The 57,671-nt window shown below is 53.1% G+C and carries 50 protein-coding genes and 1 tRNA gene; 44 read left to right on the forward strand and 7 right to left on the reverse strand.

The window, feature by feature from the left end; all coding sequences use genetic code 11:
• Positions 1-194 precede the first annotated feature (194 nt).
• A complete protein-coding gene (locus tag B2U90_RS10145; protein WP_059075705.1) occupies positions 195-683 on the reverse strand; it encodes a CBS domain-containing protein in 489 nt (162 codons plus the stop codon).
• Positions 684-895: 212 nt separating this feature from the next.
• Between B2U90_RS10145 and B2U90_RS10150 the strand changes: the two genes are divergently transcribed.
• The 14 genes from B2U90_RS10150 (at position 896) to B2U90_RS10215 (ending at position 16,936) form a co-directional block, all read left to right on the forward strand.
• Positions 896-1,744, forward strand: coding sequence for a pyridoxamine 5'-phosphate oxidase family protein (locus B2U90_RS10150; protein ID WP_292017704.1), 849 nt, complete (start codon positions 896-898; stop codon positions 1,742-1,744).
• A 2-nt stretch (positions 1,745-1,746) separates the two neighbouring features.
• Positions 1,747-2,688, forward strand: a complete 942-nt coding sequence (locus tag B2U90_RS10155) for a helix-turn-helix domain-containing protein (protein WP_292017705.1) — start codon at positions 1,747-1,749, stop codon at positions 2,686-2,688.
• A 188-nt stretch (positions 2,689-2,876) separates the two neighbouring features.
• A complete protein-coding gene (locus B2U90_RS10160; protein WP_292017706.1) occupies positions 2,877-4,835 on the forward strand; it encodes a TonB-dependent receptor plug domain-containing protein in 1,959 nt (652 codons plus the stop codon).
• 325 nt (positions 4,836-5,160) lie between these two features.
• Positions 5,161-5,784 carry a MotA/TolQ/ExbB proton channel family protein gene (locus tag B2U90_RS10165; protein WP_075582030.1) on the forward strand — a complete coding sequence of 208 codons (624 nt, stop codon included), beginning with the start codon at positions 5,161-5,163 and terminating at the stop codon, positions 5,782-5,784.
• Positions 5,784-6,188, forward strand: coding sequence for an ExbD/TolR family protein (locus tag B2U90_RS10170; RefSeq protein ID WP_075582031.1), 405 nt, complete (start codon positions 5,784-5,786; stop codon positions 6,186-6,188). Before B2U90_RS10165 ends, B2U90_RS10170 begins: the two co-directional genes overlap by 1 nt.
• A gap of 3 nt (positions 6,189-6,191) precedes the next feature.
• Complete coding sequence (locus tag B2U90_RS10175; RefSeq protein WP_292017707.1) at positions 6,192-7,067, forward strand: energy transducer TonB; 876 nt, start codon at positions 6,192-6,194, stop codon at positions 7,065-7,067.
• Positions 7,068-7,131: 64 nt separating this feature from the next.
• Positions 7,132-7,650, forward strand: a complete 519-nt coding sequence (locus B2U90_RS10180; RefSeq protein WP_113855478.1) for a flavodoxin family protein — start codon at positions 7,132-7,134, stop codon at positions 7,648-7,650.
• A 1-nt stretch (position 7,651) separates the two neighbouring features.
• Positions 7,652-9,205 (forward strand): heme anaerobic degradation radical SAM methyltransferase ChuW/HutW, encoded by a 1,554-nt coding sequence (hutW, locus tag B2U90_RS10185; protein ID WP_170087632.1) that lies wholly within the window; start codon positions 7,652-7,654, stop codon positions 9,203-9,205.
• A 239-nt stretch (positions 9,206-9,444) separates the two neighbouring features.
• Complete coding sequence (locus B2U90_RS10190; protein WP_292017708.1) at positions 9,445-10,410, forward strand: ABC transporter substrate-binding protein; 966 nt, start codon at positions 9,445-9,447, stop codon at positions 10,408-10,410.
• The gene (locus tag B2U90_RS10195) at positions 10,407-11,423 is read left to right on the forward strand and encodes a FecCD family ABC transporter permease (protein ID WP_395754003.1); all 1,017 of its coding nucleotides are present in this window, start codon (positions 10,407-10,409) and stop codon (positions 11,421-11,423) included. The genes B2U90_RS10190 and B2U90_RS10195 overlap by 4 nt, the downstream gene beginning before the upstream one ends.
• Complete coding sequence (locus tag B2U90_RS10200) at positions 11,420-12,208, forward strand: ABC transporter ATP-binding protein (RefSeq protein WP_292017709.1); 789 nt, start codon at positions 11,420-11,422, stop codon at positions 12,206-12,208. The genes B2U90_RS10195 and B2U90_RS10200 overlap by 4 nt, the downstream gene beginning before the upstream one ends.
• A 14-nt stretch (positions 12,209-12,222) precedes the next feature.
• Entirely contained in the window at positions 12,223-14,253 is a 2,031-nt protein-coding gene (locus B2U90_RS10205; RefSeq protein WP_292017710.1) for a TonB-dependent receptor plug domain-containing protein, read from the forward strand.
• Entirely contained in the window at positions 14,247-15,218 is a 972-nt protein-coding gene (locus B2U90_RS10210) for a ChaN family lipoprotein (RefSeq protein ID WP_292017711.1), read from the forward strand. Before B2U90_RS10205 ends, B2U90_RS10210 begins: the two co-directional genes overlap by 7 nt.
• Positions 15,215-16,936 carry an ABC transporter ATP-binding protein gene (locus B2U90_RS10215; RefSeq protein WP_292017712.1) on the forward strand — a complete coding sequence of 574 codons (1,722 nt, stop codon included), beginning with the start codon at positions 15,215-15,217 and terminating at the stop codon, positions 16,934-16,936. Before B2U90_RS10210 ends, B2U90_RS10215 begins: the two co-directional genes overlap by 4 nt.
• Before the next feature lie 46 nt (positions 16,937-16,982).
• On the opposite strand, the gene B2U90_RS10220 is transcribed toward B2U90_RS10215, so the two are convergent.
• From B2U90_RS10220 to pckA, 3 genes are read right to left on the reverse strand one after another with little or no spacing between them, the layout of a single operon-like run.
• Entirely contained in the window at positions 16,983-17,339 is a 357-nt protein-coding gene (locus tag B2U90_RS10220; RefSeq protein ID WP_292017713.1) for a hypothetical protein, read from the reverse strand.
• A 36-nt stretch (positions 17,340-17,375) separates the two neighbouring features.
• A complete protein-coding gene (locus B2U90_RS10225) occupies positions 17,376-17,804 on the reverse strand; it encodes a hypothetical protein (RefSeq protein WP_059075711.1) in 429 nt (142 codons plus the stop codon).
• Positions 17,805-17,822: 18 nt separating this feature from the next.
• Positions 17,823-19,406, reverse strand: coding sequence for a phosphoenolpyruvate carboxykinase (ATP) (gene pckA, locus B2U90_RS10230; RefSeq protein WP_292017714.1), 1,584 nt, complete (start codon positions 19,404-19,406; stop codon positions 17,823-17,825).
• A gap of 234 nt (positions 19,407-19,640) precedes the next feature.
• Between pckA and htpG the strand changes: the two genes are divergently transcribed.
• The 5 genes from htpG (at position 19,641) to B2U90_RS10255 (ending at position 25,774) form a co-directional block, all read left to right on the forward strand.
• A complete protein-coding gene (htpG, locus tag B2U90_RS10235) occupies positions 19,641-21,590 on the forward strand; it encodes a molecular chaperone HtpG (protein WP_292017715.1) in 1,950 nt (649 codons plus the stop codon).
• A 273-nt stretch (positions 21,591-21,863) separates the two neighbouring features.
• The gene (locus B2U90_RS10240; RefSeq protein WP_292017716.1) at positions 21,864-22,844 is read left to right on the forward strand and encodes an asparaginase; all 981 of its coding nucleotides are present in this window, start codon (positions 21,864-21,866) and stop codon (positions 22,842-22,844) included.
• A gap of 94 nt (positions 22,845-22,938) precedes the next feature.
• Positions 22,939-23,970, forward strand: a complete 1,032-nt coding sequence (locus tag B2U90_RS10245) for an S-layer homology domain-containing protein (protein ID WP_075582044.1) — start codon at positions 22,939-22,941, stop codon at positions 23,968-23,970.
• An 11-nt stretch (positions 23,971-23,981) separates the two neighbouring features.
• A complete protein-coding gene (locus tag B2U90_RS10250) occupies positions 23,982-25,157 on the forward strand; it encodes an S-layer homology domain-containing protein (RefSeq protein WP_292017718.1) in 1,176 nt (391 codons plus the stop codon).
• A gap of 23 nt (positions 25,158-25,180) precedes the next feature.
• Complete coding sequence (locus tag B2U90_RS10255) at positions 25,181-25,774, forward strand: hypothetical protein (protein WP_292017719.1); 594 nt, start codon at positions 25,181-25,183, stop codon at positions 25,772-25,774.
• 113 nt (positions 25,775-25,887) lie between these two features.
• Here B2U90_RS10255 and B2U90_RS10260 read toward each other — a convergent pair whose 3' ends face one another.
• The gene (locus B2U90_RS10260) at positions 25,888-26,541 is read right to left on the reverse strand and encodes an HAD family hydrolase (RefSeq protein WP_075582046.1); all 654 of its coding nucleotides are present in this window, start codon (positions 26,539-26,541) and stop codon (positions 25,888-25,890) included.
• Between the two features lie 163 nt (positions 26,542-26,704).
• Here B2U90_RS10260 and B2U90_RS10265 point away from each other — a divergent pair, with 163 nt between their 5' ends.
• The 3 genes from B2U90_RS10265 to B2U90_RS10275 all read left to right on the forward strand — a co-directional run bounded on the left by B2U90_RS10265 (position 26,705) and on the right by B2U90_RS10275 (position 30,315).
• Positions 26,705-28,864: an LPO_1073/Vpar_1526 family protein gene (locus B2U90_RS10265; protein WP_292017720.1), complete on the forward strand. Its 2,160-nt coding sequence runs from the start codon at positions 26,705-26,707 to the stop codon at positions 28,862-28,864.
• 15 nt (positions 28,865-28,879) lie between these two features.
• A complete protein-coding gene (gene galU / locus B2U90_RS10270; protein ID WP_059075720.1) occupies positions 28,880-29,749 on the forward strand; it encodes a UTP--glucose-1-phosphate uridylyltransferase GalU in 870 nt (289 codons plus the stop codon).
• 143 nt (positions 29,750-29,892) lie between these two features.
• Positions 29,893-30,315, forward strand: coding sequence for a SoxR reducing system RseC family protein (locus B2U90_RS10275; RefSeq protein ID WP_059075721.1), 423 nt, complete (start codon positions 29,893-29,895; stop codon positions 30,313-30,315).
• Between the two features lie 112 nt (positions 30,316-30,427).
• On the opposite strand, the gene B2U90_RS10280 is transcribed toward B2U90_RS10275, so the two are convergent.
• The gene (locus tag B2U90_RS10280; protein WP_292017721.1) at positions 30,428-31,462 is read right to left on the reverse strand and encodes a hypothetical protein; all 1,035 of its coding nucleotides are present in this window, start codon (positions 31,460-31,462) and stop codon (positions 30,428-30,430) included.
• 152 nt (positions 31,463-31,614) lie between these two features.
• Between B2U90_RS10280 and B2U90_RS10285 the strand changes: the two genes are divergently transcribed.
• The 17 genes from B2U90_RS10285 (at position 31,615) to secF (ending at position 52,703) form a co-directional block, all read left to right on the forward strand.
• The gene (locus B2U90_RS10285; protein WP_292017722.1) at positions 31,615-33,255 is read left to right on the forward strand and encodes a nucleoside kinase; all 1,641 of its coding nucleotides are present in this window, start codon (positions 31,615-31,617) and stop codon (positions 33,253-33,255) included.
• Positions 33,256-33,345: 90 nt separating this feature from the next.
• Positions 33,346-33,852: a YceD family protein gene (locus B2U90_RS10290; RefSeq protein WP_059075724.1), complete on the forward strand. Its 507-nt coding sequence runs from the start codon at positions 33,346-33,348 to the stop codon at positions 33,850-33,852.
• 35 nt (positions 33,853-33,887) lie between these two features.
• The gene (rpmF, locus tag B2U90_RS10295; protein ID WP_014016180.1) at positions 33,888-34,073 is read left to right on the forward strand and encodes a 50S ribosomal protein L32; all 186 of its coding nucleotides are present in this window, start codon (positions 33,888-33,890) and stop codon (positions 34,071-34,073) included.
• 719 nt (positions 34,074-34,792) lie between these two features.
• Positions 34,793-39,847, forward strand: a complete 5,055-nt coding sequence (locus B2U90_RS10300) for an ESPR-type extended signal peptide-containing protein (protein WP_292017724.1) — start codon at positions 34,793-34,795, stop codon at positions 39,845-39,847.
• Positions 39,848-40,530: 683 nt separating this feature from the next.
• Positions 40,531-41,742, forward strand: coding sequence for an ATP-binding protein (locus B2U90_RS10305; protein ID WP_292017725.1), 1,212 nt, complete (start codon positions 40,531-40,533; stop codon positions 41,740-41,742).
• A 292-nt stretch (positions 41,743-42,034) separates the two neighbouring features.
• Positions 42,035-42,379 (forward strand): hypothetical protein, encoded by a 345-nt coding sequence (locus B2U90_RS10310; RefSeq protein ID WP_059075727.1) that lies wholly within the window; start codon positions 42,035-42,037, stop codon positions 42,377-42,379.
• A 165-nt stretch (positions 42,380-42,544) separates the two neighbouring features.
• Complete coding sequence (locus B2U90_RS10315; protein WP_292017726.1) at positions 42,545-43,921, forward strand: MATE family efflux transporter; 1,377 nt, start codon at positions 42,545-42,547, stop codon at positions 43,919-43,921.
• A gap of 432 nt (positions 43,922-44,353) precedes the next feature.
• Positions 44,354-44,854: a crossover junction endodeoxyribonuclease RuvC gene (gene ruvC, locus B2U90_RS10320; protein WP_075582054.1), complete on the forward strand. Its 501-nt coding sequence runs from the start codon at positions 44,354-44,356 to the stop codon at positions 44,852-44,854.
• The gene (gene ruvA, locus B2U90_RS10325; protein ID WP_150824951.1) at positions 44,851-45,453 is read left to right on the forward strand and encodes a Holliday junction branch migration protein RuvA; all 603 of its coding nucleotides are present in this window, start codon (positions 44,851-44,853) and stop codon (positions 45,451-45,453) included. Before ruvC ends, ruvA begins: the two co-directional genes overlap by 4 nt.
• A gap of 3 nt (positions 45,454-45,456) precedes the next feature.
• A complete protein-coding gene (gene ruvB, locus B2U90_RS10330) occupies positions 45,457-46,488 on the forward strand; it encodes a Holliday junction branch migration DNA helicase RuvB (RefSeq protein ID WP_292017727.1) in 1,032 nt (343 codons plus the stop codon).
• 8 nt (positions 46,489-46,496) lie between these two features.
• The gene (locus B2U90_RS10335; protein ID WP_059075732.1) at positions 46,497-46,712 is read left to right on the forward strand and encodes a DUF2905 domain-containing protein; all 216 of its coding nucleotides are present in this window, start codon (positions 46,497-46,499) and stop codon (positions 46,710-46,712) included.
• 17 nt (positions 46,713-46,729) lie between these two features.
• Entirely contained in the window at positions 46,730-47,968 is a 1,239-nt protein-coding gene (locus B2U90_RS10340) for a SpoIID/LytB domain-containing protein (protein WP_292017728.1), read from the forward strand.
• Between the two features lie 23 nt (positions 47,969-47,991).
• Positions 47,992-49,011 (forward strand): tRNA preQ1(34) S-adenosylmethionine ribosyltransferase-isomerase QueA, encoded by a 1,020-nt coding sequence (gene queA, locus B2U90_RS10345; RefSeq protein WP_059075734.1) that lies wholly within the window; start codon positions 47,992-47,994, stop codon positions 49,009-49,011.
• Between the two features lie 12 nt (positions 49,012-49,023).
• The gene (gene tgt, locus B2U90_RS10350; protein ID WP_059075735.1) at positions 49,024-50,130 is read left to right on the forward strand and encodes a tRNA guanosine(34) transglycosylase Tgt; all 1,107 of its coding nucleotides are present in this window, start codon (positions 49,024-49,026) and stop codon (positions 50,128-50,130) included.
• A 51-nt stretch (positions 50,131-50,181) separates the two neighbouring features.
• Positions 50,182-50,508 carry a preprotein translocase subunit YajC gene (gene yajC / locus B2U90_RS10355; RefSeq protein WP_234995450.1) on the forward strand — a complete coding sequence of 109 codons (327 nt, stop codon included), beginning with the start codon at positions 50,182-50,184 and terminating at the stop codon, positions 50,506-50,508.
• Between the two features lie 30 nt (positions 50,509-50,538).
• Complete coding sequence (gene secD, locus B2U90_RS10360) at positions 50,539-51,774, forward strand: protein translocase subunit SecD (protein WP_083237175.1); 1,236 nt, start codon at positions 50,539-50,541, stop codon at positions 51,772-51,774.
• Positions 51,771-52,703 carry a protein translocase subunit SecF gene (gene secF / locus B2U90_RS10365; RefSeq protein ID WP_059075737.1) on the forward strand — a complete coding sequence of 311 codons (933 nt, stop codon included), beginning with the start codon at positions 51,771-51,773 and terminating at the stop codon, positions 52,701-52,703. Before secD ends, secF begins: the two co-directional genes overlap by 4 nt.
• Before the next feature lie 115 nt (positions 52,704-52,818).
• On the opposite strand, the gene B2U90_RS10370 is transcribed toward secF, so the two are convergent.
• Entirely contained in the window at positions 52,819-53,997 is a 1,179-nt protein-coding gene (locus B2U90_RS10370; RefSeq protein ID WP_292017729.1) for an MFS transporter, read from the reverse strand.
• 134 nt (positions 53,998-54,131) lie between these two features.
• Between B2U90_RS10370 and B2U90_RS10375 the strand changes: the two genes are divergently transcribed.
• The 5 genes from B2U90_RS10375 (at position 54,132) to rlmH (ending at position 57,579) form a co-directional block, all read left to right on the forward strand.
• A tRNA-Ile gene (locus B2U90_RS10375) sits at positions 54,132-54,208 on the forward strand.
• 147 nt (positions 54,209-54,355) lie between these two features.
• Complete coding sequence (gene deoC, locus B2U90_RS10380) at positions 54,356-55,015, forward strand: deoxyribose-phosphate aldolase (protein WP_059075739.1); 660 nt, start codon at positions 54,356-54,358, stop codon at positions 55,013-55,015.
• Positions 55,002-55,991 carry an MBL fold metallo-hydrolase gene (locus B2U90_RS10385; RefSeq protein ID WP_059075740.1) on the forward strand — a complete coding sequence of 330 codons (990 nt, stop codon included), beginning with the start codon at positions 55,002-55,004 and terminating at the stop codon, positions 55,989-55,991. Before deoC ends, B2U90_RS10385 begins: the two co-directional genes overlap by 14 nt.
• Positions 55,991-57,103, forward strand: a complete 1,113-nt coding sequence (locus B2U90_RS10390; RefSeq protein ID WP_206084998.1) for a S1C family serine protease — start codon at positions 55,991-55,993, stop codon at positions 57,101-57,103. Before B2U90_RS10385 ends, B2U90_RS10390 begins: the two co-directional genes overlap by 1 nt.
• The gene (gene rlmH / locus B2U90_RS10395) at positions 57,100-57,579 is read left to right on the forward strand and encodes a 23S rRNA (pseudouridine(1915)-N(3))-methyltransferase RlmH (RefSeq protein WP_059075742.1); all 480 of its coding nucleotides are present in this window, start codon (positions 57,100-57,102) and stop codon (positions 57,577-57,579) included. The genes B2U90_RS10390 and rlmH overlap by 4 nt, the downstream gene beginning before the upstream one ends.
• Positions 57,580-57,671: the final 92 nt, after the last annotated feature.

Raw genomic sequence — 57,671 nt, forward strand, 5'->3', positions numbered from 1 at the left:
ATTCGCCATACCCGCCTTCATCCCCCACCTAAGAGGTGGAGGACTTCTGGCGGATTAGGTTAAAAACGTTGTGACAGAAATCAGAAAAAAGGGAGAGGGAAAATATGAGTTATACCGTTCTCGTGGAAGAGGTAGTCCGTCAGGAATTTGCTGTGGAAGCGGCAGCCTCTGTCTTATGCAGTGGACGTATCCTGTCAGGTGGTCTGTGGTTCCGGATCGTCTTCCCCGTATTCGGTATAGAGTTGTTTCAAGATACATTTCCGTTCGACCAGGCCGAGCAGCTTTTTATCCTTGACGATAGGGATGGATTTCAGGTGTTCGGCGACCATGACGCTGGCCAGGTCCTCCATGGTGGCATCCGGGCCGGCCATGACGACTTTTTTGGTCATGAGCTGTCCCGCTGTGCAGGCGAACAGCTTCTTGAATCCCTGTTCGTATTCTTTGAGGTTGCCATAGTAGATATTGGCCCCCAGGAGATTGACATACTGTGGAACATGGGGCTTGACTTCCTTGTACAGGAGGTCCGCGTCGGTGACAATACCGATGACTGTGTTGTCGTCGTCTACGACGGGGATGGCCGAAATGTTATGTTCGACAAACATATCGACGAGATCGAAAATCGTCGTATCTTTTTTAGCTGTGATGACATTTTTTTCCATAATATCTGCTGCTGTTTTTGTCATAGCAATCAGCTCCTTTGGTGTAAACGCATCAGCTCCCTTTGTCTATCCTTATTATAGCACGTTTGCACTGGTATGGCAGAAAAACTGGCTCGTGGCCGTACAGGCCGGTGCAGGATGGGATGGATGGGAGAAATCATCTTTTCAAATGGAGGGATTTCTGCTACAATATTATTGCTAATAATATTCAATTTCATATAAAGGATGCGATACGAGTGAATACCCTGATAGTATACGATGACCGGGAACGGACTAAAGAAATGGCGATATGTCTTGCCCGGGTCCTTGGCATGTGCCGCTATCTGTCGTGGCAGCACGTTTCTCCTTTCCTGGCCGCCCGGTATGGGGCAGTCTTGTTTGTGACATCGGACAGCTCGTCTCTGCGTTCTGCTCTGGCGGGATATTCCTGGCATGCCTCTCATCTGGCTGCGGTCCTGCTGGGAAACCGGGCAGAGGCGGCACGATTCCATCAGCAGGCTCACCGTGACGGCATCCCACTGGAAATGGTACTGCCTGCAGACCGGGAGTCTTTTCCCGATGATGTCATTGCCATCGCCTGCCAGCTGCGCCGTGAGTGGCTGGATGAAACGGTAAGGCTTCCCGATGAGGATGTACGTCAGGCGGTGGAGCACTTCCTGACCAGTCACAATACGGCGTCACTGGCGACGGGAAGCGGTACCAGCGTGCGCTGCACTCCTATCGAGTATGTGTACCGGGACGGAACGATGTATCTCTTCACTGAAGGTGGGATGAAGTTTACCAATCTCTACCGGAACCGTCATGTCAGTCTCAGTGTATACGACCCGTTCACCGGCCTGTCGGACCTTGCGGGGATGCAGCTCACCGGGACGGCCAGCTGGTACGGCCCGGGTGATGTGGAGTACGAGCAGGCTCTGGCGGTACGCCATCTGACGCTGGAACAGGTGGAAAAGATGCCTGTCGTGCTGCATGCCCTGGTCATTACGCTGGAACAGGCGGAATTTCTCTGGCATGGGTTTACTGGACAGAAAGGGGCACCCCGGCAGTATTACCGGTGGCATGATGGAACGGAAAAGAGGCGGTAGTCATGAAATGGAAAGAGGCATTACAGATCAGGCAGACGGAAGACGATAATCTGACTCTTATGGAAAGTGCGTCCGGCAAGCTGCGCATTGCGGCCTATACCGTATATCCCGGCATCACTTTGCAGTACATTACATCCCATTTGCAGAACGTCACCTTCCCCGCACGGCCCAGACCGGACGTATTTGCCATCAATCATTGTGAAAAGGGCCGGATCGAGTGCCATTTCCAGAACGGGGAATACCTGTATATGGGAAAGGGCGATATGTCCATCGGCTGGCGGGACAGTGCCGGTTACTGCCACAATGCCTTTTTCCCGTCATCCCACTATCATGGCGTATCCCTGATCGTCCACGTCCCGGAAGCCCAGCCCGTACTGGACCGGCTGCTGACCGATGATTCGCTGGACTTGTCCGGTTTGTGCAACCGGTTCTGCTATCACAGCCGCTTTGGTATGATTCTTGAAGAAAATACATCCATGCGCCATTTGTTTTATGAACTGTATCACGTGCCGGAACAGATTCGGAAGCGGTATCTGCGCCTGAAGGTGATGGAAATCCTGCTGTTTCTCACGACACTGGAACCGGTGCAGAAGCAGAACCAGATACAGCTCAATAAAAAACAGGCTGATGCCGTCAAAGCAGTCCATTTCCTGCTGACCCAGCATGTAAAAGAACACCTGACCATCAACGAACTGGCACAGCGTGGCGGTCTGGCTGCAACGACACTGAAACGGTGCTTTAAAGAAATGTACGGTAAGACCATATTCCAGTACATGCAGGAATACCGCGTCAGTGAGGCCGCGCGCCTGCTTGTTGAAGGGGAAGAAAGCATTATGGAAATCGCAGCCCGTGTCGGATATGAAAACAGCAGCAAATTTGCCAAGGCCTTTCAGAAATTTACGGGCCTGACGCCCAGTATGTACCGGCAGAAACGAAAATCATAGCCATCAGGCACGAGTTATGGTATGCCTGGAGAGGCTGTCTCTATGAGATAGTCTCTCTTTTTTTTGCGAAAAATGTCCAAATGGAGCCGGAAATGTCCGATTGGAGTGGCATACTTATTTGTTTTATGGTATTATTTTATCGTTATTGATTATTAATATCATAAAATAACAGAGGGGTGTATAGGAACATGAATCATCAGTACAAATCATATATGACAGGCATTATTCTGGCTGTGATGGCCATGCCGGCCTATGCGGCAGCTGCTGGTACGGCACAGGCAGATACGCAGAACCTGCTCAGCAAAGACGTCGTCGTTACGGCTACCCGTACAGAAGCCGAAGTAAAGACGGTTCCAAATACGGTAGAAGTCATTACGGCAGAAGACATCCAGAAGCTGGGGGCTACCGATGTCTACTCGGCACTGCGGCTGGCAGATAATATACAGATCATGAACACGAGCACTGGATTTGGCCACCGCGTTTCCATGCGCGGCATGGCCAGCAATCAGACTCTGATCCTCATCAATGGTCAGCGTACAGCTATTGAAGATACGGCTACGACACAGAATCTGCTGGCCCTGGACCGGATCAACGTCAATACGATTGAACGCATTGAAATCGTCCGCGGTGCCGCTTCTGCCCAGTATGGTTCCGATGCGCTGGCTGGCGTCATCAATATCATCACCAAGAAATCGACAGGAAAACCGTCGGTCACTGTAGGAGCTACGACCGGTACGACGAACATGCAGAACTATTATCATATCGATTTGGGGAAACAGGGGAAATTCAGCGGCGTTTTTGATATGGATTTCTCTAAAGACCGCCAGTGGACGGAACATAACGTATCGGGACTGCCCATCAAAAACCTGCAGGGGCCAAAACAGAATTATCGCTTCAGCGGGACCTATGAACTGGGCAAGGATAAGAATTTAAATCTCGACCTGGGATATTATAAAGATAAGCTGACCGGCGACTGGAGCCACAAGGAATACAATACCGGTGCCTGGGGCGGTATCATCCGTCTGCAGGATGCCAAACTGGAAACGGAACGGCGCGATGCCAGCCTGAGCCTGACGGGGAAGAATAAAAAAGATGATTATATGATCCGCGCATTCTACAGCAAGATGGATAAATTCCGGTTCCTGCCCTATACGGCCCTGGCAAAAGAAACGGGAGAAACCAATACCTACTCCGTCTGGGGCATTGAAGCCAAGAACAGCCATAAAATCAACGGCAGTCATACCCTGACCTATGGCACGGAATATGACCGCTATCTCGTCGAAGGGGTCAATTTCGGCAAAAGCGGCGACAATGGCAAAGACGTCAATACCTATGCCGCTTATATCCAGGATGAATGGCTGGCTGGGAACAAGTGGATCATCATCCCTGCCGTCCGCTATGACAAGCACAGTGAATTCGGCAGCAAGACGACACCGCATCTGGGCGTGACGTATCTTCTCAATGACAACAACCGGTTCAAAGCCAACTGGGGCAAAGGATTCAAGGCCCCGACGGTCAGTGAATTGTATATGGACTACACCCACATGGGCGTCCTGACCATGGGCAATCCGGATCTCCAGCCGGAAGAATCGACGAACTGGGACGTCAGCTATGAAGGCGAATGGGGGAAGACCTTTGGCAAGGTGACCTATTTCCACAATACTATCGACAATATGATTTCCACCCATAGTGTCAGTGGTATGCGCGGCGTGAGCGAGTATTACAACATCGACGGCACGACCAAGACCCACGGCATCGAACTGACCCTGGGGCGCAATCTGTCCAAACGCTGGGATATCAAGGCGACGAGCAACTGGACGAGTGCCAGCAATAAGTCGGCGTCAGCGGCTTCGTCAGCTCACGGCGTGGATGGCATAGCCGATAACATCACGACACTGCAGCTTACCTATGATGATCATAAGACCAGCGGATATAATTTCACCATCTGGGAACAGTGGGTCAACAACTATTATGAAAGCGATTCCAACGACAAATATACCTATAACACCCTGAATTTTGTCGTAAACCGCAAATTCAATGACCGGTTCCGCCTGTTTGCCGGCGTAGATAATATTTTCGATAAGAAAATAGATGAAATTTATCTGGACGGGCGCATCTGGCGTGCCGGCATGGAATACCGGTTCTAAAAAGGGTACGCCGTAACCGGCCTGGAAAAATCCGTGGACAGGGAAAAGAAAATGTCCGATTGGAGCAGCCGATGACTAATTGGAGTAGAAAATATTGTTGAGATTTGATATCATGATTACAGGTGATAATTACTATCGATATTAAAAGGAGGACCTTATGCACAAAATCAGAGGAGAAGTAGTCCGGGACGGAACCTGGGAATGCCTGGGATATACAGTGGCCTTGTGGCTGGGATTTGTATCGGTCGTTTCTTTTTTGTTCTGCTGATATGCAGAGGTAGTACTACGCCTGAATACGGTATGGATTACAGAAGGAGTGGAAGTAATGGAAGGGTTTTCTTATTTTTTGCATTTGTTTCATAGTGGTGGCATCGTCATGTATCCCCTGCTGCTCTTATCGCTGATTACGGTGGCCATTGCCGTCGAACGGTTTTCCTATTATAAAAAGAACCGCCGCCAGTCGAAGAAGTTCTTTACTGGTGTCCGCCATGCGGCGGCCCATCAGCAATGGGATATGGCCGGTGAAATCTGCCAGAGTTTTCCCACGGCGATCAGCCGCGTCGTAGAACAGGGTCTGCGCAATGATCAGAATGAAAAAGCCATGCGTCATGCCTTTATGGAACGCATGGCAGCAGAAGCCGTCGGGTTCCGCCGCTATCTCGATTATCTCAGCGCCATCGTCACCATCGCCCCGCTCCTGGGGCTGCTGGGAACCGTAACGGGAATGATTAATACCTTCAGTATCCTCGATAACGGTGCCGGTGCCGCAGCTATTACCGGTGGCGTCGGGGAAGCACTGGTAGCGACGGCCAGCGGGTTGTGCGTAGCTATCCTGGCGTTCTGCGTCTATACCTATTTCAGCCATCAGCTCGATGTCATCGTGACCGATACGGAAGGCCTGTGCGCCGATGTCCTGAATGCCAAGAAAGAAAGCTGGGGGAGAGCCTGATGTTTCAAGATATGCGCATGAAAAAGAAACCTATTTTCATGATTATCCCCATGATAGATATTATCTTTTTCCTTCTCGTCTTCTTTATGATGAACAGCCTGCAGACTGTGGCCCAGAAAGCACTGTCCGTGCAGCTGCCCCAGGCGCAGAGTGCCAGTGCCCCTGTGCAGATGCCCATCATTCTGACCCTGGACAAGGAAGGCCATATTACACTGGACAATAAACCTGTTACCATTGATGAAGCGTCGCAGCTGATGAAACAGCACATGACGGAAAATGCTAACGCTGCCGTCATTCTCCAGGCAGACAAGCAGACGGCACATGGACAGGTCGTAGCCGTCATGGATATGCTGAAAGGAGCCGGCGTGAAACGGCTGGCTATCGCGGCAGAACAGAAGGGATAATACATGACACGGATCATGACATGGAAAAAAGCATATACTATTTCCCTGGCCGTACATGTAGTCGTCGCTGCCGTATTTGTTTTGCTGTGCGCTGGAGCCGTTATCCATCATGAACCGAAGATGGTCGTCATCAATCTCGATTCGTCGGAACCGCAAAGCCAGGGAAGCGGCCATGCCGGCGGTGGCGGAGGTGGCAGTGCGGGTCAGACTCTTTTCCCGGATAAACTGTCGGCTGCAGATATGGAAAAACGAGTGGAAGCAGTCACAGAGAATCAATCGGCCCTGCGTCCCCAGACTCCTGCTGCCGTACCGGCTGTGACACCGGCAGCCGACGTGCCGCGGCAGGATGCAGCTCTGCAGGCTGCAGCACCGGCTCCACCTTCTGCGCCAGCTGCAGACGCCGGAAACGGGGGGGATTCTCCTGCCGGCGGCAGCAGTGGCAGCGGCGAAGGAACGGGAAGCGGCACGGGAACCGGTGACGGCAGTGGCATCGGCAGTGGCAGCGGTGATGGCGCCAGAGACGGGACTGGCGACGGCCAGGGATATGGCGACGGTTCTGGTGATGGACAGGGAAGCGGCGACAGCCAGACACCGGGTACAGGAACGGGACCGTTCGATATCGATGGCTGGCAGGCGGCGGTCAATGCCAATAAAAATTATCCGCTCATGGCAGTCAAACGGAATCTGCAGGGAACTGTCACCATTCAGACGACCCTCGATGCTGGTGGAAATTGCCTGGGCGTATCTGTTGCAGGCAGTTCCGGGCAGAGTCTGCTCGATGATGCTGCCGTCCGTGCGGCCTATGCTTCCTGCCCCTATCCCAATCCCACGGGCAGCACCGTGACTATCACGACAAATGTAAATTTCCGCCTGAATTAGGCGATACAGACACGCAGATGATATACCGTTACATAAGCTATCTAGTATTAATGAGGTGAGACGAATGAAAACAATCGTAGTATATTCTACCCGTACGGGCAATACCAAAAAAGTGGCCGAAGCCATAGCGGCGGCTCTTCCGCCGGGCACGCCCTGCCAGCCGTTGGCAGATGAACCGGATCTGACGGCGTACGACTGCGTATTCCTGGGGTTCTGGGTGGACCGCGGTACGGCCAATCAGGAGGCGCAGGATGTCATCCGCACTCTGAAAAATGACCACATATGTCTCTTTGCTACCCTGGGTGCCAATCCTAAGTCGGAGCATGCTGCCAGCAGCCTGAAACAGGCTGAAGCGCTCCTGCCGGACGGAAAATCGGCAGACGGGACCTTTATCTGCCAGGGAGCCGTCGATCCGAAAGTGATTGAAATGATGTACAAGAAATTTCCTGCCGGGTCGCCCCACGGACGGTCTCCGGAGCGGGACGCACTTCATGCAGAAGCGGCAAAACACCCTGATGCGGCCGATCTCAGTCAGGCGGCAGCGTTTGCCCGGGATGTGTACCGCCGCATAACGGAGGGATGACATGAATCTGGAAACGTATTATCAATCCTTGTCGGCAGAGGAACGGGCCCTGCAATTCGGAGTAGAGACAGCAGATCCGCTTACGGGGGCCTTCCCCCGCAAGCGTGTTGTTCATGCGGGACTGCAGGGACAGGTACTGCCGGCTGACCAGGCCCAGGATATATGGCAGCGCCTGATGGCACAGCGCCCGGACCGGACCCGGCTGCAGACGGCGTATATCCATATCCCGTTCTGCAAGACCAAATGCCTCTACTGCGGCTTTTTCCAGAATGGGACCAATCAGGACGAAGAAGACCACTATATCGACTGCCTCGTACAGGAACTGGAAATGGCAGCGGACCAGCCGCGGCTGCGGGACGGACTCATTCACGCCGTCTTCATCGGTGGCGGTACGCCGACGTCCCTGTCGGCTGCCAATGCACGGCGGCTGCTGCAGACTATCCGGCGCTGCCTGCCTCTGGCCAACGATTATGAACTGACACTGGAAGGCCGTATCCACGATCTGGTGCCGGAGAAAATGGAAACATGGCTCCGATGTGGCGTCAACCGCGTGTCTCTGGGCGTACAGTCCTTCCACACGCAGATACGGCGTCAGGTGGGACGCCTCGATGACCAGGATACGGTCCTGAAGAATCTGGCGGCCCTCAAAGCGTATGAACAATGCGCCGTGGTCATCGACCTCATCTATGGCCTGCCCGGTCAGACAGAACGGGTATGGAAAGAAGACCTCGATGCCCTGGTTGCATCCGGTGTCGATGGCGCGGACTTGTATCAGCTCAATGTCTTTGAAGACAGTGACCTCAGCCGGGCTATCGAAAGCGGCCGCCTTCCCCCGGCCGCGACGACAGAAGAGGAAGCACATCTCTTTGCTCTGGCCAGGGATTATATGGACCGTCACGCCTGGAAACGGCTGAACATCTGTCACTGGAGCTGCAGCAACCGGGAACGGAGCCTGTACAACTGCCTGGCCCGCAGCCATGCCGCCATGTTTCCTTTTGGAAGCGGTGCCGGTGGCCATATTGATGGCTATTCGACAATGCTGCACCGTTCGCTCCTGCCCTATGAAGCAATGATAGAACATGGGCAGAAACCCTTCATGGCTTTGATAAAACAAAATGATTTGCAAAATCTGGTTGATACGGTCCAGCAGCAGCTCGAACAGGGATATCTGAATCTGGATGGCCTGGCTGCGGCAAGACCGGAACTGGCCGGACTGCGCTGGCTGTACCAGTTATGGGAAAAGCGGGGACTCGTACAGGATACGGGCGTCCTATGCAAACTGACGGCAGCCGGTGAATTCTGGCAGGTCAATGTGACGCAGACGACGTTGGAATGTATGCAGTATCTCCTGACAGGTAAAAACGGTCTGGCTATGGAAGGCATTGCGGCACAAGATTCACAGAAAGTCCGCGATATTGTTGCCCGGATGAAGGCTATGAAAAAACATTCCGGTGGCATGACAGATAAAATCAGGGCCATGCAGCTTATGGCAGAAACGATGAAGCAGCTGCGTCCTGATGAAATCCAGGCGGTCATGAAACACATGATGGACTAAGCTACCTCCTTCATTGCAGCGGAAGAGTCATTCCCTTCCCTTGACAGTAGTCTTTTCCGCTGCAGTTTTCATAGAAAGACGGCACGTTGTCAGGTCGTATCTCCTCCCTGGGAACGTGCCGTCTTTATTTGTTAGAAAACCGTAATAAATATATGAATTAAAAATAATGATATTGACAATCGATAACAATATTTGTACAATGGTCCCATAGTGATTTTATGAACAAAGGAGGGAATTTCTTGCAACATATACTGAAAGGAATCATTGCCATCGTCTGCCTGATCATCCTGGGAATCGTGGCCTATCTCATGATGACGCCACAAGATACGGCACGACAGGCACAGACCCGCCAGGTTACCGATGCGACGGGGCAGGAACTGACCATACCGGTCCATCCGCAGCGTGTCGTCTTTCTCAATGTATCCAATCTGGATCTGTATTATGCGGCTGGTGGCAGAGATACCATCGCAGGGAAACCGACGTCGGATTCTATGTCGCCGGAACTGGCCGATGCCATGAAAGACGTACCGGCTGTGGGCATTATCCATAGCCCGAATATGGAAACGATTTTGTCCCTGAAGCCCGATCTGGTCATCGGTGTCAATGTGCCGTTCCATAACCAGATACGGCAGACGCTGGAACAAAACGGTATTCCACTGTATATTAATTCACTTGATTCGCTGGAAGATACGGAAAAAACACTCCGCTTTTTCGGCGAACTGACCGGCAAGGAAGGAGAAGCCAACGCCAGAGCTGATGAAATCAAAAAACGGTGTGATGCCGTCGTAGAGGCCGCTTCCCATGAGACGAGCCCGCGGAGCCTTATCGTATTCAGTTCGCCGGAAAGCAATAACATGGCTACATCATACAGCTTCTCCGGAGATTTGCTGAAGCGGCTCCACGGTACTAATATTGCCGATTTGGACAGTTCCCTCCAGGGGCCTTATGTGCCGCTCAGCATGGAATATGTTATCAAAAACGATCCCCAGATCATTTTCATCATTTCCATGGGACAGAGCGCAGACGAACTGAAGCGGTTCCGTCAGTCCATGAGCGACAGTGATGCCTGGAGCCAGGTGACGGCTGTCCGGGAGGGGCGGGTGTATGAGCTTCCGGCCCGTCTGTTTACGGTCAATCCGGGAAGCCACATTGCCGATGCCATGGAATATATGTCCCAGTGCCTGTATCAAGGAGGAACCTTATGACTGGTATATATGACGACAGAGTCAAATCAAGACAGACACGGCGGCTGGCCGTCATCCTGATGGGCTGTGTGCTGCTGCTGATCATCCTCGTCCTGGCCGTCATGGCCGGAGCCGTGACGATTCCCGTCCGGGATGTCTGGCTGGCCCTTACGGCACCAGGAACGACAGAGGACTACCGCATTATCTATACCCTGCGCATGCCCCGCGTCATCTGTGCCGCTCTGGCCGGCGCCAATCTGGCCTTGTCCGGCTGCATCCTCCAGGGAATCCTGCGCAACCCGCTGGCTGATCCGGGCATCATCGGCATCTCTGCCGGGGCCGGACTGGCCGCCATGGCCCTGATGATGCTGGCGCCCAGCCTTACGGCGCTGGTGCCGCTGGCCGCCTTTGCCGGGGCGCTGGGAGCGGCGGCTGTCGTATTCCTGCTGGCCTGGGAACGGGGCGTCAACCCCCTGCGCCTCGTTCTGGCCGGCGTCGCCGTGGCTGCATTTTTTGGCGGCGGCATGACCGCCCTTTCCGTATTCTTTTCCGATAAAGTGCAGGGGACCGTATCGTGGCTGGCCGGCGGATTTGCCGGTGCCAGCTGGCAGAGCGTGCGCATGATCGTGCCGTACAGTGTCATCGGCATTATAGGGACGTTGTGCCTGTACCGCCGGCTCAATGCCCTGCAGCTCGGCGACGACGTGGCCCGCACCCTGGGCGTACGCGTAGACCGGACGCGGACGATGCTCATCGCCCTGGCGGCTCTGCTGGCGGCATCGGCCGTCAGCGTCGCCGGACTCCTGGGATTCGTCGGTCTCATCGTGCCCCACGTCATGCGCCTGGTCGTGGGCTCTGATTTTGAGCCCCTGCTGCCATGCTCGGCCCTGTTCGGGGCAATCCTCGTAGCCGGCGCCGATATTGCAGCCCGTACGCTGTTCAGCCCCATGGAAGTGCCTGTAGGTATTTTCATGTCCTTCATCGGCGCGCCCTTTTTCCTCTACTTATTGAAAAGGAGGATGAGAGCCTCATGACGGGTATAGAAATGAAGGACCTGCGCCTGCAGTACGGCGCCCGGGTGATTGCCGACCAGTTGCAGGTGACACTGGACAAACCGGAAATCGTGTCGATTATCGGCCCCAACGGGTCGGGAAAATCGACGCTCCTCAAGGCCATGGCCCGCCTGCTCCTGCCGTCAGCCGGGACGGTCTATCTCCATGGCCGCGATATGAACAGCTTTTCAGCCGATGCCCTGGCCCGTATTATTTCCTTCCTGCCCCAGTCGGCACAGGCTCCGGGAGACATGACCGTACGCGATCTGGTCCTCATGGGGCGCCTGCCCTATCAGGGATTGTTTTCCAGCCTCAGCGAAGACGATATACGGGCGGCCGATAAGGCCTTGGAAGAAACGGAAATGACGGAGCTCCGGCATCACCGCCTGTCCGAACTTTCCGGCGGCGAACGGCAGCGCGCCTGGCTGTCCCTGGCTCTGGCGAAAGAACCGGAAATCCTCCTTCTCGACGAACCGACGACGTATCTCGATATCCATCATCAGCTCGACCTCATGGAACTCATTGCCCATCTGTATGAGACGACCCATATGATGGTGGTCATGGTCCTCCATGACCTGAATCACGCCGCCCGTTACAGTCACCGCCTCATTGCCGTCAAAAAGGGCCGCATCGTCGTAGACGGCCCCGTAGAGGAGGTATTCACCAGAGACATTATTGAACCTCTGTATCAGATACAGGCTGCTGTCACCCAGGTACGGGAAGGAAACCGCCTGTATACCGTATGTATTCCCTATGCTACAAAATAAAAGGAGATGGTAAGATGATACACCCGAACGCAGCGGCCCTGGCGGCTGCTGCCATCATGACATCCCTGTACCTGCCGGTACAGGCCGCAGGCACAGACGGCCAACAGCAGCTCCAGTCCAAAGATGTTATCGTCACGGCGACCAAGACAAAGGAGGAAGTCCGGGCCGTGCCGCAGGCCGTCGAAGTATGGACTCAGGAAGACCTGCAGCGCATGGGCGCCAGTGATGTCGTATCGGCACTGCAGCTGGCCAATAACGTCAACCTTTCCAAAGCCGGCATGACTGGCAACGCCGTCATGATACGCGGCATGAGCACCAATCATTCGCTCATCCTCGTAGATGGCAGACGTTACGCGGCCGAAGATACGGATGTGACGACCAATGTCTATGCCCTGGAGCGGATGGACCTCAGCGATATCGACCGCATCGAAATCGTCCGCGGTCCGTCGAGCTCTCTTTACGGGTCTGATGCCATGGGCGGGGTCATCAACATCATCACCAAAGTTCCCGATAAAGCCGGCGGCACAGTGGGCGTCGTGACGGGGACCCAGAATACGGCAGAATATATGAACATCAATTTTGGCAAACATCACCGCTGGTCTACGTCATTCGATGCCCGCCTCGACCGGCGCCGTCCGTTCAACCGCTATACGTACAGCAGCGCGGCGACCATGGGTGGCATGACATCCGTAACAGACGGGTCCAACCGCTCGCTCTACGGCATGCGCCGCATGTATCATCTGGCCAGCGTCTATGACTTTGAAAACGAAAATGATAATAAACTCCGCTTCGACCTGGAATATCACGATGACGACCTGCGCTCTGATTTCGCTCCGGCATGGTTTTCCCGGGGGCCCATGAAATTATACACGGCCAAAGACAAGCATGAATACTATCATGAACAGGAAAAGGCCGCCAGTGTTGAATATACGGGAAAAACGAAACGGAATGAATATATGTTCCGAACGTATTATAATGAGCTGAAAAAAAATTCGCTCATCGATAATGGACGAGATCTCTTCCCGGGAATGATGGAGACCATCCTGGGAGGCATGTATCCCAGGTCTGATATGGACCGGGCCAAATACAGCACCTGGGTTACGGAAGCACGGGATACGATGTATCTGGGAAGCCATCATAATCTGACATTCGGGGCGGAATATCGCAAACTGAAATATGAAGGCACCCGCCTTGCCGGTTCTCCCGTAGGGCTGGATAAAGATATGGCCGGTCACGAAGTTAATTCCTATGCCGGCTATATCGAAGACTTGTGGCAGGTCAACGACAAATTACTCCTCGTACCATCTGTCCGGTATGAACACAACAGCCAGTTTGGCAGTCAGACGACGCCGAAAATCGGCCTGACATATAACCTGAACAGTAACTGGCGCTTCAAATCCAATTACGGCCGGGGCTACAAGGCGCCTTCCATCAGCGAACTGTATATGGAAATGCACCGGGCCATGGGCTCGACGACCGTCGATATTTACGGCAATCCCGACCTGGATCCGGAAAAATCGACGAGCTATGATTTCAGCCTGGAATATGATAAGGGCAGGAACTTTGGCAAGCTGACCTATTTCAACAACCGCGTGTCCAACCTCATCGAAGCTGATCGTCTCTATGGCACGACGTACACCTATGTCAATGTCGCCAAAGCCCATATCGACGGGATAGAAGCCGAACTGGGTCATCGCTTCGGAGACCGCTGGACGGTGAAACTGACCCATAATTATCTCGATGCCGTCAATGGCCGGACCGATGAACGGCTCAATTACCGGGCAAAGAATACGACGACGGTGCAGCTTTTGTATGACGACCACAAAGAAAACGGATTCAGTGCCGTCCTCTGGGACCAGTTCAGCAGTGACTACCGCTTTGACGGACAGGATTACACGTATAATACGCTGAACTTCTCATTCCGCAAAAAGCTGGGCAGTGGATTTTCTCTCTACGGCGGCGTCGATGACATATTCAATAAAAAAGTCGATGACATTTACATCGACGGGCGGATGTGGCGTATAGGAGCAGAATGGAAATGGTAGCTATAGAAACATGCAATGACGTAACAGCAAACCTGTGGAAGCGGCTGTGCCTTGCAGCCTGCGCTCTCTTCATGGCTGTACCGGCGGCTGCCGGGGCGTCGGCGGTGACCGGAAGCCGTCCGGGCCAGCTTCCCATCATGGATGCGGAAACAGGGCAGGTCCTGACCAGTCAGGAGCTGGCGGCCAGAGAAACGGATACGGACGTCCTGTTTCTGGGAGAATTTCATGATAATGCTTCCATCCATGAAACAGAAGCTGCCCTGCTGCAGGATCTGTACAAGCAGAAACAGGGGAAACTGGCACTGTCGCTGGAAATGGCGGAACGGGATACCCAGCCTGTACTGGATTCGTATCTGGCCGGGAAGATACGTGAAGACGAATACCTTGCTGCCGGGCGTCCCTGGCCCAATTACAGGGATGCCTACCGGCCAATGGTTACCTTTGCCAGAACGCAGAAGATTCCCGTAATTGCCGCCAATATACCGAGGAAAGCCGCAGCCGTCTATGCCCATACAGGCTCTCTCCGGGAGGCAGAAGAGACATGGGGAGCCTATATGCCGCAGACCGTATATCCCGGCTCCCTGGCGTATGAACGGGAATTTACGGGGACGATGATGCGTCTCCGGGGGCAGGCTATGCCCATTTCCCAGGATACGATTCCCCGGCTCTTTGCGGCCCAGTGCCTGAAGGACAATACCATGGCCGAAAGCATCGACCGCTATGCCCGGGCGCACGGCGGACATCTCGTCTTCCATGTGACCGGCGCCGTTCACTGCGAAGGATGGCTGGGGACAGTCGAACAGCTCCACCAGCGGAATCCGGGCCTTACCATCCGGGTCATTACGGCGGTCCGCTATGACCCGTCCCGCCTGAGCCGCAGCGAGGCGGCCGCGTTGTATCGGGATAAGGGCGATTATCTGATCCGCGTTCCTGAAACCATGGCGGATACGGGGAGCCGGGGATGATCCGACGCTTCCTTTCCTGCTATCGTCCGTACACCCGGCTCCTTGCCGTCGTCGTGACCGGCTCGGTCCTTGCAGCCGGTCTGGAAACGGGGTTTCCCATGATTGTACGCCATATCCTGAATGACATTCTGCCGGCCCGGGATATGGCACGTCTCTGGCAGACCGGACTGCTGCTTCTGGGGCTGTACGTCCTCTGCCTTCTCATCAGCTTTGCCGTCTGCTACTGTGGAAGGACCATGGGGGTCCACATCGAGCACGACCTGCGCTGCCGGCTCTTTGAACACATAGAAGGCCTGAGTTTTTCCTTTTTCGATACGGCACAGACCGGCCAGCTGGTCTCACGGATCATCAGCGATATTTCCGAAATCGGCGACCTCGTTTTCCAGCTTCCCAATCTGGTCCTGGTCTGCGTCATCACCATGGCAGGCAGTGCCTTCTTTATGTTTTCCATCAACTGGCAGCTGGCCCTTCTGGTGTTGTTCGTGCTGGGACTCAAAACGCTGGATACGGTCTTTCTCAACGGGCGGATGAAGCAGACCTTTTTCCTGGCCCGGCAGCAGATGGGCCGCCTCAGCGCCAGGGCAGCGGAAAGCTTCAGTGCCATCCGGGTCATCCAGTCCTTTGCAGCCGAACTGTATGAACTGGAACGGTTCCGCCGTACCAGTACGGATGTGCGCTGCGCCCAGCAGCGGACCTATCTCTTCGAGGCCTACCTGATGAGTACGGTCGTATTCTTTACCAACCTCAATAACCTGATCATCATAGCCGCCGGCAGCTATTACATCATGATGGGCACTATGACCGTTGCCGACCTGGTCGTCTTCCTCATGTACCTGCTCCTGTTCATCCGGCCCATTATGCAGCTGACCCTGCTTACAGAACGGTATCAGCGCAGCATGGCCGGATTCCGGCGCTATACGGGGCTCATGGATACGCCCCCGGCTGTCACCGACTGTCCCCATGCGATAGATGCAGGTCCGGTCTGCGGTCGCATTGAATTCCGCCATGTCTCCTTCTCTTATGAAAAGGGACCAACAGTACTGCGCGATTTCAATCTAGTTATCGAACCGGGAGAAACCGTCGCCGTCGTCGGATCTACCGGCGTAGGGAAGAGCAGCATTGCCAGCCTTCTGCCACGGTTCTATGACGTCACGGCAGGAGAAATCCTCCTCGATGGCCGCGATATCCGCTCGTATACGCTGGCATCCCTGCGGCGGGCGGTCGGCATGGTGCAGCAGGATGTCTTTCTCTTTGCCGGGTCAGTCAGGGAAAATATTGCCCTCGGCGACGAGACGGCATCACCAGAGGCTGTCCGTGCCGCCGCCGCTGCTGCCGATGCCCATGATTTTATCTGTTCTCTTCCCGATGGATATGACAGCTTCATCGGTGAACGGGGAGTCCTCCTTTCAGGCGGTCAGAAACAGCGCATCGCCATTGCCCGCATCTTCCTGAAAAATCCACCCGTGCTGATCCTGGATGAGGCTACGTCATCACTGGACAACGAAACGGAACAAAAAATACAGGAATCCCTGCGGTCGTTGTCGGCACACCGGACGACGCTGATCATTGCCCACCGCCTGGCGACCATCCGCCATGCCGACCGCATCCTGGTCCTGACCAAAGAAGGCGTGGCCGAAAGCGGCACCCACGATGAACTCATGAGTCGTCACGGATTGTATTACCAGCTATATGAAGCACAGTTCGATGAAGAAACATAAAAAAACTGCCGCTCATGGATGCGGCAGTTTTTTTATATCCGTCCTGCTACTGGCCCAGAGCGCGCAGCAGGGTACAGCGGAATTCACAGGCTGTTTTTGCCAGTACGGCCGAACCGGCCAATATGGCAAAGGGAGCAGACAGGCAGATGACGAGGAGATTCCGGCCGGCAGCGGACAGAAGGGGGCCGGTCAGTGTCCGGGCCACCTGCAGGAACGATTCGGTGGCGACACAGCAGAGGAACATGACGATGAAAAAAATGCGTGTCGTTTTTACTACAGTTGGGCAGGACTGCTGTCCGATTGGAGCATCGGAAGGAAATCCGGTAAAAAAAGCCCTTGTCAGGCCGGAAACGGACGGGCGGACAAGGGCTTTTCCTTTGTGTGAAATTGTAATGAAACTCAATCCTGATTATTTTTTTTCAGACAAACGGGACATACATCAGAATTTGAAGTCGATGATGGCCGAGACGCCGACACCCTGCACGCGGTTCAGATTGGTCACGTCGGTCGTCGCCACCGGAATGAGCGCCTTGGCACGGGCGATGCCGTTGAATTCGCCTTCAATCTGGGCTACGGCCTTGACTTTATCCACCTGTCCGGACGGCCCGACGACCTGGACGGCGCCGATGTATTTTCCCGTGCCGCCGCTCAGGATAGGAACGACTTTGGTGGCGTAGTCGGTGCCGACGCCGTTTTTCATGAGCAGTTTATTCAGGAAGGTATTGATTTCATCGCCGTATTTGGAAACGAGGACGGAAATACCGCCGACTTTCAGAATGGAACCGAGATTAAATGCCTGAACGGCACTGCCGCCGGCAAAGCCCAGCAGGGATGCGACGGTGACGGCTGCAATGATTTGTTTTTTCATAGAGACCTCCTCGGGACGTTATGGTTGTGGTCCGGCATTGATGATATCTGCCGGCATGTGGGGATATTTTTCATGGAAGTTGTCGAAAAACATCTTGGCCACTTTCTTTGCCATTGTATCATAGGCGTCGGGACTTGACCAGGTATCGCGGGGATTGAGGATTTGTGGCGGGACGCCCGGGCAGGACTGGGGGATATCGACATTGAACCGGTTATCGTGAACGAAGTCTGCTTTTTTCAGTGTACCGTTCAGGGCTGCCGTAATCATGGCCCGGGTGTATTTCAGTTCCATGCGGCTGCCGATGCCGTAGGGGCCGCCCGTCCATCCCGTGTTGACCAGGTAGACGCTCGTATTGTGATGTTCAATCCGTTCGCCGAGCATGCGGGCATAGATATCGGGATCCAGCGGCATGAACGGTTCTCCAAAGAGCGTAGAGAAGGTCGGCACCGGTTCGGTGATGCCCTGTTCCGTACCGGCTACTTTGGAGGTAAATCCCGTGACAAAGTGATACATGGCAGCTTCCTTGCTAAGCCGGGAAATGGGCGGCAGGACGCCGAAGCTGTCGGCCGTGAGGAAGATGACGACTGTCGGCACACCGCCTATGCCGGGAATAGCCGCATTGGGAATGTACTCGATGGGATAGCCGGCGCGGGTATTTTCCGTGATTTTATGGTCAAAATAATTAGGCTTGCGCGTATCTGGGTCGAGGATGACATTTTCTACCAGCGTACCGGAGCGGATGGCCTGGTAGATGTCTGGTTCCTTGTCCGGATCGAGGTCGATGCACTTGGCGTAGCAGCCACCTTCAAAGTTGAAGATGCCCCGGTCGGACCAGCCGTGTTCGTCGTCGCCGATGAGTTTGCGGTCCGGGTCGGCCGACAAGGTCGTCTTGCCCGTACCCGACAGGCCGAAGAAAATAGCCGTTTCCTTGGTGATCGGGTCCATGTTGGCCGAACAGTGCATGGGCAGGACTCCTTCCCGGGGCAGGAGAAAATTCATGACCGAAAAGACGCTCTTTTTGATTTCCCCGGCATACTGTGTCCCGGCGATGAGGATGAACCGCGTTTCATAATCGACGAGAATGGCCGCTTCCGAATGGACGCCATCCGCCGTGGGATTGCATTTGAAGCCCGGCGTGACGATGATGGTAAAATCCGGTTCGCCGTACTGTAACAGTTCTTCCTGACTCGGCCGGATGAGCAGATTGCGGATAAAGAGGTTTTCGCTGGCCAGTTCCGTAATGACGCGGAATTTCTTGCGGCACTTTTTGTCGGCTCCGGCGAAGCCGTCAAAGATGAAGACTTCCCGGTTTTGCAGATAGGCCGTCATTTTATCTTTCAGGGCGCGGAATTTATCCTTCGTAATCGGGCGGTTGACGCTGCCCCAGGCGATGAGGTCGTGGACCCCCGGCGTATCGACGATGAACTTATCCTTCGGTGCCCGGCCCGTGAATTTTCCCGTCCTGACGACCAGGGCTCCCGTATCGCTGAGCACGCCTTCGCCGCGGCGCAGTGCCGCTTCCGTGAGGCATGCCGGGCTCAGATTGCGGTATACGGCAGACGGATTGATGATACCTGCCCGTTCCAGTCCAAATGTTTCCATATAGAATCCCCCCAATATATAATATGTAATGAATGAGTAAAATGAAATACAAGTATGCCGTAAAGTACACACTCTTATTATAAACGGAATTTGTAAACCGTTCAATGGTCTATTTCCCCTCTTGACACTTTGACTTTTTGATGTATTATAAAGAAAGAGAATTAGCACTCCTGTAAAAAGAGTGCTAACACAAAATTAAAGAAGCCGGGAGCTTCTGTAAAGGAGTATGTGACTATGGCGAAAGAAACGTTTGAATTCCAAGCGGAAACGAAACAATTACTGGACCTGATGGTTCATTCTATCTATACGAATCATGAAATTTTCCTGCGTGAACTCATATCCAACGCATCCGATGCAATCGATAAGCTTCATTATGAATCGCTGACCAACCGCGACATCCTGGAAGGGGATACGGCTTTTGAAATCCACCTGACACCCGATGCCGATGCCCACACGCTGACTATTTCCGACAATGGCCTGGGCATGAATAAAGAAGACCTGGTGCAGAATCTGGGGACCATTGCCAAATCGGGGACGAAAGCCTTCCTGGAAAAACTGAAGGAAGCCCAGGACAGCGATTCGACGGACAAAGACCTCATCGGCCAGTTCGGTGTCGGCTTTTATTCGGCCTTCATGGTAGCTGATACGGTGACGGTCGTTACCCGCAAGGCCGGTGAAAAACAGGCCTATAAATGGGAATCGTCCGGTGATGGTACGTACAGCCTGGAAGAATGTGAAAAACCGAAACACGGTACGACCATCATCCTCCATCTGGGCAAGGATTTCTACGGCGACAAGAGTGAAGAAAATTATACCGATCAGATGACGATTTCCGGTCTGGTGAAGAAGTATTCCGATTACATCCGTTATCCGATTACCATGGATTACGTAACCAAGGAAAAACCAAAAGATGCCGATGGCAAGACTATCGAAGATGTACCGGAAGAAGAAAAGATCGAAACGCGGACCCTCAATTCCATGCAGCCTCTGTGGACGCGCAATAAATCGGACATCAAGCCGGAAGAATACAAGGATTTCTTCAAACACCAGTTCTACGAATGGGAAGACCCCATGGAAATCTTCCATACCAAAGCCGAAGGGGCCGTCGAATATACGGCACTGCTCTTCATTCCTGGCAGCGCCCCATTTAATCTGTATTATACGGATTACGAAGCGGGCCTGCAGTTGTACAGCCGCCACGTCTTCATCATGGACAAATGCAAAGACCTCCTGCCGGACTACCTGCGCTTTGTCAAAGGCCTCGTCGATTCACCGGACCTGTCCCTGAATATTTCCCGTGAACTGCTCCAGCAGAGCCGTGAACTGAAACTCATCGGACGTAATCTGGAAAAGAACATCCTCAAGACGCTGGCCCGCACCCTGGAAAAAGACCGGGCCAAATACGAAAAGTTCTGGGCTGAATATGGCAAGTCCCTGAAAATCGGCGTATACAGCGGCATGATGACCGGTGAAAACAACGTCGATAAACTGAAAGACCTGCTGCTGTTCATGAGTTCCAAAGACGGCAAGCTCTGCACGCTGAAAGAATACGTGGGCCGCATGAAAGACGGTCAGCAAAAGATTTACTTCGCTACCGGCAAGGACCGGGCTGCCATCGATGCCATGCCGCAGATGGAACTTCTCCGCGACCGCGACCTGGAAGTCCTCTACATGCTCGACCCGGTCGATGAATTTGCCGTACAGGCCATTGGTGAATACGATGGTAAGAAATTCCATTCTATCAGCCAGGGCGATCTTGACCTCGACGATGACGAATACAAGGAAGAAAAGAAGAAAGCCGAAGACCTGGCCAAGAGCAATGAAGACCTGCTCAAGGATATCAAGGAAGTCATCGGTGACAAAGTGGCCGATGTCCGCCTATCGAACCGCCTGAAATCCGGCGCTGTCTGCCTGGTTGCCGATGCAGCCGGCCCGTCCATCGCCATGGAACAGGCCTTTGCCGCAGCCAATAACCCCATGCTCAAAGCCCGCCGCATTCTGGAAATCAACCCCAATCACGACCTCTTTGGCCGTCTCCAGACGCTCCATGCAGCCGGCAAAGATTCCCAGGATTTCAAAGACTACTGCAAACTTCTCTACGATCAGGCCCTGCTTCTGGAAGGCATCCTGCCTGACGACCCGGCGGCTTTTGCCAATAAGGTTGCCCAGATGATGGCAAAATAAAGAAGCCTGCAAAACCGTCCGGAAGGCGCGTAGAAAGACAATAGAACGACTATAGAGATAAATCGGACGGAGAGGCCGCCCCATACAGCAATCGCTGCTTTGTGGGGCGGCCTCTTTTGGGCTGCTGTGATGGATTTTGTTCAGTATTGCGTCAGTACATATTTTTATACTATTATATATCCGGCATTTCACAGTAAAAATAGGAAGACTATGGCGGATATGGTATAATGAATGAAGTAATTCTGTATCATTTTATGACAGGGGGAAATCACTATGCTGCCTGCTATTTATATCATCGGCTGCGGCGGGACTATTGCCGGCCGGGCCGCGTCCCAGTCTGAACTCATTGGCTATCAGGCCGGGGAAGTTTCTATAGACGATCTCATCCAATCAGTGCCGGAAATGACCAGCTATGCTTCTATCCGGGGAGAACAGTTCTGCAATATCGACAGTTCCAGTATGACTGAAGAACTGCTGCTGCAGCTGGCACGCCATGTACAGGACATAGCCGGCCGGGACGACGTAGATGGTATCGTCATCACTCATGGCACGGATACGATGGATGAGACAGCCTATTTCCTGAATCTCACCGTTCATACCCACAAGCCCGTTGTCCTCGTCGGAGCCATGCGGCCGGCTACGGCCATCAGTGCCGACGGCCCCATGAATCTGCTGGAAGCGGTACGTCTGGCGGCAACTCCCGGAGCGGGGGAATACGGCGTCCTGCAGGTCATGAACAGTACCATCTGTTCGGCCCGGTTCGTGGAAAAGACCGATACGACCCATGTCCATACCTTTACCGATGGCCAGCTGGGGGCCCTGGGATTTATGCAGGATGGCATTCCCGTCTTCTATCAGAAGCCGCTGCGCCGCCATACGTATGACTCCCGCTGGACCTGCCCGGCAGAAGACCATCTGCCGCCTGTCTGGATTCTGTACTGTCATATCGGCATGACGGCCGCGCTCCTTGAAACGGCGATGGAACGGGGCATACGGGGCATCGTCCTGGCCGGGATGGGCCATGGGAATATGCCGAAATACCTCCTGCCAGTCATCAAAGAGGCCCAGCTGAAGGGAATCGTCTTCGCCCGTACGACGAGGGCGGCCGGCGGCATCGTCAGCCCTGTAGCCCTGTGGCCACAGATGATCGGTGCAGACAATCTGTCGCCTCAGAAAGCACGGCTGCTGCTGCAGCTGGCATTGCAGGAAACGAGTGACATAGAACAGATACAGCACTGGTTTGGCGAGTATTGACCGGCTGGCTTGTGACATACCATGGCATGTGATAAAATGATACAGATAGTATAATTGCTACCTGAACATACTACATGGGATAGGAGAGACGAACATGAAAAAATATACAAAAATTCTGATGACAGCTGCCGTTGCCGCCGTATTGAGCGGCAGCGTCATGGCTGCGGGAACGACGGGCGGTCTGCGCGATATCGATACGTATTGGGGAAAACAGGCCGTTGAATATTTCTATGACAACCATTATGTCAGCGGTGCCGATGGATATTTCCATCCCGATGATCCCATCACCCGTGAAGGCATTGCCTCCATCATCAACAACATGCTCAATGAAAGCCCGGCCGTCCCCAAGACCAGCTTCAAGGATATCCAGGGCCGGTGGTCCCAGCGGGCCATCGATTCCCTCGTCGATAAACAGATTATGAACGGTTACAGTGACAACACCTTCCGCCCGACGCAGAACATTACGCGGGAAGAATTTGCCGTCATCGCCTATAATTATATGAGTTATAAAGGCATTACCGTCCAGGATACGGCTGTCCCCTATGACGATGAAAATGCCATCGCTCCCTGGGCGCGGAAAGCCGTCGATACTCTGTCTGCAGCCGGTTATATGAAAGGGGCCAATAATACCTTCCAGCCGAAAGAAGAAATTACCCGTGGCGAAGCTGTCAACGTCCTCTACCGCATCCTCACTAACGGCAAGGGCAGTTCGGAAAAACAAAATACCCTGGAAACACAGGTATTTAAAGACATCACCGATGTCTACGGATCTATCAAGAACTTTGCCAAAGACGGTATCATGTACTGGCAGGGCAATAAACTCCACGTAGGCGTCAAGACCCAGGCCAACCGGGACAAGCTGGAACAGGCCCTGGCGGAAGATTCCCAGATTGAAGGCGGTTCCGTCATCGTCCAGCGTTCGACCTACAGTTACAATGATTACAAAAACATCATGGCCCGGGCCGAAAAGGTATACCGCGCCAATGAACCGACCGGCTCCTTTGTCAAGACCGACGTCGATTATCTCAATGAAAAGGTATTGCTCACCGTAAATTCCATTTCCAAAGGAACCCAGACGGCACTGAATAAGGAAATCGGCGGTGTACTGCGTATCGTCATTCAGTAGCAGGAGGAACTATGATGAAACCGAAGAAACTGGCGGCCCTGTTTGCGGCCTTTACCCTGTTTTCCGGCGTGACGGCTCTGGCGGAAGCTCCCTATACCGATCTGGGAGGACTGAAGAGCCGTGCTGCCATCGATTACCTGTACGATAACCAGTGCCTGGATTTCGCTGCAGGAAAGACCTTTGCCCCACAGCAGGTACTGACGCGGGGAGACCTGGCGCAGCTCATATACAGCGTCGCCTTGAAACTGCCGGAATCGCCGCTCGTCTTCAGTGATGCGCCGACGCCCAAAGCCAATGATGCCATGGCCGCCGTGGCAGCCCAGGGGATACTCAAAGGCTATGAAGACGGCTCTTTCCACCCCGATGAACCGGTGACGCGGGAAGAATTTGCCGCCGTCCTCTACCGCTACCTGAAGTACTGCGGCCTGGAAGAAATTGAAAACCACCAGCTGTCCTACGGCGACATTGCCGACGTAGCTCCGGAAAACCGCACGGCCGTAGAATATCTCCAGAGGAAAGACCTCATGACGACGACGGACAACTTGTTCCGTCCCCGGGAAGGTATGACCCGGGCGGCTGCTGCCGAAACGATATACCATATGATGCATTCTGATGCCGATTACGTATCCCATGTCGATGTGGAAAGCCAGGTCATACGGGCCCTCAATGCCGAATATGGCAGCATGCCTGCCTTTTTCCAGCAGGGGACGCTCTACTGGGATGGGGACAAACTGGTCCTCGGATTCAGAGGCTCGCCTCGCATGTTCCTGAAGCAGCGCCTGAAAAAAGATGTGAGCCGCTATGATGTGCTGGTATTCCGCCACGTCCGCTTTGCCCGTGCCGATTACGACCAGCTCATGACAAGGGCTATCAACTGCATCGTTTCCGAAGAAGGCGTGCAGAACTACGTTGGTTCCGTGCCGGATTATAAGAACGAAACCATCGATGTCATCGTGCGCCGTCCTCTGGCCGATACGACCGTACAGAAACTGAATGAACGGATAGGGAAAGGTGTCGTGCGGATTCATGACGTGCGCACGGCCGCCATGCGCCCCCAGCCGGCAAGCCCGGCAGGCGAAACGAAAAAAGCCGGTACGGATACCAACAAGGACTTGTCCCATTCGCCGCTCTACGATGAAGCGACCAATGCCGCCGTCAATTCCGTCATCCGCGACGCCATGAAATAACAGAAAGGGAGACGTGAATGTAATTGAAACTGCTCAAGAAACTTGCAATCGCAGCCTGCACTATGACCTTTATGGTGTGCAATCTGGCTTTTGCCAAATTCGTTGTCCTCGATGATGTTCATTTTGACAAACAACATTCTGCCAAAAATTATAAAATCGTATCCGTCGATAACGGCATACCTACGGAAATCCGTCTCAAGGCAGGCGATTATGGCTATACCCGCATGACGGTAAAGCAGAATAAAAAACTCGTATATATCACGGACCTCCTGACAGAGGATAATATCCATCACATGCAGCGGGTCCAGGACCAGGACAGCGGCCGGATTTTTTACCTGCTTTCCCAATTCAGGCACGCTACGGCTTTTGGCTATGACCCGGTTAAAGGGACCTGGCAGGAATACATCAATTCGAAAAACTATTATGCCGGGTATGACAAGCCCCATGCCAACCTGATTGTCAATAAAGACAATGAACTGGAACTTTCGTTCTTTGTATTCGGTGACGGGGTTCCCAACCATATCTATCAGTTCTTCTGGGATAACAAGGCCAACTGGTTTGGGTACCGCGATTTAGGTTACTACGTCTTCAAGGACGGGAAAAATCATAAAGTATAACCATAACAGGCATTTCCTCAGATAAAAAAACAGGTGCATGCCAGCTGCTTATGATGGTCAGCTGGTATGCACCTGTTTTGTAATGCGATGGGCATAGAGCAGGCAGGGCCGGTTTACTGCCCAAGGAGCAGGCGGGCCAGTTCATCCGGGCTCTGGACGAGGTAATCGGGATGGAGCCGTTCCAGATCTTCTTTGTCGCGGAATCCCCAGGTGACGAGGATGACGTCGAGACCGGCGTTGCGGGCCGTCATGCTGTCTACTTCCGAATCGCCGATGTAGACGGCATCTTCTCTGGCACATCCCAGCCGCTTCAGGGCTTCCCATACCATATCGGGTTCCGGCTTTTTCCGGTAGCGCGGTGATTCTCCCATGGAGAACGATACAAGATGGGAGAAAAATTCTTCGTGGAGTTCGCTGACGGCAGCCTGTCCTTTGTTGGACACGATGGCCGTCTTTCGTCCGCCGGCCTGAAGGGCAGACAGCAGGGACACGATGCCGTCATAGGGGTGGGTATGGCCCTGGCAGTGGCTGCTGTACCAGGTCTTGAATTCCTCGGCTAGTTTTTGCTGCTCTGCCGGGTCCAGATCCGGTGCGGTCCGCTTTATGAGTCCGGTGTAGCCGTATCCCAGAGCGGCCCGGACTTCCTGCCGTGTCCGGACGGGGAGATGATGGGCCCCGTATACATGGGCCAGGGAAGTCGTCAGTTCATCCAGTGTATCGAGGACGGTGCCGTCCATATCAAAAATAATCGCTTTATACTGTTTCATAATACCGCCGTAATGGCGCAAAGCCTCCTTTGGGTAAGTTCGACCCATATTATACCATATTCTATTTCTTTCTGCTCTTTTCAGGTAGAACTGGAAGTTAAATTCTATCTATGATAGAATAGGAGCTAGAATTATTTTTTCAGTCATAGAGGGAGAGGATGAGATGTCTAGTTATTTGCCGTACATTATTGTGGCAGGGATTGTGGTAATCTTTTTCATTATTTGCATGATTCTTTTTTCCGGGAACAAAGCGGAAAAGAATCATCAGAAACAGGAAAGGGCAGAGCAGCAGAGCCTGGCCCAGAAGAGGGCGGAAGAAAAGGCTGCCTGGGCTCAGATAGAAGCGCTCAATGATGAACGGGAAGCGAAACGGCGGACAAGCCAGTCGCATACGGCTCCTGTACCACGGATTTCTACGGTAACGGTCAGGGAACGGGCGGAAAACCCCGATGAAACGGCCTTTGTCACGACAAAAGGGGAAGCCGTACGGCGCAATGGACAGATTGTCTACGAAGAAGCTCCGCAGAAAAACCGCAAGAAAAAGGAAAATTTCGATGCCACACGGGTGTTGTCCCGCGATGAAATCATCGAAGCCATGGATAAAGTAGATAAAGAAGAAGCGGCCGCTTACAAGGCAGAAACGGAAGAAGCCAAGAAAAAGAAAGACGAAGAAGCGGCCCGCGAAGCCGACCGGGAAGAAGCACAGCGTCAGGCTGCAGAGAAAGAAATGATACGCCAGAGAGCAGAAGCGACCCGCAAGCGCCGGGCAGCGGCTGCGGCACAGCGTGCGCGCCTGGTCAGCGACGATGAACAGGAAGACACGACGCTGGCCCAGATGGCGGCGGTCGTGTCGAAAGACCTGGCGGAAAAAGATCAGCCGGCCGGCACGGATGCCCCGGCAGATGATGCCGATGCGACGACGGTCATTCCTGCTTCTGCCGTAACGGCAGCGGCGGCTGCTACGGCAGCTTCTGCCACGGCGCCCGCAGCAAGACCGGCAGCTCCGTCCAAAACGGCAGCGGCCGTCCGCAAAGGCGCTGCCGTTCATACGGCACCAGCTGCTGAAGAGGATGCCCCATCGGATAAGACGCAGATCATGAAGCCCGTCAAGGCCCAGAAACACGATGCGGCTCCCAGTGCGCTGGGCGATGAAACGCGGCGCATGCAGCCACTCCAGGTCGATACGGCTTCGAAAGAACAGGAAGGCCGGACGGCTCCGGCCGCTGCCAAGGCTTCGGCCCATACCCGGCAGGAAAGCAGTCACAATCGTACGAAGAGCCCCTGGGGCAATGACCTGCAGCACCGTACGTCCTCGACCAAACAGGGTCAGGAATCCATCTGGGCCAAAGATGCCGCCGCCAATTCGACGGTCGTCCGGGATTGTGCCTATCATTTCCTGGGCCAGTACGGTATTGCCGGCGATGCCTTCCAGCAGCACGTCAAAAACATAACGGCCGCTGCCTTCAACCGCCTGGGCTGCCATACCGACGACGAACGGGAAAAAGCCGTCGCCCCCCTTCTGGTGCAGGAAGCCCTGCAGAACGTACAGAAGACTTATGCGTCCCAGCCGGAAGACTACGTGGCCACTATGGCCCTGCGCGCCTTTGAAGATATCGTCCGCTGCCCCGTGGCCTCGACGCGCCATCTGGTCGCCATGGATGCCCTGAAAGTCATGCCGTATCTGGGCCGCGGCCATTATCAGATTCTGGCCATCCTGCTGCTCTTCCTCTATTCCCGCAACTCCCATAACGTCGATAAGACGACGTTCTGCCAGTATATCGACAAATACGTCATGCCTTTCCTCGACCATTTCCCGACGGAACGGCCTTATTACCAGCAGCTCGATTATCTCCACTGTACGGCACTGGAAGCCAAGGAAACGCGGTTCCCGGAAATCCTGTCCGATTCCTATCCGCTCCTGTTCCGTTACCGCGGATTTACGGAAGAAGAACTGCGTAAAGCCCTCAAGGGCCACCGCATCCCCAGAGAATACGTCGTACGGTCCTTCAATTCACCGCTCATCAAGCTGGCCCTGATCGACGATTCCATGGCCCTGCGCTTCTTCCGCGTCACGGGCATTACCGACCGGGACATGCAGGACCGCATCATGCGGCTGGCTAAAAAGCGCCCTGCCAATTTCAGTGGCGAAGAAGCACTGGACATCATGGAAGATATTTCGCCTATCCTGGCAGATCTCGGCGATATCTGGGACAGCACGCTGCTGCGCGTCTCCACGCTTTCCCTCCTGGGCCTCTATCTGGCACAGGGCTATGTAAAAGAAATGATTGGCGAGGAATTTGATTTATCCCGCTGGTTTGAATAAAAGGTGGTCTATTGTATGAAAAAAATTCGTAAAGCTGTCATCCCGGCAGCCGGTTATGGTACACGCTTTTTGCCGGCGACGAAAGCGACGCCGAAAGAAATGCTGCCTATCGTCGATAAGCCGACAATCCAGTATATCGTAGAAGAAGCTCTCCAGAGCGGCATTGAAGAAATCCTGATTATCAGCGGTCATGCCAAACGGGCTATTGAAGATCATTTTGATACCAATATTGCCCTCGAACTCAACCTGGAAGAACATCATAAAACGGATTTGCTGCGCATGGTCCGCAGTATATCTGAAATCAATATTCATTATATCCGTCAGAAGCACATGCGCGGCCTGGGCGATGCCATCCTCTGTGCCCAGTCCTTTATCGATGACGAACCTTTTGCAGTCCTTCTCGGCGATGATGTCGTATACAACGAAACCAACCCGGCCCTGCAGCAGATGATCGACATCTACAATTCCCTGGGCACGACCATCCTGGGCTGTCAGGAAGTGCCCCAGGAAAAAGTTTCCTCCTATGGCATCGTCAAGGGCGTTCCTACCGATGATCCCCGTCTCATGCGCGTCGTCAACATGATTGAAAAGCCGTCCGTTGCCGAAGCACCGAGCCGGACTGCCGTTCTCGGCCGCTACATCATCACTCCCGATGTCTTTGAAGTACTGCGCCGGACCGAACCGGGAAAAGGCGGCGAAATCCAGCTGACCGATGCCCTTCAGACCATGGCAGCCCGGGAAGCCGTCTATGCATACTGCTTCTCCGGCAAGCGCTATGACGTAGGGGATAAACTGGGCTTCCTCAAGGCTACTGTCGAATACGCCCTGCGCCGTCCTGATTTGGGCGATTCGTTCCGGGATTATCTGAAGAGTCTGTCTTTATAAGAAACAAGCAAGGTCAAAAAATCAAAGTCGCTATGTAAAAAGAGCACCGTTCAGGTATTGATTATTGCTAAGCGTCATGCTATACTTAGGATGAATCATAAAGAATGATTATTCCTTTTAATAGTGTGAAAGAAGGGGTTTGTATGAAAATAGAAGAAGGTACCGTAGTAGGGTTAAATGATAATGGTCTCGTCGATGTCAAAGTCGGCCGTCATTCCGACTGTATTTCCTGTGGTGCCTGTGATGGGGCACAGCACATCGTCGTCCAGGCACTGAATCCGGTCGGCGCCAAAGTCGGGCAGCATGTCAAATTCGAAATGCGGGAAGTCAACATCGTCATTGGCGCATTCGTCTGCTTCATCATGCCGCTCCTGGTCGCTGCAGCCGGTGTCTTCATCGGCCGCATGATAGCCCAGTCCCAAGCATTGGATGTCGTCAACCTGGAAATTGCCGGCGGCATCATCGGCTTCCTCATCGGAGTCGTGGGAGTCAAACTCTTTGACCGTAAAATCACGAACGATGCCAACGCCCGCCCGAAAATCGTAGAAGTCGTGCAGGGCCGGTAAGAGAGCATACAAAGAATGAGACTGTCTTTTCAGGCAGCCTCTTCTTTTTTACCCGGATTATATCCATATGCTCTGGTATAGTGAAAAAAACCTGTCCAGTGACAGGTTTTTTTCAGTTTGGCAATTTTTCTGCCAGCGACAGGGTCGTCCCGTCCTGACGGGTGACGCTCATCACGCGGAGCTGGCTCCTCGTATCGTCCAGATTTTCCCGGCTCATGAGAGCGTACTGGCTGGGGATGAGGGGATTGAGCAGGAACTGGCTGGTGTGTGGCTTGCCCGATGCTGCCGGCGTCAGCCGCAGGGTGCCAGAATACAGCACGGCATGGTCGCCGGAACGCTGGAGCTCATAGACACCGCGGATTTCCCGGATTTCTTCCGGTTTCCCTTCGAATACGGGCGTATAGGTGATGCGCAGGAAGGTCTGATGATTGGATCCTTTGACAAGAGTGGCCGATACGTTCCGGATTTTGATCAGTCCGTCCAGCTGGCGCTGGATCGGGCGGTTGTATGCGGCCAGACGCTGATCCCAGGCGTCGTTGATTTCACTGATGAATGCCGGTGCATCGGCAAGGCCCGTAATGCGCCACTGCTTCGGTCCCGTACGGGTCAGTTCGATGGTGCAGGTCAGATTCCTGTCGAGCCGTTCATTATATAAGGTGACCGTCATGTGAGCGTGGCTGCTGTCTGTCTTATGGGCGTAGCGGGAAGAAACATAGTGCCAGCCCGAGACGGGAAAGGGAAATCCCAGGGCCTGCAGGCGGAGACGGACATTTTCTGCCGCTCCGGCGCGGTCTGCATCGTCTTTCTCCTTCTGCATGGTCAGGTGGAACAGGCGGCTGCTGTCGGTGATGAAATCATCCCGCAATGGCGCCCAGGCCAGCTGCAGGACCGGCAGGGAATCGATTCCGCCGCCCCGCGAGGCCATGCCGTCGAAGAGTCCGGCTGCAATGGCCTTATCATCGACAAGAGCCGTGACCGTTTCCTCATCGTCGCTTTGTATGGCCCGGTTGAGGACCCGGACGGAATAATCGGGCGTCGCCTTGTATACGTGCTCATAGTTGAGTACCGCCGCTTCCAGACAGAAAAGCAGGATACAGATGGCAGCCAGTATGGAGACATCCGGTTTGGGTATTCTATGCGAATTCATGGGCATTCCTTCTTTGCGTATGAGACAAAAATATGATGACTTAAAAGTATTATACCATTTTTATGCCGTTTCTGAAAAAGGAAACGTATTATTTTTGTAGAACTATAGATAGTGAGACCTGAAATTTAACCTATATAGTGAGGAGTGATACGGTGATTACCATACATGATAGAACCCATAATACAGACTATACCGTAGAAAAAGGGACGACACTGCTCGCCCTGAGCCGGCAGTGCTGTCCCGAAGCCGACCCGCCTGTGGCAGCGGCCCTGTACAACAACGAACTGGCCGGCCTGCAGACGAAAATAGAAGAAAAAGGCGATGTCGAATGGTACCAGCTGAATACACTGGAAGGCAACCAGTGCATCATACGCACGGCCATCCTGCTCCTCGTGCGGGCCGTGGCCGAACTCTATCCCGACGGCAAGGTGCTGGTCAAACATGCCTTGCGCAAATCCCTTTACTGTGAACTGGAAATCGGCCATAACGTGACCATCCACGATGTGGAAGCTATCAAGCGCCGCATGGACGAAATCGTCGAACAGGACGAAACCATCACCCAGGTCAAAGTCAGCACCCAGACGGCGCTGGCCATGTGCCACAACCGGGACCTCAAGCACGAAGCGGAACTGATGAGCCATGTCGATGTGCCCTATGTCCTGGCCTATCAGTGCGGGCAGATACTGGACTACTACATGGGGCCTCTCCTGCCCAGCATGGGATACCTGACCTGCTTCAACCTGCGACTCTATGCGCCGGGTATCATACTGGAGTACCCGAAAGTAGAAAATCCTAACGAACTGCCGCCGTACAAGGAAATCCCGAAAATGGCCCGCCTCTTCCTGGAAGCGGAAGAATGGGGGCGCATCGTCCGCTGTGAATACGTCTCTGACCTGAACCGCTATATCGGGGACGGGACCATCCAGGATATCGTCGATATGGCCGAAGCCCTGCAGGAAAAGAAACTGGCCGAACTGGCCGACTATATCGTGGCCCAGCGGCCCAAAATCAAAGTCGTCCTCATTGCCGGCCCGTCCTCTGCCGGCAAGACGACATTCTGCAAACGGCTGACCACCCAGCTCCGCGTCAATGGCCTGCGGCCGGTGCGCATTTCCCTGGACGACTATTTCTATAACAGAGAAGATACGCCGCGCAATCCCGACGGCAGTTACGATTTCGAATCACTGCGCGCCATCGACGTGCCCCTGTTCAACCAGCAGATCGATGACCTCAATCAGGGCAAAGACGTCCACCTGGCCCGTTTTGAATTCGTCGAAGGCAAGCGCTATTTCGACGAAAAGCCGACGCGCCTCGAACCGGGCCAGCCCATCGTCGTAGAAGGCCTTCACGCCCTGAATGATTCCCTGACCTACATGCTGCCCCGCTATGAAAAAGTCAAGATCTCCCTGGGCGTCCTGACGCAGATACGCATCAATGACCACAACCGCATTTCCACGTCGGACACGCGCATCATCCGCCGCATGGTCCGGGATCATCAGTTCCGCGGCCGCGGTCCCGAAGCGACCATGGAAATCTGGGGCGACGTGCGCCGTGGCGAAGAAAAGAATATCTATCCCTATCAGGAAGATGCCGATACCATCTTCAACACGGCTCTGCCATACGAACTGGCCGTCCTCAAACCCTATGCCGAACCGCTCCTGGAATCGATCGGACAGGACAGCCCCTATTATACGGAAGCCCAGCGCCTGGTCAAATTCCTGAAGCCCTTCAAGCCCGTAGATTCGTCCGTCGTCCCCATGAACTCCCTCCTGAGGGAATTTATCGGCAAATGACAGACCATTGCGCGGCCGGTGCGGGGTATACGAATTTATCATTGACAAAGCCTAAGTGGATAGATATAATAGTATAGTCGAGGTAGAAATATGAAACTACAAGTCGAAGAAGCACTCAAAGAAATGGGGAAGTATTTCCCTTTTTCGTTTGAACGTCCGGCTGCCGAGCTCGGTGATGTAGATGATTTCCCCTGGAAAGATGCTACCGTAGCTGTGGAAGGAACGTATTGTTTCGATGGCAATCATCTCCTTGTAGAAGGGACGATTCGTACATCGGGCATGTATCCCTGCAGCCGTTGTCTGACACCGGTATCGGTGGATCGGAATGAAACACTGTCTGAAGTCTATGGTACGGAAGCAGAGCTTCCCGAGGACGTATTGCCCTATAACGGGGAATACATCGATTTGACGGAGACAATTAGAGAAACGTTGATCCTCAGCGAGCCCATGAGGGTATTGTGCCGGCCTGACTGCAAAGGGCTTTGTCCGCAGTGCGGTGCAAACCTGAATGAAGGACCCTGTAGTTGTCCTACCGACAAGATTGATCCGAGGCTTGAAGCCCTGGCTCAGTTATTACGATCCAAAGAAAAGCACTAGAAACACGTACCATGTGATTTAAGGAGGTGCAGAACATGGCAGTACCGAAGAACAGATTATCCCAGACTCGTCAGAAGATGCGTCGTGCAAACTGGAAATTGACAGCACCGGGCTACGTAGAATGCCCGCAGTGCCACGAAGCAATGATGCCTCATCATGTATGCCCGACTTGCGGCTACTATAAAGGCAAACAGGTTGTCAACAACACAACAGCTGAATAAGAGTAAGCATAAAAAGCGTCCCTTAAAAGGGACGCTTTTTTATGTCCTGGCCGGTTCAAAGTGCAGTGTAGCAGGCCACCCAGCAAGAGGATGCCGGTTATTTCCCGCAGACATCAAACTTCAAACTATCCCTTCTCTTCCGTCGCACCTTTTGTGCAGCGGATTTTTTTATAACTCAGCTCTATGGGAAAAATGACTTGTCATGAAAGTTTTACATGAAATACGGGCGGGTTGTATTGTTCTTTAAAATATAATTCGTAAATGCAAACACAAAAAATGTAATGTAAGACGAAACAAATGATGTAGCGAAATTATAGGAAATAGGCAAAATAACTAATTGTAGTGCCTTGGTGTCCTAATCACAGATGAGGCGTCAAACAGTGAGAACATGGCGTTTTTATAAAATAGAGACGGACTGATACCTGTATTATGTTATTTCGTACCATTTTACGTTTGTCGGAATTTTGTCCAGTTATAGAAAACATAGTATAAATACATAGATGAATATAAATATACAAACCACACTCATTTTGGCGTTTTATATATCAGAATAAAATATCATATACCAGAAGTAAGTAAACATAAAAACAATAAAATATTACCGTAATGGACACTTAATTGCGATATAATTGTGACAAAATAACGTTTTATGGTATAATACTAAGTAAACCACGACTATTTTATGTAATGATAATAATTATAATACAGGAGGTTGTTTTATGAATAAAATATACAAAGTCATCTGGAGTCATGTAAAACAATGCTATGTCGTTACATCAGAACTGGCCAAAGCTCATGGCCGGACGTCCATCGGGGTGGGGACTTCGCGATTAGCCGTCGCCGCCCTCACTGCCTTCGTCCTCACCGCTGGCGTCACCAGTGCAGGACTGGCGGCAGATAAGGACATTGTGGACAAGGGGGCCCAGCCCATTGCTTATGACATCAGTCCGGCCAACGACGGGACCAATATTGCCATCGGCAAGAATGCCAAGGTCTTTATCGGCGGCGGGACCCAGGAATCCATGCTTTCCTTCGGGGAAAAGGTCAATGAGGGGTTCTTCAGCATGGACATCCATGATAACAACCATGCGAAGCAGAATCTGCCGGAAGCCATCGCCGTGGGGACGAATTCGTATGCCCGTACAGGCTCCATCGAAATTGGTGCTCATACACTGGCAGAAAATAAGATTTCCATCGGTGATACCACAGCGGACAAACTGCGTCAGTTTGGTGTAGCCTCCACCACACTGGGGACCAATTCCTATACCGGCGGCGGTTTTGCTACGACCATTGGCAGCTATAATGTACAAACCAGTCCGTATGAAGCAAAAGATAAATGGGATACGCTTGGCAATGCGACGAAAAATGCATTTTCTACGGTTATCGGTACCTTCAATTCCAATGAATCCATGACAGGAAGCAGCAGCAGCGGCGTCGCCAATATAATTTCTGGTATGGCCAACAAAGTGACCAACAGCAACGGTGCTATTGTCATGGGGGCCGGAAATAGTGTAAAAGAATCAAGCAGCTACATTGATGCCTCTCCTTACAGTACGCACTTTGACTCTGCTGCTGATATGCAGAAAGCTTTGATGGATGGCGTTGCCAGCAGTGCGGGCGGTGCTACTTTGGTTATTGGTGGTGCCAACAGCGCTGAAAAGACCCAGAATTCACAAATCATGGGCGTGGGGAACTCCATGAAATCGACGACTTACAAGAAAGTACAGTACAACTATCTGGATGGGTTCAACAGTTCCATTACCGATGCCAGCCATGTAAAGGTGCTGGGACAGGGTGTCACGATCAATAAGGGGGCTGATTCCAACACGGTCATCGGCGATTATCGCACCGTAGCAGAAGACCAGACCCATAACGTGATTATCGGCAATGCCGACGAAACGGCGCCCATCACAACAGAGAAAAAAGACACAGTCATCCTCGGTCATAATGCTAATGCCACTATCGATGGCAGTGTAGCTATTGGCTCTGACTCGATTGCAAATGTAGAAAAAGGGCAGAAGGGCTATTATGTCAAACATGACCAGCGCAGTGAAGAAGGTCAGGGCTATCCGTTCCAGAAAAATGATTCTGCGTGGATTTCTAGGGCCGGTGCCGTGTCTGTCGGTGATACGACGAATGAAGATCAGTCAAAGTGGATTACCCGACAGATTACGGGCGTAGCAGCTGGTACGAACGATACCGATGCTGTCAACGTGGCACAGTTGAAGAACAGCCAGACCCGGTTTTATAGTATTTATGATCCCGGTGATAACTGGTTAGGCATTTTCCCACAGATTCCAAATTGGGAAAAATATAAAAATGAAGACAATCAGGGTGCTCAGGGATACTGGTCCATGGCCGCAGGCTTTGGTACTTCTACCGGTGGCATTGCCAGCACCGTTATTGGTTCTTTAAGTAAAATCGACAATAAATGGACTGACGGAGAACCGAATGGATTTCAGGGTGCAACAGCTGTATCTGTTGGTACGCTTAACTTCAATCTCAGCGACCAGGTTACAGAGAAAGAGGTCAGCTCTGACGATCCCCGTGTTATCTTTCAAAGCAAAGAAGAGAGTGGTGTAGCGAATAGCATCGTCGGCCAGGGCAATCTAACTAAGAATTCTAATGGCGCATTAATTTATGGTGCCGGCAATATCGTTACGGATTCCTATCGCCGAGTTGTTGCTAATGGGGACAAAGATTTTGAAAGCTTGATCGGCCAGGATATGGAAAGTCTTCTTTCTAATCCGGAAAAGGCAATCAAGACGCTTGGGAAAATAGTTGACATCAGTGGTGGCAAGGTCATGGCCATAGGTGGCGGCAACGTCGTAGATAAAGCCTATGACAGCCAGGTCATGGGTGTTGGCAACACAGTCGTTGGCGATGCAGTTAACTTTGAATATAAGGAGTCGCCAGAAGTTAGCAATCTTCCTGAAGGTACATTTGATGAACAGGTTATAAAAGAAGCATCCAGAGACGCAGATGTCTGGACCCAGTATATGGGATCTATCCGGAAGCAAGGAACTTTGCTGAACCTCGTCGATGGTTACTACAGCACTTTGAAGAATGGCCAGAATGACTATCTTATTGGTACAGCTAATGAAGTGACTGGCGATCCTTCGAAAAATAAATCGAACATTGTCTTTGGCGATTATCATAAACTGAATAATGGGAATAACAATATCATCATCGGTTCTGCTGACGGTGCTGTCGTAGAAAAAGCTAAAGGATATTACGAAGACTCTGAATCCGGCATAACCACTTCACAGGAAATCACAGGTCAGAAACAGCATACTGAAAACCTCGAAGATGCTGTCATGATTGGCCATAATGCGGATGTACAGAAAAATGGCGGTGTAGCCATCGGTGCCGGTTCCGTAGCTGTTATCGATAAGGATCAAGTCGGTTATGACCCGGCAAATGGTGACCATCATACTGATACCACTGGCACCTGGAAGTCGAAAGCTGCCGCTGTTTCCGTTGGTCAAATTGTAAAAAATGAACAAGGACAATTGGATGCAGAAAAGACTATTACCCGTCAGATTACCAACGTCGCAGCTGGTACGCAGGATACAGATGCTGTTAATGTTGCCCAGCTCAAGGCTGTGAGCGATACCGTTGATGCTTCGAAGACGAAGTATTACAGTGTCCGGGATATACCGTTTACATCAGCACAATATGCTGAATATACTAATGAAAAGAATGACGGAGCCAAGGAAATGGGGGCTCTGGCAGCCGGGTATATGACCTATGCCGGCGGCATCGCTTCAACGGTAACGGGTTCCCTGTCTGGTGTTATTAATCAGGCAGCTGCTTCAGGCCGTCAGGATTTCCGTGGGGCTACGGCCTTGTCTTATGGTACCTTTAACATCAATAATAATACTGAAAATTCTGGAGCCTTTAGCGGTGTCGCCAACAGCATCGTAGGGCAGGCTAACGTGACCACCGATTCCAACGCGGCTATGGTCTACGGCGCCGGGAACAGCGTCACCAATTCCTACCGGGCCATCGACGTTCAAAAAGCCGGTGCCATCATGCAGGGCCAGAAGGACCCGAGGCAGCTGAACGAGGCCCTGAAGGCAGCCGTTCCCACCAGCGGGGCCCAGGTCATGGTCATGGGTGGCGGCAACACCGTGGATAAAGCTTACATGACCCAGGTTGTGGGCGTGGGCAACACGGTGACCGGCAGCGACAAGGAATACGTAGAAGGGACCTCCACCCAGCTGAACTACGTGGATGGCTTCTACAATAAAGTGGAAAATGGCAAGAACGATTATGTGATCGGTTCCCATAATACTCTCACCAGCAGCAGCGTGGATACGAACAAATCCAATCTGGTGCTGGGCGACAACCACAAACTGACCGACCGGACGAACAACGTAATCCTGGGTTCTGCCGATGACGAACTGACCACCTCTGCTTCCGACGCCGTCCTCATCGGCCACAATGCCGACGTGAAAGTGGATGGCGGCGTGGCCCTTGGCAGCGGGTCTGTGGCTTCTACGGATAAAGACGTGGAAGGCTATGATCCTCTGAAGAAGGGTGCCAGCGAATCGTCTGACAAGGCCTGGAAATCCTCCTGGGCAGCGGTTTCTGTAGGCGATGGGACCCATACCCGCCAGATCACGGGTGTGGCGGCCGGGTTTGCGGATACCGACGCCGTGAACGTGGCTCAGTTGAAGAGTGTGGCTAGCCTGCCCGTCCACATCTACAGCGGTGGCAAGGTGAGCAGCGGCAGCTACACGGCCGGCGGCCCTGTAGCCAATCCGACCATCAGCAGCCTGCAGTTTGACTTCGGCGACGGCCTGAAAGCAGAAGAAGTGGGCGCAGAAGGAGACAAACGCGTCCTGGTATCCCTGGATAAGGATGCCCTGAAGGGCGACCCTGATTTCAAGGGGGATAAAGGCGACAAGGGTGATAAGGGCGATAAAGGTGACACCGGCGCAACCGGCGCCCAGGGCGAACAAGGTCCGAAAGGCGATAAAGGTGACACCGGTGCTCCCGGCAAGGATGGTAAGGACGGCAAAGATGGCGGCGTAGGCACCGTTGTTGGCGACGACACCAACATCACCGTGGCCAACACCGAAACCGATGCCACCAAACCGGCCAACTATAAGGTTTCCCTGAATAAGGCCATCACCGTGGATAAGGTGACCGCAGGCGATACCACGATTTCCAGCAATGGTGTCTCCATTGCCGGTGGTCCGTCCATGACGAAGGACGGCATCGACGCCGGCGGCAGCAAGATTACCAATGTGGCAGCCGGTACCGCCGATACCGACGCTGTGAACTACGGCCAGTTGAAGGGCGTGGAAAGCAGCGTACAGAACAACACCACGAACATCAACCGGTTGAGCGGCCGTGTATCCAACCTCGATAACCGCATCAACAAAGTCGGTGCCGGTGCAGCGGCTCTGGCAGCGCTCCATCCGCTGGACTTCAATCCCGATGACAAATGGAACTTTGCTGTCGGATATGGCAACTACCGCAACGCTAACAGTGTAGCACTGGGAGCTTTCTACCAGCCCAACGAAAATACCATGTTCAACGTGGCAACCAACTTCGGAAACGGCGAAAACATGATTAACGCCGGCGTCAGCTTCAAGATTGGCAAAGGAAACTCCTATGCCGGTGTCAGCAAGGCCCAGCTGGTAGCAGAAAATCAGCAGCTCAAGGCAAACGATGTCCTGCAGGATCAGAAGATTCAGAAACAAGATCAGGAAATCCAGGAACTGAAGAAAGCCCTGGAAGAACTGAAAAGCCGTATCAAATAACAGAATAACCTTATCTGACTGATACAAACAAAACGCCCCGCATCAGAAGAGCCTTCCTCTAATTCTGATGCGGGGCGTTTTGCATCTGTGCCGGTTTGAAGAACAGCATCGCATGGCTCCCCTGGGAAGCAGGAGCTGGCGCCAACGGCCGACTTAGGCAGAGAACCGCATTTGAAGGAGCGTAGCGACGCGCAAATGTGTGTAGGGGCTCACGGCCGGGGGACTTCTTCTGTCTGCCTCACCGGTTATAGCATCATCTACGGCGTTGTCGTCTATCAACGTAGCCCCGCTACGCCTCTTTCCTCCGCCTTGTATCTGACACCATAGCCGATGATTCCGATGCAAAGCGCCCCCAGTCGTGAGCCCTCGCCTATGCCGAAACACAGTGCCTTATTGTAGCACCTTGCCAGATATATATGAATATCGTAGTGGGGGTCTTTTATCATCTGAGTCCGAGGAACGTAGCACGACGGACAGGGTTCTAACGCAGCAAACCGGCATTCCTGCTAACCACTAACCACTGACCACTATCCACTATCCACTATCCCTTCCCGGCCTGCAGCCCTCTACATAAAATTGGAATAAAATCCAAATCCATGATATTATATATAAAGATAGGAATAAATTCCAAATTTTTACTATAAAATAGGATAATTAGGAAACAATTCCAGAAAGGAGTTGCTATGAAACTGATACCCAGACCAGAATATCTGGATTTTTTGAAGCGTTATCAGAACCATCATTTGATTAAGGTGATTTCTGGTGTCCGCCGGTGTGGGAAATCTACTATTTTTTACTTGTACCGGCAATATTTATTGCATCATGGTGTAGCTCCCGAACAAATTATTACCATAAATTTTGAAGACCTGGCTTATGAACCGTTGTGTGAATACCATGCATTATATCAGTATATTACAGAACGGATGCAGACGGATAGGATGAATTACATCTTTCTCGATGAAATACAGCATGTAAAAAATTTTGAAAAAGTGGTAGACAGCCTGTTTATTAAAGAGAATACCGATGTGTATATCACCGGATCCAATGCCTATTTTATGTCTGGTGAGTTAGCGACGCTTTTGACAGGCCGCTATGTGGAGCTGTCGATGCTGCCCTTGTCATTTCGGGAATTTTGTCAGGGAATGCCTGATTCCCTGTCGGTGCCTGAACAATATAACGCCTATGTCCGAGTGAGTTCTTTTCCCTATGCCCTGCAGTTTCAACACGATTTCCAGGCCGTAGAGGAATACCTGTCAGGGATTTACAATACGATTCTGGTCAAAGATACATTACAGCGGATGAGAAGCGGCGATACGATGATGATAGAGAGTCTGATGAAATTTCTGGCCGCGAATATAGGCAGTCTCATTTCACCTAATAAAATTGCCAATTCCCTGACTAGTGCTGGCAGGAAAATAGATAATAAGACCGTTGAAAAATATTTACAAGGTCTGAAGGATAGTATGCTCATTTATCAGGCAGACCGATTTGATATACGGGGAAAACAGCTGCTGAAAATCAATGCCAAATACTATCTGGTTGACCCCGCCTTCCGTCGCCTTTTGATCAACGATACCGGGCGTGACACGGGTCACATTTTGGAAAATGTCGTATACCTGGAATTACTGCGCCGGGGAGGCAAGGTATACGTTGGCCAGCTGCCCAAAGGAGAAATTGACTTTGTCGTTGAACGGTCCGGAACCAGAGAATACTACCAAGTAGCAGAAAGTACACTGCTCCCGGAAGTGCTCGAACGGGAATTGAAACCGCTACGCGCCATACCGGATCAATATCCCAAATACCTGCTGACACTGGATGAAATTCCCTCAGAAGCAGATTACAACGGCATCAAAAAGAAAAATGTCCTCCGCTGGCTGCTGGGGGATGGCTTCTAACGTGCAGCGGCGTCTGGCTTCCAACGCAGTGAACCGGCCCAAAGCCTACTAATCACTAACCACCGACCACTGTCCTTCCCGACCTGCGTTTTTTTCATCAAACATCAAACATCAAACATCAAACTTCAAACTATCTTTTCACTAACCACTAACCACTATCTTTTTCCAGCCTTCAAATTATCCCTTCCTTCCCGACAAAATAAAAAAAATGTAACTATTGACATTACAACTTAGATGATATATGCTTATAAATGTTAGGACGATATTTTGTTACTACTAGGAGGAATGACTCATGGACGCAAAAACGATAGAAGCCGTAACGGCTAAGACCAACGATTTACTGGCAGCACCGAGCTGCAATCCGAAATTGAAAGCAGCTGCTGAAAAATGGCTGGCTGCCGCTGACAAAGATGCCGAAACTCCGGCTTATATCGACGCTCTGAAAAATGGTGTATCTACCATTGACGAACTGCTTGGCTTTGCCGGTTCCGATTTTGCCAAAAAGCTTCTCGGCGAAGAAGGCGCTAAAGGACTCCTGGCTCATGCCAAAGATATTCAGGCTAAAGGGGCCAAGTATTGCGACTGCCCGGCATGTACGGCTGCACTGGCTATATTGGACATTCTCCACGCTATCTGATATGCCGGACTATTACGTATAGGATGCATAGAAGGCTGTGACAGATTCATTTCTGTTGCAGCTTTTTTTGTGCTGTTCTGGTATAGGACAGCAGGCTGGCCGTATGGAAGAAACCTACGAAACGTGCTACACTGAAACAATGCAAAGGAATAAAGGAGGTGCCTTATGGAACAGACAAAACGGAAACAGGCCCGCAAGGGGATGGATATGCTTCACGGTTCTATTGCCGATAAATTGTTCTTCTTTGCTATGCCCGTCGGCCTCATGGGCATGTTTGAACAGCTCTTTAATAGTGCTGATGTCTTCATCCTCGGGCGGTTTGTCGGGAAAGATGCTATGGCGGCCGTCGGGAATAATATGCCTGTCATCGGCCTTCTGGTGACGCTCCTCATGGGGATTTCCCTCGGTGCCAATGTCGTCATTGCCCAGTATCTGGGAGCCCGGAAGGATGAGAAAGTGGAAGCAACGGTGCAGACGGCTATCCTCCTTTCTCTGGGCATGGGACTGGCGCTCATGATCATAGGGGAACTCATCGTGTCTCCGGCTCTTGCAATTCTCGCCGTGCCGAACGACGTGTATCCTATGGCAGAATTGTATCTGCGGATTTTCCTCCTGGGTCTGCCGTTCCTTTCCCTATATAATTTCGAAGCGGCCGTGTTCCGCAGCTGTGGTGATGGCCGGACGCCACTGTACAGTCTGGTGGCAGCCAATGCAATCAATATCGTCCTCGACCTGCTTTCTGTCACCGCTTTCGGTCTGGGCCTTACGGGTGTCGTCGTGGCGACGGTCCTTTCTTTTGCCGTCAACGCGGCCATCTTATTTGTCTTACTATGTCGTACAGCCGACCGGATCCGCCTGCAGCGGCATCATATGTGTTTTTCCCACAGTGAACTCTGCCGCATCATGCGCATCGGCCTGCCGGCAGGGTTGCAGGGCATGGTCTTTGCCCTCTCCAATGTGCTGATCCAGTCGGCCCTCAATAGTCTGGGGACGGAAGCCATGGCAGCTTCGACAGCGGCCTTCATCATAGAAAATAATATGTACTGCTTTGTCAATGGATTCAGTCAGGCGGCAACGACCTTTGTCGGGCAGAATTATGGGGCACGGAATCTGCGCCGCTGTTTCCGCATCACCAAGGTGGCCTTCGCCGTAGAAGGAGGGTTTCTCCTGGTAGTGGTGACGCCGGTACTCCTTTTTTCCAAACCGCTGATTTCCCTGTTCAACAGTGATCCCGTCGTCGTGCAGCTCGGGTCGCTGCGGCTGTTCTGTATTGCCGGCACGTTTTACCTCAATGGCATCATTGACATCATCTCCGGGTCCCTGCGGGGCTACGGCTATTCCTTGCCGCCAGCTGTCGTCGTTCTCGTTGGTATCTGCGGTGTCCGTATCCTCTGGCTCTATACGGCATTTGCCTCTCACCGCGACTTCTTTACTCTCATGCTGGCCTATCCCGTGAGCTGGGCCGTGACCATCGTCGTCCTGACCGTCGTATACCGCATGTGCCGCAAGCATATCGTCCTCGGGCTGCTCACAGACCGCTAAAGAAAATGGCTGAACAGGGGAGCGCCCCGTCCTGTTTCTGAAGGAGTTCAAGCAACAGACCGGTACGGTTATGATGGAAAAGTTCTGTTCTCTCCCAGGCAATATTTATGATTAATATATGGATTTGATAGAAGGTTTCGATTTTCACCGGTGAAACGCGGCATTTTCAGCGAACTTCATAATCTGGAAACAAGCAGTGTCATCAATGGGCAGCTATGCCAGCTGAACCGGCTCTGCATCGGAAGAAGTGCGGCTTTGGCCCATGCGCAGTAACACAGGCGTGAAAAACGGGTAGCCTTAGTGTAAAAATTGAGTCAAAGAGGCCGGTGACAGAGGGGAAACCCTTTGTGTAACGGCCTCTTTCATGTTATAATGAACGTTAGTCTGTTTATTTCTATTTCTATGGTATTTCATCAAAAGGAGACGGCAGTGATGCGGGCAATGGGAATCGATCCGGGGACGGCTATCTGTGGCTTTGGCGTCGTCGATGCTATGGGGAGCCGGCTGAAACCGGTGACATACGGCACGGTACAGACGACACCGGAGTATACCGATGCCGAACGGCTGGTCATGCTCTACGACGGCCTGAACGAACTCTACGACAAGTATAAGCCCGATGTCATCGGTGTGGAACAGCTCTTTTTTAACCGCAATGTCACGACGGCCATCACCGTCGGCCAGGCCCGGGGCATCATCCTCCTTACGGCCCAGCAGGCCCATATCCCGATTCTGGAATTTTCCCCGCTCCAGGTCAAACAGGGTGTCACCGGCTATGGGCGGGCGACGAAGGAACAGGTCATCGATATGACCATGCGCCTTCTCGGCATCCGGGAGAAAATCAAGCCCGATGATGCGGCCGATGCGCTGGCTATGGCGATTTATACCATTTATTCCCGTCATTCCCTGAGTTTGAAAAGGACGGTCCAATTATGATCGGTTATCTGAAAGGTACTATTACTCATATTTTTGAAAATGCCTGTTTCATCGATGTAAACGGCGTCGGCTACCGGGCTATCGTGTCCGGTTCGACCCTGGGAAATCTGACCATCGGCAAAGAAACGATGCTCTATACGTATATGAGTGTCAGTGAAAATGATATCACCCTCTACGGATTCCTGACCCAGGATGAATATGAATTGTTCCTGCTCCTCATCACGGTCAATGGCATCGGTCCCAAACTGGCGGTAAACGCCCTGGGAGCCGTCACGCCGGATCAGATGCGGCTGGCCATCAGCCAGAGCAATATGAGTGTCCTGACGAAGCTGCCGGGCATCGGCAAGAAGACGGCCAACCGTCTCGTGCTGGAGCTGAAAGACAAGGTGGGGACGCCCGGTGACAGTGATGTCATGGCGGTGACTGTGGAAGATGCGACAGCGCCACAGGGCATGGCTGCCGAAGCGCTGGCGGCTCTTCAGTCGTTGGGCTATTCCGAACAGGAAGCGCTGCCGGTCATCCAGAAACAGGCTGCTGCCTGCGATAGTGTAGAAAGCCTTATCAAGGCGGCTCTGCGCAGTCTCGGCAGCGGGAGGTAACAGATGGAAGAACATCGCATCATTGAGACGGCCGACTTGCCGGGTGATTCCTGGCAGTACAGTCTGCGGCCTCATTATTTAAAGGAATATATCGGCCAGACCAAGGCCAAGGAAAATCTGCGCGTATTCATTGAAGCGGCGAAACTGCGCAAGGAAGCGCTGGACCACGTGCTCCTGTACGGGCCGCCGGGCCTGGGCAAGACGACCATGGCCGGCATCATCGCCAATGAGCTGGGCGTCAATCTGCGCATCACGTCCGGCCCGGCAATCGAACGGCCCGGCGATCTGGCAGCCCTGCTGACCAATCTGCAGGAACGGGACTTGTTGTTCATCGATGAAATCCACCGTCTGTCCCACAGCGTAGAAGAAGTGCTGTATGCGGCCATGGAAGATTACGCCCTCGATATTGTCATCGGCAAGGGACCCAGTGCCCGGTCGGTGCGTATCGACCTGCCGCCGTTTACCCTGGTCGGTGCGACGACACAGGTAGGACGCCTGGCACCGCCTCTCCGGGACCGCTTCGGCGTCATCTGCCGTCTGGAATTTTATAAGCCCGAAGAACTGGTGCTCATCATCTGCCGGACAGCGCAGATCCTCGATATCGAAATAGAGGAACAGGGGGCACTGGAAATCGCCCGCCGCAGCCGGGGCACACCGCGTATTGCCAACCGCCTGCTGAAGCGGGTCCGCGATTTTGCCCAGGTAGCCGGAGCACCGGCTATTACCAGCGACATTGCCTCGTCGGCACTGGACCGGCTGGAAGTAGACCGTTGCGGCCTGGACCGGACGGACCGGCGGGTACTGCAGGTCATTATCGAGAAGTTCGGCGGCGGTCCCGTCGGCCTCGATACGATTGCGGCGGCAATCAGCGAGTCCGTCGATGCCGTCGAAGATGTCTATGAACCGTTTCTCATGCAGCAGGGATTTTTGAACCGTACGCCCCGGGGACGGGTCGTGACGGCTGCAGCCTATCGTCACCTCGGCCTGCCTGAACCGGGACGGGATGACGGCGCCAAGAGTACGTCACTCTTTTAGGAGACACTATGGCTAAAACACTGATTTACATCGGAATCTTTTTTATCATTGCCGGCGCAGCCTGGATGGGACTGGATCAGCTGGGACTGTCCCGGTTCCTCGGACACCTGCCGGGAGACATCCATTTCACCAGGGGAAATACGTCTTTTTATTTTCCCATCGTGACCTGTATCGTCATCAGTGTCGTCCTTTCTATTATTCTCAACTTTTTTTCCCGCCATTAAGAGAGGAGCGGCTTTATATGTGGTTTAAAAAGATAGCGTGTCTTGTTACGGCCGCCTTTTGCCTCGTTTCCTTTGGGGGAACGGCCGTTGCATCGGGCATGGGTCAGCCTGTGCGCATCGGCATCCGCGAAGGGCGCGGTTCGGTCGCTTTCACCAGTGACAGCGGCCTGGGCGTCTGGAAAAACGGGTCCCTGTGGAAGAAATATCCCGCCCATACGCCCTTGCAGGTTGCCCTCAAGGGTAATACCGTGACCGTCGGCGGCGCTGCCGCTGCTGGCGCCGTCGAAGTTCGCCCTCTTTCATCTTCCGGGTCGGTGAAGATTACTGACGGCTATGCCTATCGCGGTGCTATAAGAGTCATGAAATCGCCCCAGCGGTGGGGCCTGACCGTCGTGAATGTCGTTCCCATGGAAGAATATCTCTACGGTGTCGTCGGCAAGGAAATGTCGCCGTCATGGCATCCGGAAGCGCTCAAGGCACAGGCCGTCGCAGCGCGTACCTATGCCGTTTCTCATGAGAATAATTTTGCCAGCCGCGGGTTTGATATGACCGACGATACATCCAGCCAGACCTATGCCGGCATCAATGGCGAATCGCCGTCGGTCATCGCCGCCGTCAATGCGACGCGGGGCGAAGTACTGACCTATGGTGGCAAGCCGATTGACGCTTTTTTCTGTTCGTCAGCCGGCGGCTGGACGGAAAACAGTGAAAACGTGTGGGGCTCCCACATTCCTTATTTGCGCGGCGTTTCCGATACGAGCAGCCGAATGCCATCGTACCGCTGGGCGGTGACGACGACGCCGGAAAAACTGGCAGCCAATCTCGCTGCCGCCGGTAAAGGTGTAGGCAAGGTCAAATCTATTACGCTGTCACCGCTGGGCAGACGGCCTATGGCCGTTTCCGACCGGGGCGTTTCCGGCCGGGTGCTGTCCATGACCGTTACGGGTTCGGCGGGCTCGGTCCGCGTGACGGGCAATGCCTTCCGGTCCATATACGGCCTGAAGAGTACCCTCTTTGATTTTGCTCAGGGAAATGGCACTCTCCCCGATCCGGATTCAGGAAAGGCGGCCCGCAGTACGACCATGGCCGTCAAAGCCGGCGTCCCTATCACGATTTACGGATATGGCTGGGGCCATGGACTGGGAATGAGCCAGTACGGAGCGTATCAGATGGCTCAGGAACACGGCAGTGCCGGTTATTACCGCACGATCCTGGCCCATTATTATACAGGTACCAGACTTGAAAAATTATATTGATTGCTAAGACAGGAAGGATTATTTTGAAACTGACTGATTTTTCGTATGAATTACCAAAAGAACTGATTGCCCAGCATCCGGCCGAACCGCGGGATCATGCCCGCCTTATGTTGTATGACAAAAAAACAGGCGCTGTGGAACATAAGCATTTTTACGACCTAGTCGATGAACTTCAGGCCGGCGATGTCCTCGTCTTCAACGACTCCAAAGTCATTCCCGCCCGCCTCTATGGGAAACGGGTCCCGACGGGCGGCAAGGTAGAAGTACTGCTCCTGACCCCGGTCGGGGAAGACCGCTGGGAAGTGCTGGTCAAACCGGGGAAGAAGGCTCTCCCGGGTACGACCATCGAATTTCCCGGAGGCTTGCAGGCAGAAGTACTGGACCGCACCGACTTTGGCGGCCGGGTCGTCCATTTCACCTATGATGGCGTGTTTGACGACATTATCGACCAGATTGGCGAAATGCCCCTGCCACCGTATATCCATGAAAAAATGGAAGACCCCGATGAATACCAGACGGTCTATGCCCGCGAACGGGGATCGGCAGCGGCGCCGACGGCAGGACTGCATTTTACAGATGAACTGTTGCAGAAAATCCGCGATAAGGGCGTAGAAGAAGTCTTCGTCACTCTTCATGTCGGCCTGGGTACATTCCGTCCGGTAGAAGAAGAAAACATCGAAGACCATCAGATGCACAGTGAATTTTACAGCATCACTCCCGAAGCAGCTGATGCTATCAACCGGGCAAAAGCTGAAGGACGGCGTATCATTGCCGTAGGGACGACGAGTATCCGCACTCTGGAAAGTGCCGGCACGACGGGAACGCTCAAGGCCGGTTCCGGCTGGACGAATATTTTCATCTACCCGGGCTTTACCTTCCATATCGTCGATGCCCTGGTCACTAATTTCCACCTTCCCGAATCGACGCTGCTCATGCTCATCAGTGCCCTTTCGACGCGGGAACAGATTCTCCATGCCTATGACATTGCCGTCAGGGAAAAATACCGTTTCTTCAGTTTCGGCGATGCCATGTTTATTCATTAGAGGAGGAACCATATGGTCATTACCTACGAACTGCAGGCCGAATGTGACGGTGCCCGGGCCGGTCTCCTGCGCACGCCCCACGGCACATTCAAGACGCCTATGTTTATGCCCGTCGGTACGCAGGCCACGGTCAAGACGCTGACGCCGGAAGAACTCTATGATATGGGCGCCCAGGTCATTTTGAGCAATACCTATCACTTGTTCCTGCGTCCCGGTGAAGAGCTCATAAAGGAAGCAGGCGGCCTGCACAAATTCATGAACTGGAAACAGGCCATCCTCACGGACAGTGGCGGCTTCCAGGTGTTCAGTCTGGGGCAGATGCGGAAAATCAAAGAAGAAGGTGTCACCTTCCGCAGCCATCTCGACGGCTCGAAGAAATTTCTGTCGCCGGAAGTATCCATGGATATCCAGATGGCCCTCAATTCGGATATCGCCATGGCCTTTGACGAATGCATTCCCTATCCGTCGGACTATGAATACACGAAACTTTCGACGGAACGGACGAGCCGCTGGGCACAGCGCTGCCTCGACCACCATCACAGTGATACCCAGGGACTGTTCGGCATCGTTCAGGGCGGCATGTACGAAGACCTGCGCCGTAAGAGCTGCGAGGATCTGGTGGACATGGATTTTGATGGATATGGCATCGGCGGCTTGAGTGTTGGCGAGAGTAAGGATATAATGTATGAAGTGCTGGGTTATACGACCAAACACCTGCCACGGGAAAAAGCCCGCTATCTCATGGGTGTCGGCACGCCGGATTGTCTCGTCGAAGGGGTGGCCCGCGGCGTCGATATGTTCGATTGCGTATTTCCGACCCGCGTTGCCCGCAACGGCATGGCCATGACCCATACGGGACGCCTCACGGTGCGCAATGCCCGGTATGCCCACGATTTCCATCCCATTGAAGAGGGCTGCCAGTGCTATACGTGCCGCAACTATACGCGCGCTTATATCCGCCACCTCTTCAAGGCGGAAGAACTCCTGGCCTACCGGCTGGTGAGCATCCATAATCTGTATTTTCTCCTTGACTTTATGCGCCAGATGCGTCAGTCTATATTAGATGGCACATTCCGTACATTCCGCGAACAGTTCTGGAAACGGTATCAAGATGGGTAATTCTACACATCATGTACATATATTATATTTATTCACTAGGAGGTAAAAACTGTGGATTCTATTGCTAATTTTTTTAACGGTTTGACTAACTACGATAACCTGGGCTTTCTGGGTGACCTCGGCCAGATGTGGCCGCTGCTCTTCATGGTCCTCTTGTTCTATTTCATTTTGTATCGTCCGCAGAAGCGTCAGCAGAAACGGCGTCAGGAAATGTTCTCCAATCTGAAGAAAAACACCAAAATTGTTACCGTTGGCGGCCTCTATGGCGTAATTACGGATATCAAAGACGACTATGTCCGCATCCGCATTGCCGATAAAGTGGAAATCAAGCTGAAGAAAGAATCCATCAGCGCGATTGCCGGCGACGAAGAAGACTAAGGGGAGGGACTTCTCTTGCGGACCCGCAATATGATTAAGTTTTCCGCTGCCGTCATCATCATTCTGGCAGCATTTATCACCTTCATCTATCCCCTGGCCAATTCCATCAAGCAGGGTCTGGATTTGCAGGGTGGTACCCATATCGTACTGGAAGCCGTCGATACACCGGAAGCACCGGTTACAGACGATTCCCTGAACCGTGCTGTCTCCATTGTCGAACGGCGTATCAATGAAATGGGCCTGACTGAACCGATTGTCCAGAAAGAAGGGGCACGGCGGATCATCGTCGAACTGCCGGGGGAAAAGAATCCGGAAAAGGCGATTGAAACCATCGGCAAGACGGCGGTCCTGGAATTTAAGGATGAATCGGGCACGACACGCATGACCGGGAATGATCTGAAAACGGCAAAAGAACAGATCGACCAGGGCAAGAAGAACGTCGTCGCCATTGAATTTACCGACGAAGGGGCCAAGAAATTTGCCGACCTCACGGCTTCCAACGTAGGCCGTAAAATCGGCATTTACCTCGATGGCGCACCCCTTACCGAACCGGTCGTCAACGAACCGATTACGGGCGGCAAGGCAGTCATCACCGGCAGCAAGACCCTGGAAGATGCCAAGAATCTGGCCATCCTGCTCCGTTCCGGCGCACTGCCGGTCAAGCTGCAGGTCATGGAAGTCCGTACCATCGGGCCGAGCCTGGGCCAGGATTCCAAGGTCAAATCGGAAAAAGCCTTTGCCATCGGCATCGTGCTCATCATGATTTTCCTGATCATCATCTACCGGATGTCCGGCGTAGTGGCCAATATCGCCCTTCTGGTCTACGTCCTCATCCTGTTGTCTATTTTGAAGTACCTCGATGCCACCCTGACTCTGCCAGGCATCGCCGGGGTCATCCTGTCCATGGGCTTTGCCGTCGATGCGAATATCCTGATATTCGAACGATTTAAGGAAGAAGTGCTCATTGGCAAGAGTCTAAGGACATCTATGGAGGCTGGCTTCAAGCGGGCGTTTAACACAATCCTCGATGCCAACGTATCGGTCATGATCGCGGCTATCGTCCTCATCGTCATGGGCAGCGGCACTGTAAAAGGCTTTGCCGTCAACCTGGCACTGGGGATTATCGTCAGTATGTTTACGGCGATCATCGTCAGCCGTTCGCTCCTGACGTGGTTCATCAATACGGGGCTCATTACCAATCCCTGGTTCTACGGGCTGAACCGCAAGGTACCGGAACATATGAAGAATAAGGGGGGACACAAATGAGATTCAACATCGTAGCTCATAAAAAATGGTGGTTCACCCTGTCGTCCGTGCTGGTCATTTTCAGTATCATCTCCATTTTTATCAATGGGTTCAACTTTGGCATTGACTATACGGGCGGCACGATTCTGGACATGCAGTTCAAGCAGCCTGTCACCGTCTCCCAGGTGCGTGAAGTCGTGGACCAGTCCAATATGGACCTGGAAAACAGCGTCATCCAGCTTTCCGGGGTCAGCGATCAGGATTCGTCCCAGGATGTCATGATCCGCATGCGCAACCTGTCGTCCGATGAAAGCAAGGCGATTGCCGACCAGCTCAGCAATAAACTGGGCGGGGCCGAAGTGAAGCGGACCGAATCCGTCGGGGCTGTCATCGGCTCGGAGGTCACGAAAAATGCGATCATGAGCCTGGCCGTGGCCTTTATCGCCCTGGCGGCGTACATCACTCTCCGGTTTGAATACAAAATCGCTCTTTCCGCCCTCGTTTCCATTCTCCATGATTTGATCATGGTACTGGGCTTTTTCTCCTTTTTCCATCTGGAAATCGATGCGACTTTCCTGGCAGCTATCCTGACCGTCGTCGGGTACTCCATGAATGAAGCGGTCGTCATCTTCGACCGTGTCCGTGAAAACACGCGGACTCACCGCCGCACCGATACATACGAAAAGCTGGCTTATGACAGCATCGCCCAGAGTATCCACCGCAGTATTTATACCCTGACGACGGTACTCTTTGCCTGCGGTGCCCTCCATTTCTTCGGCGGGGAATCGACGAAGAATTTTTCCCTGGTCATGCTCATTGGCTTTATCAGCGGGGCCTACAGCTCGATTTGCGTCGATACATCGCTGTGGGTCGTCTGGAAAAATCATACGAGCAACCGCCGCGGACCAAAAGCTGTCAGCCATGACGAAACGGAAGAAGAACCGGTATAAGAGCGTAGTTTGGAAAAACATAGTTTGCAATTGGCAGAAATGCATACCAAAAACAGCTTGTCGTAAGACAAGCTGTTTTTGGTAACATCTAATCACTAATCACTAGCCACTAGCCTCACACTTTCTCCTCTTTCCATGCTTTGGGGACGGGAACGAGGAAGGTAAAAACGCAGCCTATGGCAGCGCATATCCAGAGAATCTGCATGGCTGTCTGGACGCCCCAGAGGTCGGCACCCCAACCGACGACCGGTGACAGGAGACCACCTACGGTCGTGCTCAGGCCCAGAGTGATGCCCGAAGCAAAGCCGACGTTTTTGCCCAGGTAGGTCTGACCGAGGACGACGATGGGACTGTAGGGAGCAAAGAGAGAGAAGGCGACGGGCAGCAGGAGCAGTGTGGCCAGCCAGAGCTGGGAACTGTTGACCAGGAAGAACATGGCCGGCACCATGATGAGGAATGAACCGCGCATGACCCGGATGAAACCAAAACGGTCGGCCATGATACCGCCCAGGAAGGTGATGACGACGCCCATGGAAAACAGGATGGACAGGGCCATACTGCCCGTAGAGGGCGTGGCTCCCAGGATGGTGATCCAGTAAATGGGGATGAACGTATTACACAGGGTAAAGCCGATAGAACGGGCGAATATGACGACAGTCAGCTTGCTGAAGGCGCCCCAGTCATTTTCATGAGAGGCTCCCGGATGCGCTTTGGCTTCGGCTTTGTCAGCGGCGGCAGCCATGGTGAGGATGGTGGGCATGGAGTGGTAGAGAATAGCGGCGACGATCACGTTGACTATGCCGTACAGGACCAGCCCGTGGATGTCAAAGGTATAGGCACTGAACCCGGCTACCATCGGGCCGATGGCAAAACCGGCATTGCCGCCGACGGAAAAGCTGCCCAGAGCCTGTCCTTTGAGAGAACCGGCGATGCGGTTGACCATACGGGCGGCTTCGGGATGGAACAGACTGCCTCCCAGGCCGCTGACCATGGAACAGAACAGGATGACCCAGTAATTGGTCGTAAAGGCCAGGGCCGTCAGAGACAGGCCGCTCAGCACGGGACCAAGCGGGACCAGCCAGGGCTTGGAAATCCGGTCGGAATAGTAGCCGATGAGCGGCTGTGTTACCGATGACAGGAGAATATTGGCAAAGATGATGCCCGCCGCCTGCTGGTAATTGAGCTGGCAGGCCGTGATAAAATACGGTAGCAGGGCAGGGATGCCGCCCTGGGCCCAGTCTACGGAGAAATGGCCCATGGTAAATAAATAGACATGGGGGTCGAGTTTTTTCATGGAAATCCCTTCTTTATGATAATATAAACATATATGTCAATAACTATCATTGTACCATACAGGACATATAATTGACAGAAAAATTTCTTGACAAGATGTCTTTGTGTGATATACTAAGAAAGTCGCTAGGACATGGGCCTATAGCTCAGCTGGTTAGAGCGCACGCCTGATAAGCGTGAGGTCGGTGGTTCAAGTCCACCTAGGCCCACCACAAAGAACACCGTACGAGATACGCTCCGTATGGTGTTTTTTTCTACCCTTTTTCCTGTTTTTTTGGTATGGAACTTTCCTCGTTTTGTGCTATAATTAAAAATCACAGGATTTACATTTTACTGATGCGTTTAAAGGAGGGTCTGTCATGTCTATTGCAGCCTGTATTGAACACACGAATTTAAAACCGGAAGCAACGCCCGGAGATATCCGCCAGCTTTGCCAGGAAGCGCGTACGTACGGATTTGCCGCTGTTTGCGTCAATTCGTCTTATGTAGAACTGGCGAAACAGGAACTGGCCGGGACATCCTGCCTGGTGACATCGGTCGTCGGATTTCCTCTTGGAGCTATGGCCAGCAAGGCAAAGGCCATGGAAACAGCCGAAGCCGTAGCCAGCGGGGCTGATGAAATTGATATGGTCCTGGCTATCGGCCGGGCCAAAGCCGCCGACTGGGAGTACGTCTATCAGGACATCCGCCTCGTCGTGCTGAGTGCGGCCAGCCGTCCCGTCAAAGTGATACTGGAAACGGGGCTTCTCACAGATGAAGAAAAGGTAAAGGCCTGCCAGGTGGCTGTCGAAGCAGGAGCTGCCTATGTCAAGACGTCGACGGGCTTTGGCCATGGTGGAGCGACCGTCCACGATGTGGCTCTCATGAAACGGGCCGTAGACGGCAGTGCCAAAATCAAGGCCTCCGGCGGTATCCACGATTATGCCTCGGCGCGGCAGCTCGTAGAAGCCGGTGCCGACCGCCTCGGTGCCAGTGCCGGCATTGCCATCGTACAGGGAGAACTCCATGACGGAGAGTGAAATCCGGCTGGCGCAACTGGCCCAGTCTATCGGCAGGGCGCGCCGTATTGCTTCCGGAGCTGCTGTGACGGAGGAACCGGCAGGGTATCCATCCCTCGCTGCCGATTTCAGCCAGACGAAATCGGCAGCCGTGTCTGAAGATGGAGGCTCGTTCCTGAAAAGCCAGACCGTCAGCCACAACGGCGACTGCCTGGTCAGCCTCCTGGCCAGCGGCAGTAGTGGCAATGCCGCCTTTATCCGCTGTGGACGGACCTGCGTGCTCATCGATGCCGGCATCAGCTGCCGGCGCATTGAAAAAGGACTGCGCCGGTTCGGGTATGCTTTGTCTGACCTCGATGCCGTCCTCATTACCCATGAACACACGGACCATGTGAGCGGCCTGCCCGTCCTGTTGAAACGGACCCATATGCCTGTCTATACGACACAGGAGACCTGGCAGGCCATGGGCAATAAGATTCTCCCTTATATGGACCGCTTTGTCCGCCTGCCGCGCCGCCTTTCCCTGGGAGAGATGCAGATCGTTCCCTTTGCGACCAGCCATGATGCGGCCCGGTCGGTGGGTTATTCCCTGTATCACGGCGACTGCAAGATTACCCTGGCAACGGACCTGGGCTGTATTACACCCGATGTCATGACGGCCGCTTCCTGGTCGGATATGCTCATCCTCGAAGCGAATCATGATGAAACGATGCTGCGAAACGGGCCTTATCCCTACGCCCTGCAGCAGCGTATACTGGGAAATCAGGGCCATCTGTCCAACCGGACGGCAGCGGAATTTCTCAGCTCTCTGCCGCGGCGGGGAATGGTCAAGGTCCTGCTGGCCCATCGCAGTGAACACAACAATACACCGGCCCTTACGGTGCAGACCATGCGCGATGTTCTCACGGGCCATGGCCTGGTCATCGGGCAGGATATGTTATTGCGCCTCGCCTCGGCGACGGGATCCGTGCGCTTTTTGAACGGAGGTACTCTATAATGACACGAAAAAAATGGCTGACAGCGCTGGTCGCTGTTCTCCTGATTGGCGCCGGTATTGCCGGCGGCTTTAAAATCCATGAAACATTTTTCGGCAGCCAGACCTATTCGGGCAATCTGAACCAGCTGCAGGAACCGGCCAAGAGTGAAGCCATATCCGATGCCCGCAATACGGCCGTTGTGCAGGCAGCCAAAAAAGTCGGTCCTGCTGTCGTCGGGATTACGACGAAAGTATATAACCGCGACATTTTTAACCGCAAAGTCCTCGTCGGCGAGGGCGTCGGTTCGGGCATCATTTTTGATAAGTCGGGATACATTGCGACGAATAATCACGTCGTCGGGACGGCGAAAACGGTCATCGTCTCTCTGGCCGATGGACAGAGTACGGAAGGGACCGTCGTCGGCCGCGATGAAAAGACCGATCTGGCCGTCGTCAAGATTAATGTCGATAATCTGCCCGTTGCCGAATTTGGTGACAGCGACTCTTTGCAGGTCGGTGAAACGGCCATCGCCATCGGCAACCCTCTGGGACTGGAATTCCAGGGAACCGTAACGGCCGGCGTCATCAGCTCCCTCAACCGGACTATCGGTGTGGAAGGGGAAGGGATGAAACTGATACAGACTGATGCAGCCATCAATCCCGGCAATTCCGGCGGCGCTCTCGTCGATGCCGATGGTAAGGTCATCGGTATCAACAGTGCCAAGATTTCCAAGGAAGGCGTAGAAGGCCTGGGATTCGCCATTCCCATCAATACGGCCCGGCCCATCCTGGAATCTCTCATCAAGAATGGCAAAGTATCCCGTCCGTACCTCGGTTTCTACGGACTCGATAAGAAGATGGCAGCCCGCTTTGGCATGAAGCTCAACGTGAGTGGCGTCTATGTGTACAAAGTCATTGCCGGTGGTCCTCTCGACCAGGCAGGCCTGCGTCATGGCGATGTCATTACCAAGGTCGGCGATACGACGATTGAAGCCTTTACGGATCTGCAGGATGCCCTTTCCAAGGCCAGACCCGGCGATACCGTGACGGTTACCTTTGACCGCAATGGTTCGAGCCAGAGTGCCGACGTAGTGCTTCAGGAAGCTCCGGCCGATGACGAGGATGACCAATGAAATACCACATTATAGCTACGGGCAAAATCAAAGAAGCATATCTTACGGCAGGTATTCAGGAATTTCTCAAGCGTCTGCGCCCATACGGACAGGTGGAACTGACCGTCCTTCCGGAAGAAAAAATGCCTGACCATCCTTCCCCAGCCCAGAAAGAACAGGTGCTGGAAAAAGAAGGGGAGAAAATGCTCTCTCATGTGCATCCCGGTTCCCACTTGTTTGTCCTCGATGTGGCAGGAAAACTTATTTCCTCGGAAGAGTTATCACAGCGCTTTTCCGACCTGGCCCTCTATGGTACCAGTGAACTGACTTTCATCATCGGCGGTCCTTTTGGCCTTTCCGAATCGTTGCGCCGCCGCGCCGATGAACGCATATCCTTCGGGCGCATTACCCTGACCCATCAGATGATCCGCCTTATTCTGGTGGAACAGATTTACCGGGCCATCAAAATCGCCCGCCACGAACCGTACCATTTATAACCGGGAATGGCCCTGTGGACGGGATGTCTGCCCTGCCGCCTGAGAAATACGAAACCCCCGGAATGTCCTGTTCTCTAGATGACAGGACATTC

Origin of the sequence: Megasphaera sp. UBA4233 (assembly GCF_002395615.1) — a bacterium.
In the GTDB taxonomy this organism is placed as follows: Bacteria; Bacillota; Negativicutes; order Veillonellales; family Megasphaeraceae; genus Megasphaera; species Megasphaera hexanoica.

What these genes read in the sequence shown, in the direction of transcription:
- B2U90_RS10145 (WP_059075705.1), bottom strand. Translation starts at nt 683, where the DNA reads ATGACAAAAACAGCAGCAGATATTATGGAAAAAAATGTCATCACAGCT.
- B2U90_RS10155 (WP_292017705.1), top strand. Translation starts at nt 1,747, where the DNA reads ATGAAATGGAAAGAGGCATTACAGATCAGGCAGACGGAAGACGATAAT.
- B2U90_RS10160 (WP_292017706.1), top strand. Translation starts at nt 2,877, where the DNA reads ATGAATCATCAGTACAAATCATATATGACAGGCATTATTCTGGCTGTG.
- B2U90_RS10165 (WP_075582030.1), top strand. Translation starts at nt 5,161, where the DNA reads ATGGAAGGGTTTTCTTATTTTTTGCATTTGTTTCATAGTGGTGGCATC.
- B2U90_RS10170 (WP_075582031.1), top strand. Translation starts at nt 5,784, where the DNA reads ATGTTTCAAGATATGCGCATGAAAAAGAAACCTATTTTCATGATTATC.
- B2U90_RS10175 (WP_292017707.1), top strand. Translation starts at nt 6,192, where the DNA reads ATGACACGGATCATGACATGGAAAAAAGCATATACTATTTCCCTGGCC.
- B2U90_RS10180 (WP_113855478.1), top strand. Translation starts at nt 7,132, where the DNA reads ATGAAAACAATCGTAGTATATTCTACCCGTACGGGCAATACCAAAAAA.
- hutW (WP_170087632.1), top strand. Translation starts at nt 7,652, where the DNA reads ATGAATCTGGAAACGTATTATCAATCCTTGTCGGCAGAGGAACGGGCC.
- B2U90_RS10195 (WP_395754003.1), top strand. Translation starts at nt 10,407, where the DNA reads ATGACTGGTATATATGACGACAGAGTCAAATCAAGACAGACACGGCGG.
- B2U90_RS10200 (WP_292017709.1), top strand. Translation starts at nt 11,420, where the DNA reads ATGACGGGTATAGAAATGAAGGACCTGCGCCTGCAGTACGGCGCCCGG.
- B2U90_RS10205 (WP_292017710.1), top strand. Translation starts at nt 12,223, where the DNA reads ATGATACACCCGAACGCAGCGGCCCTGGCGGCTGCTGCCATCATGACA.
- B2U90_RS10210 (WP_292017711.1), top strand. Translation starts at nt 14,247, where the DNA reads ATGGTAGCTATAGAAACATGCAATGACGTAACAGCAAACCTGTGGAAG.
- B2U90_RS10215 (WP_292017712.1), top strand. Translation starts at nt 15,215, where the DNA reads ATGATCCGACGCTTCCTTTCCTGCTATCGTCCGTACACCCGGCTCCTT.
- B2U90_RS10225 (WP_059075711.1), bottom strand. Translation starts at nt 17,804, where the DNA reads ATGAAAAAACAAATCATTGCAGCCGTCACCGTCGCATCCCTGCTGGGC.
- pckA (WP_292017714.1), bottom strand. Translation starts at nt 19,406, where the DNA reads ATGGAAACATTTGGACTGGAACGGGCAGGTATCATCAATCCGTCTGCC.
- htpG (WP_292017715.1), top strand. Translation starts at nt 19,641, where the DNA reads ATGGCGAAAGAAACGTTTGAATTCCAAGCGGAAACGAAACAATTACTG.
- B2U90_RS10240 (WP_292017716.1), top strand. Translation starts at nt 21,864, where the DNA reads ATGCTGCCTGCTATTTATATCATCGGCTGCGGCGGGACTATTGCCGGC.
- B2U90_RS10245 (WP_075582044.1), top strand. Translation starts at nt 22,939, where the DNA reads ATGAAAAAATATACAAAAATTCTGATGACAGCTGCCGTTGCCGCCGTA.
- B2U90_RS10250 (WP_292017718.1), top strand. Translation starts at nt 23,982, where the DNA reads ATGATGAAACCGAAGAAACTGGCGGCCCTGTTTGCGGCCTTTACCCTG.
- B2U90_RS10260 (WP_075582046.1), bottom strand. Translation starts at nt 26,541, where the DNA reads ATGAAACAGTATAAAGCGATTATTTTTGATATGGACGGCACCGTCCTC.
- B2U90_RS10265 (WP_292017720.1), top strand. Translation starts at nt 26,705, where the DNA reads ATGTCTAGTTATTTGCCGTACATTATTGTGGCAGGGATTGTGGTAATC.
- galU (WP_059075720.1), top strand. Translation starts at nt 28,880, where the DNA reads ATGAAAAAAATTCGTAAAGCTGTCATCCCGGCAGCCGGTTATGGTACA.
- B2U90_RS10275 (WP_059075721.1), top strand. Translation starts at nt 29,893, where the DNA reads ATGAAAATAGAAGAAGGTACCGTAGTAGGGTTAAATGATAATGGTCTC.
- B2U90_RS10280 (WP_292017721.1), bottom strand. Translation starts at nt 31,462, where the DNA reads ATGAATTCGCATAGAATACCCAAACCGGATGTCTCCATACTGGCTGCC.
- B2U90_RS10290 (WP_059075724.1), top strand. Translation starts at nt 33,346, where the DNA reads ATGAAACTACAAGTCGAAGAAGCACTCAAAGAAATGGGGAAGTATTTC.
- rpmF (WP_014016180.1), top strand. Translation starts at nt 33,888, where the DNA reads ATGGCAGTACCGAAGAACAGATTATCCCAGACTCGTCAGAAGATGCGT.
- B2U90_RS10300 (WP_292017724.1), top strand. Translation starts at nt 34,793, where the DNA reads ATGAATAAAATATACAAAGTCATCTGGAGTCATGTAAAACAATGCTAT.
- B2U90_RS10305 (WP_292017725.1), top strand. Translation starts at nt 40,531, where the DNA reads ATGAAACTGATACCCAGACCAGAATATCTGGATTTTTTGAAGCGTTAT.
- B2U90_RS10310 (WP_059075727.1), top strand. Translation starts at nt 42,035, where the DNA reads ATGGACGCAAAAACGATAGAAGCCGTAACGGCTAAGACCAACGATTTA.
- B2U90_RS10315 (WP_292017726.1), top strand. Translation starts at nt 42,545, where the DNA reads ATGGAACAGACAAAACGGAAACAGGCCCGCAAGGGGATGGATATGCTT.
- ruvC (WP_075582054.1), top strand. Translation starts at nt 44,354, where the DNA reads ATGCGGGCAATGGGAATCGATCCGGGGACGGCTATCTGTGGCTTTGGC.
- ruvA (WP_150824951.1), top strand. Translation starts at nt 44,851, where the DNA reads ATGATCGGTTATCTGAAAGGTACTATTACTCATATTTTTGAAAATGCC.
- ruvB (WP_292017727.1), top strand. Translation starts at nt 45,457, where the DNA reads ATGGAAGAACATCGCATCATTGAGACGGCCGACTTGCCGGGTGATTCC.
- B2U90_RS10335 (WP_059075732.1), top strand. Translation starts at nt 46,497, where the DNA reads ATGGCTAAAACACTGATTTACATCGGAATCTTTTTTATCATTGCCGGC.
- B2U90_RS10340 (WP_292017728.1), top strand. Translation starts at nt 46,730, where the DNA reads ATGTGGTTTAAAAAGATAGCGTGTCTTGTTACGGCCGCCTTTTGCCTC.
- tgt (WP_059075735.1), top strand. Translation starts at nt 49,024, where the DNA reads ATGGTCATTACCTACGAACTGCAGGCCGAATGTGACGGTGCCCGGGCC.
- secD (WP_083237175.1), top strand. Translation starts at nt 50,539, where the DNA reads ATGATTAAGTTTTCCGCTGCCGTCATCATCATTCTGGCAGCATTTATC.
- secF (WP_059075737.1), top strand. Translation starts at nt 51,771, where the DNA reads ATGAGATTCAACATCGTAGCTCATAAAAAATGGTGGTTCACCCTGTCG.
- B2U90_RS10370 (WP_292017729.1), bottom strand. Translation starts at nt 53,997, where the DNA reads ATGAAAAAACTCGACCCCCATGTCTATTTATTTACCATGGGCCATTTC.
- deoC (WP_059075739.1), top strand. Translation starts at nt 54,356, where the DNA reads ATGTCTATTGCAGCCTGTATTGAACACACGAATTTAAAACCGGAAGCA.
- B2U90_RS10385 (WP_059075740.1), top strand. Translation starts at nt 55,002, where the DNA reads ATGACGGAGAGTGAAATCCGGCTGGCGCAACTGGCCCAGTCTATCGGC.
- B2U90_RS10390 (WP_206084998.1), top strand. Translation starts at nt 55,991, where the DNA reads ATGACACGAAAAAAATGGCTGACAGCGCTGGTCGCTGTTCTCCTGATT.
- rlmH (WP_059075742.1), top strand. Translation starts at nt 57,100, where the DNA reads ATGAAATACCACATTATAGCTACGGGCAAAATCAAAGAAGCATATCTT.